Below are 57,671 nucleotides of genomic sequence, written 5' to 3'. Positions count from 1 at the left end.
GCTATTTCTAATTGACCTTCTAATTTTCCCTCATAGTAATCTGGAATTAAGCTATTGATTAATCTTAAGAAGGTTGATTTGCCACTCCCACTCTTGCCACATAAGACGACCAACTGGCCTGATGAGATTTGTAAATCTTCAACCAGCAAGCTACTAGCTCTGCTATTTTCATAAGTAAAACGAAAGCCGGTCGCAGTAATCAGCCTCTTATCATCCACAAGGTCATGATAAACATCCATGCACAGGTACTCCAATCTGCTAAATTAAAGGTTGATGAAAAAGTTTCTGTCGGTCTTTTTCCTAGTGCTAATCCTTTGGTAAGGCTAGCTATGGTCAACGCTTGAACCGTTCGCATGAGTGACATGAGTAGCGGTACCAGGAGATACTCAAAGTAGGTCACTGGACGAAAGATAAAATCCCTTTTTCTAAGGAAAATCCCTCGAAGACGTAAACTTCTATGAATCGTTTTCGCATCTGCTGGTATAGCTGGCAAAAATCGCATCATCACTCCTAAGGTTAAAAGAAAAGATTCCGGTAGATGCCATTTTCTGAGACCATGAACCAGGTCGTAGGCTGTCGCAGTTGTCAAAAGCAAACTCCCAGCCATAAAAGAAGGAAGCATAAAACGTCCAGCCGTGAGCAGAGTTACGAAATTTCGTATCAGTTGAAAAGAAAAGAAATCAGTTAGATAAGCATCCAGAGTCCAAAATAGGACAAAGGATAGTAAACTATAGACGGCAATCTTACCTTTTCCAGCAAAGTATAAGAGCGTCGCTAAGCCTGAAACGATTATCAGTTCAAGCCAGCCAGATACTCTAAAAAGAAAGGCCAGATTGGCAAATAAAACCAAAAGGACCTTGCTTCGTACATCTAATTTCATGAGACCATCCCTGACTTTATAAAGTGCTTCTTGACCATATATTGACCGAATAGTCCCCCTATAATAGCGGCAATAACAACCATAATTACAAAACCAAGAACCACTTGTGGATTCACAGGAACCATAACCCGGTCAATATACTCTTGAGTTTTACCACGCGCTAGCAAGCTTTGAACATAAGTCTCCCGAGCTAGCCACATCATAATAATCGGACCTGAATTAGCAAAGGAGAAAAGGACAAAGGACGCTAAACTTAGCCATTTATTTTGATAATTTCCTTGTTTGGCTAACAAATCAGCTAGAAAGCCAAAAATCAAGCCTGGCAAGAAGGCCACAAAGAAATGGCCAGATAAGAAGAAAAATCCTCCCATCACGATTCCCAAGAGACTGATAGCTCCGAATTTTTTGATCTTGCTTTGTAGAAGCATGTAAACCGTCCCACCAAAGATTGCTGCTCCAGCTGGGGCATAGAACATATTCCCTGACCGGTCGAAAATCAGACCAACCAGGACGCCTAAACCGACGCATAGAAAATAGAGGGCTGCAAAAGCACCTGTCATCACAAGGTCTTTTACTTGTAGTCCTTTTCTCATCCTTTTATCCTCCTTACTTGAGAATGATTTAATTCATAAACCTCATCTGCAAAAGCAACCGTTGACAAGCGATGGGAGATGAGAAAGACCATGCCACGGCATTCTTCTTTGACAATAGATAGGAAGGCTGCTTCATTCAGTGAATCGAGATTGCTGGTGGGTTCATCAAAAATATAACAATCTGCCTCCTTAAGCAGGGCTCGCATCAGCTCCAAACGTTGGGCTTCACCAGCAGAAAAAGTTGTTTCTCCATCAATTACAGTATCTAGCCCCTCTGGCAAGCGCTCCAAACGTTCCTTGAGGCGACATTTAGCTGCCAAGGTCCAGATCGCCTCATCACTGATATCAGTTCGGCCCAAGACTAGATTTTCCCGAAGACTTTTATGGAAAAGCTGAGCAACTTGAGGAACATAGGCGAAGGAGGCTTGTAAACGCTGGCGATGGAAGGTTTGATGATCCTGTCCAGACAGCAAAACCTGTCCTGCCTTAGGATCATACCAGCGCATGATAATTTTCATGAGAGTAGATTTTCCTGTTCCACTTCCACCTACAATGCCAATTATTCTGCCTTTTTCAAATCGTGCTGATAAACCTTGAAAAAGTCCTTGCTCTCGTCCCTCATAATCAAAGTTTAAATGATTAATATCAACTGATTCGATCCTGACATCAGTCTTCAAACCACTGCGATCTGCCTCTGGCTCATCCAAGAGCGAAAAGACCTGCCGACTGGCATTCATTGCTCTTTTAAAACCTAGAGGCAGTCGCCCTAATTCCAGAAATGGAGCAAAAGAGCTTGAAAAAGCTACCAGAGCTAGTCCTGCCTGAGTCAGATCAATATCACCTTGATTAAGTTGGAAGAGAGACAAGATGGCAAAGCCCATAACAGATAAGCCCACCACTAAAAAGGTTAGAGCTTGTTCAAAAAATTGCTTCTGAGCAACCTGCCTTTCTATGCTATTTAAACCTTGGCTTTTTTGTTCTAAACAAGCAAAACGTTTTGAAGTTTGTCCGAGCTGGGACAAATCATGTATTGCCTTCAGGCTCTCCAAGAAATAAGAAATGTATCTTGTCCGATCATCCGCTTGTTTTGATAAGAGTTTTTGTAAATGTCGAGCAAAATTTTGAGGCAAGACCACAGCTAAAAGCAGGTAAGTCAGCAAAGCCAAAAAACCAAGAGCTGGGGATATCCTAGAGAGAAAGACCCACATAATGAAAGCAGAGATAAGCCCCGTGCAAATCGGTGAAACTGTATGGGCAAAAAAGACTTCAATTGCTTCAATATCCTCCCCGATCATTTTTAATAAGCTCCCACTATCTTGTCGGTCTAACTTAGCAGGCGCAAGACGTCGTAGTTTAGCAAAGACAAGCTTTCGCAAGTCCGCTAGGGAATGAAAAGCCACATAATGACCAAAATAATGCTCTCCATAGCGGAAGAGTCCTCGACCAATGGCCAAAGCTAAAAGAAGAAACAGAAAACCTAGAGTCGGAGCTTGCCCTCCTACAGCCAAAAATCCTTGATTTACCAATAAAACAGGAATCGCGACTGAAACTGTAAAGCCTGAAACTGCAAAAATAACAGCTAATCCTAGAGCAGGTAATAGATGCTTCATGATCTGAAATAGCCTGAAAAGGAGTTGTTTGCTTGGATAAGTTTTTTTAGCTTCCATGAATTCTCTCCTCCAGTTCTCTTTGTCTATCCACTAAAGTTCTGTAGTCCTGATTTTCCCAGTAAAGCTGGATTGGACTAGCCAAAACTGTTCCCTCTTTACTCATAAAAAGAACTTGGTCAGCCTCTGCTACCCGCTTCATTTTATGAGTAATCTCGATGACAAGGGCTTCTTTAGAAAGCACGTTTAGCAGTTCATAAATAAGGTCTTCATTGTCCTTATCAACACTAGAAGTAATTTCATCAAAGATATAGAGCGATTTTTGAGCAAGAATTGCCCGGGCACAAATCACTTGCTGTCTTTGACCTGGTGACAGCAGGTTGCCATCTTCACCAACAAGGGTATCTAGACCCTCAGGTAAATTTTCAATAAAAGATAAAAGCTTCTTCTCGGTCAGCCATTGCTGAATTTTGTCCCGACTCCAATCCCTCGCCAACTGCAAATTCTCTAAAATACTGGCATTCAAAAGAAAGCTGTTTGACGACACATACATTATCTCTTTGTAGAGAGCTGATTGCGCCAAATTTTCATTGGAGGTCTTTCCAAAGAATATCTGGCCTTGCTCAGGTTCCAATTTCCCAAGTAGAATTTTGGCTAAAGTCGTCTTACCACGTCCACTTTCCCCAGCAATAGCAAATACCTGGCCTACTCCTACGTCAAAAGAGACCCTATCCAGAATCTTTTTATCTCCATGGGAGAAGGACAAATCCTGCACACTCAAGTGTTGAAATGGTGCTAAATCTTGTTTTGTTTCTACTTTAGTCTCTTGGACTGAATCCAAAAAACTAAAAATACGATCAGCCATCTTGGTATTCATCATGACCAAGTGCATACCGTAGCCCGCTTCTCGAATCGGTGTAAAAAATTCTGTCGCAATTAAGACAAAATAAATCATGCTAAACAAGGACAATTGCCCAGCAGCCAGCCAGGAAAGGGCTAAAAAACCTGACAGGCCGATTCCCAAATACATAACAGCATCCATATAGCCCACTGATTGTAGTTGAAATCCTAGGAGTTCCATAGTGGCATCGCGAAAATCTTCGGCCTGCTCCGCAAATTCCTGCTCGTATTTCTCATCAGCCTGATAAGAATACAATGTGTTCAGTCCCTTTAAATCATCCAGAAAAAGGTTGCCCACATCCATATAAGAGCCCCAATAGCGATTCATAATCCTACGCGATCGCTTCTGCATCAGGATGATAGACACAGGAATGAAAGGCAAGGATAATATAAAAATTAAACCACCCAAGGGAAAGAGCCAAAAGACTAAGATAAGGACGGTTAAACAGTTAAAATAGGTTCGTAGATTTAAGGATAGATAGTAGGAATAGTAGGTATCCAAGCTATCAATTCCCTGAGCAGCAACTGTTAGAATATCCGCTGCAGTTCGGCTATCTTGAAACTCACCGGCCTTAGCAACAAAAGCCTGAAAGAATTCTCTCTTTAGCTTGTTTCGTGCAAACTGAGAGGCTATGCCTTGAAACTTTTTGGCTAATAAAGCAATTCCAAATCCTAAACCGTTTAAGGCTAGCAAATAAAGAAAAAGAGTGTATAAGTCAAGCTGTTTTCCTTCGTAGAACTCTGTCAATGCTTGAGCAATCAAAGCAAAACTAGTAATTCTCGTTAAAAATTGAATCCATGATAAAAATGCAGCCAGATAAATCAAGCCCTTCTTTGGTTGAATTTGCTCTTTCAAGCGAGCTAATAGCTGTTTCTTCCTACTTCTTGAGATCTTTTCCTCTTCTTGAGCCATAGCTTTCCCTTTCCGTAGGTTTTTTCTCCTTATTATAACATTCACAAAGTTGAATGTAAATTAAATTTTCAGAATATTTAACCAAAGAACAAGCTAGCCAAAGTGGCTAGCAAATTAACTTCTATTTATGACTTAATTTTTTAGTCAAAAAGTCTCCTGCAAATTGAATCGTAAAGATGATAGCTACAATGACAACCGTCGCAAGAATGGTAACGTCATTATTATACCGGTTAAAACCATAAGCAATCGCTACATTACCGATACCACCTGCACCGACTGCACCCGCCATAGCAGTTTCACCAATCAAAGAAATCAAGGTGACTGTCGTTACACGGATTAAATCTGGTAGACCTTCAATAAGATAGACACCAATAATATCCCATAAAGTTGCACCACTAGCCTGGGCTGCTTCAATCACTCCACCGTCCAACTCAGATAAAACCACCTGAACTTGACGAGCAAAAAAGGCATAAACGGCAAATGAAAGTGGCACAATAGCAGCGTTTGGTCCAATTCCTGTCCCAACAATCAAGTGAGAAAAAGGTGATAGGACAGCCAACAAAATGATAAAAGGAATCGCACGGAAGACAGAAGTCACTTTATCCAAAATCCAGAAAGCCACCTTATTTTCCAGAACCCCACCTGGCTTGGTTAATACAAGAAAAAGTCCAGTTATCAAGCCAAAGAAACCACCAATCAAGAAAGAGATTACTGTCATATAAAGGGTCGTATAAATAGCTGTTCCCCAGCCTGCTTGACCAGTCCAGCCCATCCTATATACATTTGGTAAATAAGTTTCGATTAATTTCAGCATCTTATGCACCTCCCTTTAGAACAGTCAAACGAACGCCTGCTTCACTAATAGCCGTCTTAGCCGCAGTAAGATTTTCTGATTCGCCAGACAAGACAACTACCAAAGCACCAACAGGTGTATGGTCCAAAATTTCAATATTCCCATATAAGATATTGGCAGTAACTTGATATTTTTTGTAAATTTGATTCAACAAAGGCTCATCTGTTGCTGTACCCGCGTACTCTAACTGCACCAAGATACTATTTGGAGCCAGATTCTGCACAATTTCTTGCTTTTCGATTTTAACCATAGCTTCATTAATTCCTGTTGCTGTTGTAATGAAGTCTCTAGTCAAATCCTGATTAGGATTAGAGAAAATATCAAGAACAGACCCCTCTTCAATCAATTGTCCATCCTGCATCACTGCTACTTTGTTAGCGATATCCTTAATGATTTGCATTTCATGAGTAATAAGCACAATCGTCAAACCTAATTTTTGATTCAAGTCTTGCAAGAGAGCCAAGATTTGCTTGGTCGTCTTAGGATCTAGAGCTGATGTTGCTTCATCCGAGATCAAGATTTTGGGATCATTTGCCAAGGCACGAGCAATCGCTACACGCTGCTTTTGTCCACCTGACAGCTGCGAAGGATAGTTCTCAGCTCGATCCGCCAAACCAACCAAGTCTAGTAGCTTCTTCACCTTCTCTTTTTTCTCTTCCTTAGACAGGCCTGAATGCTTTAAGGCAAAGGCTACGTTTTCTTCAGCCGTCAGCTGGCTCATTAGATTGAAGTGTTGGAAGATCATCCCAATATCCTGGCGTTTTTGACGTAACTGAGCTGCAGAAAGTTGAACTCTTTTGTCCTTGAAAATGACATCATTGTCAACGGTAATAGTTCCTCCAGTCGGTACCTGTAAAAGGTTAATCACCCGAACCAGAGTAGATTTTCCAGCTCCAGAATAGCCAACAATTCCATAGATATCTCCTTGATTAATGCGGATACTCACATCTTTTACAGCTTGGATTTGACGTTTCTTCTGCTGAAAGGTCACATCAATCCGATCTAATGTAATAATTTCTTTACTCATAGCTTGCAATCAACTCCTTTACTAATTCTATATGGGTGTAGTAATCTGCTAGGCGAACATTCTCATCTCCACCATGATCCCGGCTGTTAGCATGTCCCAAGCCAAAGGCCATCATGGGTACCTTCAAAGCATCATAAACAGTAAACATTGGGCCAGTTCCGGCAGATGTTGGTAGCACTGCTACTCCTTCTCTGTAATATTTCTTAGCTAACTCAATAACACTAAGAACAGACGGAGCACTCATGTCGCTGCGGTAACTCATTTCTCCCAATGTATAAATAAGCTCTACCTTAGGATAACCGTTCTTGATCAGTTGTTTTCGAATCTTATCAAGTACATCTTGTGGTTCTAAACCAGGTACGAGTCTCACCTCAAGCTTGGCCTTAGCTTCTGAAGGCAGGATTGTCTTGACACCCTGACCTTGATAACCTGATGATATTCCCTCAATATTAATAGCTGGTTCAAAAAAATAACGTCGTAGGAACTTTTGCCCTTCCTCCTCAAGCAGGGGCAATTCTAAACCATAAATTTGTTTTAGTTCTTCTGGGTTGCGTCGCGCAAACTCCTCAACCAGAGCTAGTTCTCGTTCGTTTGGCTCGACAATTTGTTCAGAGATGCCTTCTACCAAGATGCGACCGTCAGCTCCTCGCAAGCTAGCTAGTGCATTTAAAAGATACCAGCTACTTGAATCAATTACACCGCCAAAACTCGAATGTATATCTACATCAGCGCTTTTCACCTTGGCATCAAAGGTTACAATACCCTTATTTCCACCTGTGATTTCTAGCTGACCTAGTGCATTCCGGCTACCCTGTTCCCAGATGAGGAGATCGGCGCCGGACAATTCCTCCTTGTGCTTTTCCAAATAGCGATCCAAGTCAGTCGAAGCAGACTCTTCAGCCCCCTCTATGATAAAAGTAACATTCACAGGTAAATCTTGCTTACCTTCTCGATATTTCTGCAAGGCTGTCAGGCGAGCCACGATATGCCCCTTGTCATCATCAACACCTCGGCCATACATGACCCCATCTCTGACAGACAAGGTGAAAGGATCTTCTGTCCAAGGTTGATCACTATCTGCAGGTACTGTATCATAATGGTTGTAAAAAATGATACTTTTAGCATTAGGATTTGAACTCTTAAAACGAGCGATGACAAAAGGAGCTCTGTAACTTGCATCAACGGTCACTTCTGCGCCAGCATCCTCAAAAACTTCTCTCAAATAATCTGCTACTTCTTTCAAGCCTATCTGCTGAGCAAAAATAGATTTTTTAGCAATCAACTCCCGTAAAACCTCAAAATAAGCCTGCGCGACTTCATCCTCTTCAAATTTTTGTAACTGCTCTTTCTCACTGAAAAAAGCCATAATTCCTCCCCATAAATAAGGCGATAAAACTCAGCTGGTCATCCCAACTGAGTTTTATTAAACACTTTCAGTCTTGCATGCTTGATAAATCCATTAAGACTGGTGCCTACTGTCTTTTACTTCTTACCAAACTGGCTCAAGCAAGCCATCTGAAGTTTTTTCTGTTAATTCTTTAACATCGTCAGAATGGTAGGCTGCAATCAACTTCTTAATTGCATCAGCCTTGTCAGATTTTTCCCAATCTTTCTTAGCTGCAATGATGTTGTACCATTGTTTAGAATTTTTATCTTTTGGTTCGATAAACAAAGCTTTCTTATAGTCTAATTTTGCTTCGTTTACGAAAGTGTTGTTTACAACGGCAGCGTCTACTGAAGTCAGTGAGCGAGCGGTTTGACTAGCATCCAATTCTGTAATTTTCAATTTCTTTGGATTTTCTTTAATGTTTGCAACTGTTGCAAGCTCGTTACCAGATTTGTCCAATTTAATTAGGCCAGCAGCTTGAAGCAAGTTCAATGCACGGCTTTCGTTAGTCGCATCATTTGGTACAGCGATTTCTGCTCCGTCTGGAAGTTCGTTAACTTTTTTATACTTGTTTTTACCGTCTTTTGTACCTGAGTAGAGACGGATTGGTGCGATGTAAGTATCTGCAATCGCAACTAGATCTTGATTATTTTCCTTATTCCAGTTGTTAAGGTAGTAGTAGTGTTGGAAAGCATTGACATCAAGCTCACCATCTGCCACGGCCTTATTTACTTGTGGGTATTCTGTAAATTGAGTAAAATCAAGTTTCACATTTTCTTTTTCAAGTTTCTTCTGAATGAGATCCCAACGCTGTTGTTCGTCGTTGTCAATTGTCATTGTACCAACTTTAATGGTTACTGTTTTATCTTTGCCATTTCCTGATTCTTTATTAGATGCACCACAAGCTGCCAAACCAAGGACTGCAACCGCAACTGCAGCTGCTCCAAACCATTTTGCTAATTTCATATTCTTCTCTCCTTATAGTTAAAGTCTTATTGATTATTTAATATCTTTTGCTTCTGGAAGGTAACTACCACCGAAGTATTTTTGAGAAAGTTCTTCAAGAGTACCATCTTCGTATAGCTTCTTAATACGTTTGTCTACAAAAGTTTTTAATTCTTCTTGTCCCTGAGCAAATAGAGGATAAACATATGGCTGTTGATCGCTAGGAAGTTCAATGACTTCTAGATTTTCCAAATTTTGTTCTTTGATAATGGTATCAACAGAAATACGTTCAAAAATCTTGTAATCTGCACGTCCCTCATTCAGATTCACAAGAATTTGCTGAATCGTTCCGTCCGTGTAGTTAATTTTCGTTTCCATTTTAGGATGCTCTTTGTTATAATCTTCCAGCTGTTTCGCTGTAGAAGTTCCTTGTACCACTTCCGTAGATTTACCACCAATATCATCTAAAGATTTAATATTTGTTCCTTTACGAACTACTAAAACAGTTGGGTTTTTAGCATATGGGTTTCCATAAAGATATTTACCAGCACGTTCTTTTGAATAACTAATATTGTTGGCACCAATTTGGAAGCGATCGCTATCCAAACCAGCAAAGACAGAAGTCCATTTAGTTTTATTGAAATTGATTTCATACTTGTCTGATCCCTTAAAGACCTCTCTAAGCACTTCAATTTCATAACCTGTTAATTTTCCATCTTCATCATCATATGAGAAAGGTCGGGTTGTTCCAACGGTTGCAATTTCAATTGTTACCTTCTTCTCATCTGATTTACCTGATTCAGATTTGCTATTGGAAGCTGAACAAGCAGCTAAGGTTCCGACAGCTGCAAAAGTAAGAGCAAGAAGGGCAGAATATTTTACTAATTTTTTCACAGATATTCTCCTATTCATTTATAAACTATGTCATATAATAACAAATATCCCTAAGCTTGCCTAGTATATATTTTTTATCAAGGGTATAAATTTTATTTATTGCAGGCTCATAATAAAGGCACAATAAAATCTCCTTGCCACTGTTCTATCTTAACAAAAGGAAGGAGATTTGCCTAGTTTCATTTTTTTATATAGGGATATAGTTGTTATTTATAGCATCTTAATAAACAGAGAGCACTTTCGACATAGTATGGAACAGATACTTTAAAAGCTTGGTCATCGATAGTCATCGTGTCATGGTGGAGATCTGGTGCATCGTCTGCTCCATTTGAGCCAACAAAGGCAAAGACCCCTGGAACTTTCTCCTGATAAAAAGCAAAGTCTTCTCCAGCTGTGGAAGGTCTAGCCTCCACCACCTCAGCAAATGTTTTAGATTTTTCAAATAAGAGTTCGGTCAAATCCGGATCATTATAAGTCACTGGTGGTGTTTGATCCCAAGTAATAGAAACTCGTGCACCAAAGTTTTCTGCTGTATTTTCAACAATTTTAATAAAGTCTTCTTTTAATTTTTTTTGAGAGCTTGGGCTAAAGGATCGAATGGTGCCTTCAAAAAAACCATTTTGGGGCAGAACATTCCAAGTAGTCCCTGCCTTGATATAGGTGATAGAAAGAACATTAGCTTCAAAAGGGGAGACTGTTCTGGCCACTAAAACTTGCAAGGCTTGGACCATACTAGTCAAAGCTAAAACTGTATCAACCCCCAGATCCGGCCGTGCAGCATGACTACTAATCCCTTCCACTTCTACTTTGAATTTTTCTACTCCAGCCATCATAGCCCCTGGCTTTAGGGCTAACTGATTTGCTTTTAGCTGAGGCATATTGTGAAAACCAACAATAGCTTTCACATCAGTCAAATAGCCTGTTTCTATAACTTCCAAAGCTCCGCAAGAAGTCTCCTCAGCAGGTTGAAAAATAAGACGGATTGTTCCTTGCAAATCTTCCTCCATAGACTTGAGCAGTTCAGCTGCCCCCAAGAGACTTGTCTGATGAAAATCATGTCCACAGGCGTGCATGACACCTGGATTTTGACTGGCATAAGGCAGATTAGTCTGTTCAAAAATGGGCAGTGCATCTATATCAGCTCTCAGGGCAATTATAGGCTGTCCGGAGCCGATTTCAGCAATTAGACCTGTTTTCAGATTAGAATCTAATATTCTAATCTCAAGGTCTTCCAGATATTTTTTTAAAAAATCCGTTGTTTGATATTCCTGACCAGACAGTTCTGGATGACGATGGAGATAATGACGGGTTTGTATTAGTTTGTCATAAAATTTCTTCATAGCAGGCTCCTTTTCCTCTAACTTACCTATTCTCCAGTATAGCACAAAGCTTAAGGAAGAAACAAAAAAGAGAGACCTGATGGATGAATCTGGCTCTCTTCTTTTACTTTTTATGATATATCGCCTTCAAAAGCAACAACAATGGAATCATAGGTATAGTCTGGTTCTACAACCCATTTCCCATCTGTCTTAACAAATGTTAACTGGTATTCAGATTCAGTTGTAAGAAGAGGATGAGAATCTAAACCAGCCGTCATCACGTCAGCATAATTCTTGTCAATTGCCTTATTAATTTCGGTCAGATTGGCATATTCTGAACGGTGTTTTTCATAAAACGCTTTACGATGGTTTAAAATCGTTCTACTTAGACTGATCGTTTTTGGTCTAATCTTGATCACAACCGCATTTGGTAGGTACTGAGTTACCCTATAAGAAATCTCAGCCCTTTTGGCATTCATTTCTACATAAGAATCGATAAAAGCATTAACTTCGTCATCAGTAAATGGATAATCATGTAATTTACGTTTAAAATCCTCTGTAAAAGCTGCCCTGAAGTCACTTTCATTTTGGGACAGGTCGCCTCCCAAAACAAAATCTTCCTTACCACCAGATGATTTAGCCTCATCCTTACTTTTAGCTTTTCCGCCCAAGAAAACAGTATTCAGATAGTCAAAAGCAAGTTTCTTACTTTCTGCCACCTGATTAGGATACTTAGTTGGATCAATAGTCAATTTAAATCCTTTAATTTTCTGTTTCGGGTTATAAATCTTTTTCTCATACTCAAGTTCATACTTACCGTTGGTTTCAACCTCAAAAACTAAATAACCAGAAAGAGATTTTCCTGCCGAGAGATTATCGAATTGTATTGTCTCAAAACCATGCTTAAAATCACTGACTCTGCTTAACTTAACTTTTTCACCATTAGGATTATAGATATCAATATCAGAAGGAGAAATTCTAACTGTTTCGTCTGATTTATTCTTAATTTCCAATTCCAAGGCTAAATATTTTGAATTTTCTTTTCCATCACTTGGCAGAATATACTGACCGCCCTTTACTTTCATTTCTATCTCTTTGTTGCTAGCTGATAGGGCACCTGATTTCGTCTCTTTCTGCTCTGCTGGAGTGCCTCCACCCTTACTTTGGCCAGGAAGTAGGTCACAGGCCATCAAGCTAAATCCAGCTACAAGTATGGCTACATATTGAAAGATTTTTTTCATCCTTATCTCCTTGAAATAATATATTCTCTCTATTTTATCATAATCGCCTTAACTGGTAAACGTCATTTGAAGTTTTTCATTATAATAAAAAAACCTGCAGCCCAACTGCAGGTCCAGTAGATTAAAAGCCTTCGACGTTTGTGTAGACTTTTTGAACGTCTTCATCGTCTTCAAGGACATCTACTAATTTTTCAAAAGTTGCAAGATCGTCACCAGAGAGTTCCACTTCTGACTGAGGAATCATTTCTAACTCTGTCACTTGAAATTCTTCGATACCAGACTCACGCAGAGCTACGATAGCCTTGTGAAGATCCGTTGGTGCAGTATAAACCGTAATTGTTCCTTCTTCTGCTTCAACATCATCTACATCGACATCTGCTTCCAAAAGCAATTCAAAGATGCTATCTGCATCATCTCCCGCAAATACAACAACCCCTTTATTATCAAAAAGGTAAGAAACAGAACCACTTGCTCCCATGTTCCCGCCGTTTTTACCAAAAGCAGCACGAACATTCGCCGCAGTGCGGTTCACATTTGAAGTCAAAGTATCCACGATTAACATTGAACCATTAGGCCCGAAACCTTCGTAACGACCTTCAGTAAAGGTTTCATCTGTATTTCCTTTTGCTTTATCGATAGCTTTATCGATAACGTGCTTCGGTACTTGTGCTTGCTTAGCTCGGTCAATAACAAATTTCAGAGCTGTATTTGTTTCTGGATCTGGATCACCTTTTTTCGCTGCTACATAGATTTCAACACCGAATTTAGCATATACTTTTGAGTTCGCGCCATCTTTGGCCGTTTTCTTTGCCACAATATTGGCCCATTTACGTCCCATTGGAGGTTCTCCTTTTAATAGTTTACATTTTAATCTTTCTTATTATAACACAGGAACAAGGAAAAATCACTAAGAAACATAGTCTAATTTGCTCTCTTTTATATCTTTTCTTTCACAGAAAAGAAGATCATTACCTGTTAACCTTAAACTTAAAATTCCCCATTGACTTGCTCTTTCTGAACTTAGTCTTGGCAAACTGAAATAGAATAACAAAGCTCAACTCACCGGCTTATTGCTCTTTTTTCTCATCAGAAATAGTTGGAATATCTTCCTTTTTAACCAAGTTCCAGTCTGAGTAACTCGTTTCACTCTTGATAGCAAGCGTTCCTTGATCACCAGAGGTAGATATATTCATCTTAAATTCTTTGAGGAATTTGCTTTTTTTGTCAATCTTTACGGTCAATTCTTTTTTGAAGTTGGATTTAGGAAATTGAGAAAAGTTAAACCGAAACTCTTTCCCATATACTCCTAAAATATCCGCATCTTGAGTTTTCAAAGTAAAGACATAATCGTTATCTGTCTCTTCTAGTTTTAAGTCTTGTGCTAGTTCATTTAAGCCATTTAAGAGTTGGAAATAGTCTGGATAAACAATATACTTTCCTCCTTTTTCTTGGACCTCTTTATCCCATTCTCCAGTTTTATTATAACGGGTATATAATGGAGTATTTTTACCACCCGGCATCAAGAGTTCTTTAAAATTCTCTTCTCCATTCTCCACAGTCTTAACTGTAATGCTTGCCATCTCTACTTCTTGCTTTTCGGTCTTATAGATAACTTGCGAAGTCATATTTTGTTCTTTTTGAATCTTTTTATCTGTTGTTCCCAACAAGCCACCTATATTGGTTTTTTGACGAACACTGCTCATTTTTTCGTTGGCCGTCTGGATTTCTTCCAATAGACTATCTATGTCTTTTGTTTTACTAGAACTTTGACTAGTTTTTTTCTGAGCACTATTCTCTTTACCATTGGCCTGCTTATTATTGCTTGAGTTTGAGCAGGCACCTAGGCCAAGGGCAATGATAGCCAAGAGGGAAAGTAAGATTGATTTTTTCATTCTCATAAAAGAAGACTCCTTTTTCTATTTTTATATTCTTTGACTTCTATCTTTCTAATTTAGATAGAAGTTTTCTTTACAACAAAATCACAGGAACCCGTCCAAAGTTCTGTTCCTTAAGTGCAGGATTTCCTAGCTGATAGACCTTATCAGCCTGCTGGGTCAAACTGTCCCATGGTTCCTTGCCAATACGGCTGACCAATTCAACTTTTCCCTTAAGCTTGGACAAATGTTGACGCCCCTGTTCAGAAAAACCTAAAATATGGATTCCAGACGGAAGCTCTTCTTGCCTAGCTCCGACCAGGATATAGGTCAGCAAACGCCGAACCCGAGCCTTGGTATAGCGCTTTGTAGCCACCTGCTCAACTAGCTCTTCTATGGTCTCACTGCTTTTCAAGGCCTCTCTAATCCTAACGGCCAACTCCTGATTGACCTGATAAAAGTCTGTCAAATCCGAACAAGTCACTATCTGGTAACGGAGATAAGGAAAGAGGTCCGACCAGGTCACCTTGGGAGCCGCTTCAATCAAGTGATGGGCTGAAGTGAATTTCTTGAGAAAGTCTGGCTGATCCAGATTCTGACGAAGGGCAGTTGCGGAGGCAAATTCCTGATCAGCTGATAAGGAATGGTAGCCAGCACCCTGGCGTTGAATCGGGCTCAGTTTTATATTTTTTCCCGCCACAGCCTTGGCATAGGCCAAGCCCAAGATGTGGTTGGGCGTAGAGCCTGAGAAATTGAGCCCTGCAAACTCCTGCCACATGGCCTGAGTCTTCTGAGGATAGGATAGGGAATCAGGCAAGCCTGCCAGATAAGCCTCCATCTGCTCTGCCTTTTGACCATAGACCTTGGAAATACTCTTATAATCCAGCACTTCCTCGGTCCCAAAAGTCAGCTGTTCGATGTCCAGCCTCTCTAAGATGTCTACTGCCCCCTTAGCGAAAAAGTCTGCCGCCTGAACGCTGACCAAGAAAGGCAACTCAAGAACCAGATCCGCTCCAGCTTCTAAAGCCATCTGAGCCCGAGTCCACTTGTCCACGATAGCCGGCTCCCCCCGCTGAACAAAATTGCCGCTCATAGCGATGATTTTCAGACCAGTAGCCTGCTCCAGCAGATATTTGTGCCCATTATGAAAAGGATTAAACTCTGCGATAATACCGGTAACTGTCATCTCATTTCTCCGCCACAAAGAACCAGCGAGCGCTCTTGTCTGTTGGCTCCTTATCCTCAAAGTCCGCATAAACCTTGACATTCTTAAAGCCAGCCTGCTCCAGCAAGATATCATAGGTCAGAATCTCATAGGTCCGCTCCTCATGCACCTCATCATGGCGCGTGAAGCGCCCATCCTCATCTTGGACAAAGAAGGTCAGCTCATGGACGATGGAATGAGGCGGTTCGTCCGCATAAGAATCCCAGACCATAGCAAATGTTTCAGCATTTTCATGATAAGAATAGCCTGGAAAAACCTCGTCAATCTGGTAAATCGAGTGCACATCGAAGATAAAGCGACCACCCTCATTTAGATGCTGGTAAACTTGAGTGAAGACCTGACCAACATCTACTTCGTCCTCCATATAGCAAATCGAGTCTGAATAACAAGTCACCAAATCAAACTGACCAACGTCACTCAAATCCAGCATATTGCCCTGGATAAAGGGAATGTCCAAACCGGCCTCTCTGCTACGCTTCTCTGCCAAATCCAACATTTCATGACTCAGATCCAGCCCCGTCACCTCAAAACCAGCCTTCTTAAAATAAATGGACTGAATGCCCGTTCCACAAGCCAGCTCCAGCAGCTTTTTCTTATCCTTGGGAAAATGACGCAGGCTGAAATCTGTCCACTTCTCATACAAAGAATCATCCATAATCGCATCGTAAACTGACGCGAAGGTTTCATAAGTTGCCATACTTTTCCTTTCAAAAACAGCTCAGCCAGCAGGCTGACTGAGCCGTATTCTGATTTCTGCCTAAGGGCAAAAAATCACTTGTTTTTTTCTTCTAATAAGGCCGCAACATCCACACCAGTTGCTTCGTGCCACAACTTTTCCAGATTGTAATGCGCCCGCATTTCCTCAGAAAAGACATGGACGACGATGCCTCCCAAGTCTAAGAGTACCCAGCCACCAGCTGCGTCTCCCTCAACATGACCAGCAGAAACACCAGCCGCAGCTGCTTTCTCACGGATATTTTCAGCGACCGCATCCAGCTGACGACTGTTCATAGAGCTGACGATGACAAAGTAATCTGTCACAGTAGTCAGACCTTGCAAGTCCAAAGCCACAATATCTTCTGCACGCTTTTCATCGGCCGCCTTCACGACCAGTTCTAATAATTCTTGTTCTTTCATAGTTCCTCTTTAATTTTCTTTTATTTCCTTCAAATATCCTACAAAGGCATTGTAGGTTTCCAAGGTCTGCGGATAGATGGGCATCCCTTTGTGAGCCAAATGCTCCACAGTCCTTGCGGTTTCATAGGCCACAGCTTGATTGAGCGACCGCTGAGCCAGCTTTCTGGCCTTGTCCACTCCTGGAAAGTCCCGGTTGTGTTCAATATAGTCGGCGACATAGACCACCTTGTCCAGCTCAGACATGGTGCTACTCCCCACTGTATGGATTTCAATGGCCCGCAGTATCTCAGCATCTTCGATGCCTAAATCTTCCTGAATCTTGTAAATACCCACCATGCCATGCCAGACATTATTGCCCCAGTTTTTCAAGTCCGGATCCAGCTGGTATTTGTCAATCAAGGCCAGAAATTCCTCATCTGAAACCTTTTTGGCATAGTCGTGTAGAAGCCCTGCCAGACCCGCTTTTTCGACTTCAAGACCGAAGCGCTCCGCTAATTCACGAGCAGCCTTTTCCACACCCAGACAATGCCGCAGGCGTTTCTCGGGCATAACAGTTTCCATCTTAGCCAGCAAAGCTTCACGGCTCATGCTGATATAGCTTTCATAGGTCATAGGTAAAGCCCTTCTTTCTCGATATAGTCTAAGACTGGCTGAGGCAGCAGGAAATTAGGAGTCCGTCCCTGAGCCAGAAAATCCCGCACCATACTGGAAGAAACATCCATAAGAGGCACATCCACCCAGATAACAGGGTAAGAAGTCCCCGCCTTGTAGCGCGGTCGCTGAACACCAACAAACTGAACCAGTTCAACCAGCTCATCAATCCGGTACCACTTGGGCAGATAATCCACCATATCTGCACCGATGATAAAGTAATAGTCTGTATCTGGGTGCTGCTCTGTCAAGAGCTTCATGGTGTCATAGGTGTAAGAAACTCCCTTGCGCTCCAGCTCAATAGTTTCAATCCCTAAGCCTTCAATGCCCTCAATAGCCAGCTCCAGCATTTTCAGCCGATGCTTTTCATCAATGGTCTCTTTCTTATCTACATGGGGTGGCTCGTACTCTGGCATGAGCAGGACCTGATCTAAGCCTAACTGTTGTCGGACCTGATCCGCCACGACCAAATGAGCATTGTGGACAGGGTTGAAATTCCCACCTAAAATGCCAATCTGTTTGCGTTTTTTATCTTTAACTTCTGGTTCTAATTCCACCTTGGTAAAGGGGGTCAGTAATTCAATAGCCATAGGCTGACATCTCCACAGAAATTTTTCCTTAAATTTGTTTCACTTTAACAGAGAGTTTGCGATTTTCCTTCTTGCTGGACTGCTTGTAGAGAATCAAGATCCGGCCAATCTTCTGCACCGTATCCACTCCGATTTCTTCTTCCAGAATCTCAGCAACCTCGTGGATATTCTCATCTGTATTCTGCAAAAGTGTAACCTTAATCAGTTCTCGAGCATCCAGTGCTTGACGGACGCTGGTTTTGATTTGGTCATTGAGTCCATTTTTCCCAATCTGAATGATAGGTTTGAGACTATGTGCCTGACTGTTGAGAAAGGCACGTTGTTTTGATGTTAGTGTCATGTTCTTCTATAAGGCTTGATACAGTTGGGACCTGCTTTTCCCCACTGTTCATAGCCTTTTCCTTCCTTATCTTAAGGGGATTTATTCACCCTTGGTTTTTTAAATAATTAAATGATGGCTTTCCGAGTGACAACCGCCACACCCTCCGGCGCCCAGCCAGCTACTCGGGCAGGACCACTGACGCGAATCCAACCCAGACCAGAGAAGACGATATCTGTCTTGTCCTTGATGGTAAATTCATGCTTGACCAAGGATGGAAATTCTTCCCTTTCCTTGCCAACGGGAGGTACTAAGAGACTGCCGACATGCTTGTCATAAAATTCGCTAGCACCTTGCAACTTGGTCCGGTGGAGCTTAAGCTCATTGTCAAAATAAGCTGTGAAGCCCTGCTTGTCACCTGCTACAAAGTCGAAACGGCCTAAACCACCCAAAAAGAGCGTTTGCTCAGGATTGAGCTGGTAGGTTTTGGGTTTGATTTCCTTCTTTGGACTGATGTATTTGAGATTCTTAGCAGATAGATAGTGAGCCATCTGGTGACGATGGATGATACCCGGTGTATCATAGATATGACTGCCATCTGCCAAAGGAATCTCGATTTTATCCAGAGTTGTTCCCGGGAAGCGCGAAGTCGTAATAATATCCTTGTCGCCCGTGATTTCTTGAATAATGGCGTTAATCAAAGTGGACTTGCCTACATTGGTCACGCCGACCACATAAACATCACGCCCTTTACGACTGTGCTCAATCTTATCAATCAAGTCCTTAATCGCCTGCTTGTTCTGAGCAGAGGTCAGGACCACATCGACTGGACGCAGACCTTCTTCGTGAGCCCGCTCCGTCAGCCATTGGGTCACCTTGCTATCCTTGACCGACTTAGGCAGAATGTCCTTTTTATTCCCGACCAAGAGAACATCGTTTCCAGCAACAAAGCGAGGCAGGCCAGGGATGACCGAGCCATTAAAGTCAAAAATATCGACAACATTGACGACCAAGGCATCACTATCTCCAACCTCATGCAGAAGCCGTAGAAAGTCATCATCCGTCAGCTGGACATCGCTGATTTCATTATAATGGCGCAGGCGGAAACAGCGTTGACAATAGAGTTCGCCTGTCTCCAAGCCTTTTTCTAGAGCTGACTGAGGCGTGTAGCCTAGCTTGCCCTTATCTTCTGTCTGAATAGTGGCTCCGCAGCCGATACAGAGAAGTTCTTCCATGCTTAAATTCCTTTTTTGTATTGAATTGGACCGTATTTTTCATTGATTTTCTTGAGCACACGGCGTTCACGCGCCCGATTGATCTGAGTCTTGATAGAGTCGTGCTCAACCAGTGGTTTGACCAAAATCGAGCGAATCCCGGCCCGATGCGCTGCCCGAATATCCGTCATGAGCTGATCGCCCACCATGACCACTTCATTTTTTTCAAAATGAAAAAGCTTGAGCGCTCGGTCAATGCCCCAAGTGAAGGGTTTCATGGCCCAGTAGACATAGTCAATGTCAAACTTTTCAACAGCCCGCTTGACCCGTTTTTGGTTATTATTGGACACTACGATAATCCGAATACCCGCGTCCCGCAAATCATGGAGCCACTTCTTCATCTCTGGGGTTCCGTCAGGATTATTCCAAGCAATCAGGGTGTTATCCAAATCCACCAAAACCGCTTTGATCCCCTGTTTTTTCAAACTCTCTACTGTCAAATCGTAAACTGCCTCAACCGCAAAGTCTGGCATATAATCTTCAATCGCCACATCTCTCTCCAAAAATTCGTATTCTCATTATTATAGCATAAAATGGGCTTTTTGGCACTCATGGTCCTCTTTCTTCTAGAGTGGCTAGGTAATGTTCACTTTTCTATTTTCCAAGCAAATAAAAATAGCTTCCTAAAAGTGGAAGCTTCATTTTAAAATGGGACTAAAAATCATACTCATAAGCCAGACCAGTATCCATCTTTTTCTTTTCGTAACTTTAATTCATAAAAGCTTTGAAGTTTATAAATAATACCAGTAGCACCCTCTGTTTCATCTTTTTTAATGTGAAGCACCTTAGAAAATTTCTGAAAATCCTTCTCCTCATCACCCGGGGCAATGCGAATGTCAACAGATTGCCATTCACCATTTTTCTCTTCATAGCCTACTAAAGCAACTAGAAATGCTTTTCCTATCGTCTGCTCACCAGCTAAAGAGTTTGCGATATCTGCAAACAGAGCGTCATAATAGGTAGGATTAGATAGAGCAAATACTAAAATATCATCTCTCTTTAGCTTCCCATCGACACTATCTAAGGGGATTTCATCTACATGCTCCAATATCGGTAGAACAGTTTCATGCCTTAGTGAAGCGACCATCAAAGAATCGTTGTATGGTGAATCTGGATTCATAATTTTATCATAACTGTAGGCATACTCGGCAGCTATACAAAGAATGAACATTAAAAATGGAATACAGATAAGAACTAAAATGAGTTTTTTTCTTCTGACTAAGGAGTTAAAAAAAATATAAATAGGAAGAATTGATAGAACTAACAAAATGACGAAAAAAACGCCAAATACTTTCTCAACATGACCGAAAGCAATCTCCCACAATTTTTGATGATATAAGTTTAAATATTCTTCCACTAGAGCCCCTCCTGACACACTGAAATTTTAATCTAGATATATGTAATCTTTCCAATTTTTGCACAATTATAGATTATTGTCAATTGCTTATATAATTTTATCATCTTTTAGAATTTTGGGCGCTCACAGCCCAAAGCTTACAAAAAACGTAAAACATGCTATAGTAGAATTAGTTTATTTCATTGGAGGAGAGTATGTCAGAGAGAAATCGACAATTACAGGCTGTGTCCCCTTTTTTACAAAAAGTTATTAATTGGTCTTCTATTATTGGAGCTGTTGGGACTATCGCCTTTTGTATCTGGGCTTATCAGGCTGGAGTTTTACAATCAAAAGAAACACTCTCTGCTTTCATCCAACAAGCAGGCATATGGGGACCCCCACTCTTTATTTTTTTACAAATTCTGCAAACTGTGGTCCCAATTATTCCTGGAGCTTTAACCTCAGTTGCCGGTGTCTTTATCTATGGGCATATCGTAGGAACGATCTATAACTACATCGGAATCGTCATTGGTTGCGCTATCATCTTCTACCTGGTTCGAATCTATGGCCCAGCCTTTGTTCAATCCGTTGTCAGCAAGCGAACTTACGACAAATACATTGGCTGGCTTGATGAAGGCAATCGTTTTGATCGTTTTTTCATCTTTATGATGATTTGGCCAATCAGCCCCGCAGATTTTCTTTGTATGCTGGCTGCTCTGACCAAGATGACTTTCAAGCGCTATATGATTATTATCATTCTGTGCAAACCCTTTACACTAGTTGTTTACACTTATGGCTTGACTTATATTATTGATCTCTTCTGGCAAATGGTCCCCAAATAAACAAAGCAAAATCAGCAAACTAAAAGACCGAGGCAACTGTCTCCGTCTTTTTTTGTATCTTTATAAGATTCCTTTTTTTCTTTGAATGAATAAATCTTTTAGGGAAATTAACATAACAGCAGCTAAAATCATAGCCATTCCCAGAAAATCCAAGACATAAAAATGTTCATGCATAATTAGAAAGGCAAAGAAAACAGCAGAAATCGGCTCAATTGAAGCCAGTAAACTTGATTTTACCGGCCCTACCAAACTCGTCCCTTTCAAGAAGACGGTGTAGGCAAAAATCGTTCCAATCACGATAATACCGAGCAGGGCAAAGAGAATATCCAGGCGAAACTGCCATTGATGCTGAATGAGGCCGCTAAAAGGAAATAACAAAATCCCCGCCATAGTCATGCCAATTCCAATGACCAACATACTGCCCCATTTTTTAATCAAATCAATAGGCAAAAGGATATAGAGCGAATAAGTAAAGGCCGAAAAGAGACCAATAAGTAATCCTTTTGGTGTCATAGAAAGCTGATTGAGCTGACCATGAGTGGCAATCAAGAAAGTCCCCCCAATCGCTAAAAACATGGAGCATACTTCGGAAACTGTTGGGGCGACCTTGTCTTTGATACAGGTGTAGGCTAAAATTCCCACAGGGCATAAATACTGTAGTACAGTTGCTGTTCCTGCATTTGTTTCATGAATAGCCTCCAAATAGGCGTATTGATTAAGAAAAAGACCAAACAAGGCAAAAACGAAGATCATGACAAGTGATTGCTTGTCCTTCCAAATCTGACCAAATGACTTGGGGTCAGTAAAATAAGCCATCCCCATCAGAGCCAGACCCGCAACTAATAAGCGAAAATTGGTCAAACTTAGAGCCGAAAAGCCATGCACCATTAAATATTGGCCACTCGTTCCAGACAGACCCCAAGCTGTCCCAGCCACTAGTGTATAAATGGTCCCTCTTACTGTCTTAGACATCCTAAATCTCTCTCCTATTACTTCGTTTATTATAGCATAAAACCGTAAAGAAAAATCAGCCAATTTTGACTGATTTTCATATCATAGTTAAGCAAAATTTTATTCAGGAGACACCAAAATCTTGATCTGCGCCTTGTCCTGAGTCAGCTCAATAAAGCCTTCTTGCACAATATCCTCCAGCTTAATCTTCTTGGTCACAAGCTTGTCAGCCGAGAAATAACCCTGCTCCATCAGTTCCAGCACTTTAGGGAAAATATGCCGATAGGCGATGATACCCTTGAGTGATTTTTCTTGAATGGCAAATTCATTTGGATTAATGCTGGCTTCTCGCTCCCAAATAGAAACAACCATACATTCTCCAGCCTTGTGGACAGAAGCCAAAGCTTGTCCCAGCACAACTGGCACCCCAGTTACTTCATAAGACACATCTGCTCCACCACCCGTTAAACGCTGGATAGCAGCTACCACGTCTTCGCCTTCTTCTGGTCGCACAATGATGGCCCCAAGCTCCTCTGCTTTTGCTTGGCGCTCTGGAGATAACTCGACACCATAAATCTTAGAGGCACCGGCCGCCCGCAAAGCCTCTACAATCAAGAGTCCGATTGGTCCCAAACCAAATACAACCGCTGTATCGCCCGTCTTAAGAGCTGACTGACGAACTGCATAAACTGCCACAGCAGCAGGCTCTGTCAAGGCTGCCTGCTCATAGCTAAGACTGTCTGGAACTTTGTGAACAATGTCTCCATCCAAAACACAATATTTGGCAAAACCACCATCAGCCGCCAAACCGACAAAGTTTAGATTAGGGTCCAAATTATAATCACCGACAAGATTATGCTTAGCTAAAATAGGCTCAACTGTTACCCGATCGCCAACTTTGACCCGTGTTACATCACTTCCAACCTCAACAATTTCCCCAGCAAACTCATGTCCCAAGGTTACAGGCGCTTTCTGTCCAGAGTAGACATGCTCTGTTTCTGTCGGAATAAAAATTGGTCCATCCAAGTATTCATGCAAGTCAGTACCACAGATTCCTGTAAACTTGACCGCAATCTTGACCTGATGAGGTTTGACTTCCGGTACATCCACCTCTTCAATGCGAACATCTTTAGCGCCATACCAACGAGCAGCTTTCATTTTTGCCATAAACATACCTCGCTTTATAAATTATTAGCTAAATTGTAAGCCTTTTCATTTTTCTTGTCAAATGATTAACACAATCTCAGAAAAAAAGTTTTAATTTTAAAAATTTGATACTTCTAATCATATCACTTTATTTGTTATAACCATAGAAGAGACAAAAAATCAGTCACTTTTGACTGATTTTTCTATAGTTTAGAAAATCTTAAATACCGCTCCTGCTGCAATTTGGGAATATTAACCCTCTATTTCAAGAAGTAAATAAGGTAAGCCTAAGATAGTCCCAAGAATTCCTAGCATAACACGAATTCCAGAAGCTTTAACAAGTACCTTTTGGCCATTTTTTACTTGAATTTTATGAGACTTCATAAAACTTTGTCCAACCTGTAGCTCAATACTGTCTCCCTCAAATGACAGAGTTTTGCTTTCATTATTTGAAAGTTTATCTACAAGTTCACCATTAAGATATACCGCTACTTTTTGAGCAACACCAACCATACCCGTATCACGCGTAATTGTAATTTCCGACATAACTAACTCCTTTAATTTTTATCTATTCTATCATATCTGATATTTCAAGAAAAAGCAAAAAACCAGCCTCACGACTGGTTTTCTACTTATTTCTATAGTTTTTCCAACTCTTCATTGAGCAGTTTTTGTGCTACTTGCGGGTTGGCTTGGCCCTTGGTTGCTTTCATGAGCTGACCGATCAAGGACTTGGCTGCATTCTTATTACCGCCCTTATAGTCATTGATGGCTTTTTCGTTGTTAGCAAATACTTCTTGGATGATTGGCAGAAGCTGGGCAGGGTCTGAGATTTGAATCAGACCAGCTTTTTGCACATATTCCTTGGCAGAGCCACCATTTTTAGCTAGATGGACAAAGACCTTCTTAGCAATCTTAGAGGAAATCGTTCCGTCAGAAATCAGAGCAATCATTTCAGTCAGGTTCTCAGGCGTCAGCTCAATTTCAGAGATGGTCTTTCCTTCGGCATTGAGGTATTGAGCCACATCTCCTTGGAGCCAGTTAGAGATAGCCTTGGCGTCACCGCCTGCCGCAACAGCTGCTTCAAAGAAGTCTGACACAGCCTTAGTCGCTGTCAACTGCTTAGCATCGTAGTCAGACAGACCGTAGTCTCCCACATACTTAGCCCGGCGATCTTTTGGAAAGGCTGGCAGACTGCTGCGCACTTGCTCAATCCAAGCATCCTCAATCTCAAAGATAGGCAGATCAGGCTCTGGGAAGTAACGGTAGTCCGCTGAACCTTCCTTGACCCGCATGAGTAGGGTTTCGCCAGTTGCTTCGTCATAACGACGGGTTTCCTGACGGATTTGACCGCCACTGCGTAGGATTTCAGCCTGGCGTTTTTCCTCAAATGCTAGACCCTTACGGACAAAGTTGAAGGAGTTAAGGTTTTTCAGCTCAGTCTTGGTACCAAATTCTTCCTGACCGAAAGGACGGATAGAAATATTGGCGTCGACCCGCATGGAACCCTCTTCCATCTTAACATCAGAAATGCCCGTGTACTGGATGATTTCCTTGAGGGCAGTCAGATAGGCATAAGCTTCTTCTGGACTGCGCATATCCGCTTCAGACACAATCTCAATCAGTGGTACTCCTTGGCGGTTGAGGTCCACATAAGAGTAGCCATCGCTGCCGTGGGTATTCTTTCCGGCATCTTCTTCCAAGTGGGCCCGCTCGATACGGATTTTCTTGGTCGTGCCATCTTCTAGCTCAATCTCAATCCAGCCATTGTAGCCAATCGGCTCATCAAACTGAGAAATTTGATAGGCTTTTGGATTGTCCGGGTAGAAGTAATTCTTGCGGTCAAAGTGCATCTTCTGGTGAATATCCATGTTCAAGGCCAGAGCAGCCTTGATACCATAGTCAATGACCCCCTTGTTCATAACTGGTAGAACACCTGGGAAGGACCAGTCAATGATATTGGTGTTGGCATTAGGATCTTCACCGAAGTGAGCTGGAGCTGGTGAGAAAATCTTTGAATTGGTCTTCAATTCAACATGGACTTCCAGTCCGATAACTGTTTCAAAGTTCATTATTTTTCACCTCCAAAGATAACTGGCTGCTGTTTGTGGTAGTCAGTCGTCGCTTCAAATGCTGCGGCTGCTTGATAGATAGTCGCTTCATCAAAGTGGTTACCAATCAACTGCAAGCCGACAGGAAGACCGTCTGCAAAACCAGCTGGAATTGAAATGCCCGGTAGGCCAGCCAGATTGACTGGAATGGTCAAAAGGTCAGCCAAATACATGGCCACTGGATCTTGGTTTTGACTACCCAAATCATATGCAACAGTTGGTGCAGTTGGACCTAAGATCAAGTCATATTTTTCAAATACCTTAGCAAAATCTTGCATAATCAAGGTCCGAACCTGACCAGCTTTCTTGAAGTAAGCATCGTAGTAACCAGATGACAAGCTGAAAGTACCCAGCATGATCCGACGTTTCACCTCTTCACCAAAGCCTTCGCTACGAGATTTGACATAGACATCTTCTAGATTTTCAATGCCTTCTGCGCGGTAGCCATAGCGAATACCGTCAAAACGTTGCAGGTTAGAGCTGGCTTCAGAGGAAGCAATGATATAGTAAACAGCCACACCGTACTTGCTATGAGGCAGGCTAACTTCTTCAACGATAGCTCCCAAGCTTTCCAAGTGCTTCGCAGCTGCTAAAATCGTTTCCTTAACCTTGCTGTCAATTCCCTCACCCATGTATTCCTTAGGCAGGGCAATCTTCATTCCCTTGATGTCTTGGCCAATCTTGCTGGTAAAGTCTGGCACTGCTTCTTGTGATGATGTAGAATCCTTAGGATCATTACCAGAAATAACATTCAGAAGCTGTGCATTTTCCTTAACCGTTTGAGAGAAAGGCCCAATCTGGTCTAAAGAAGATCCAAAAGCAATGAGACCAAAACGAGAAACTCGTCCGTAGGTTGGCTTGAGGCCGACTACACCGTTAAAGGATGCAGGCTGGCGAATAGAACCACCCGTATCAGACCCCAGTGATAGACGAACCTGACCAGAGGCAACAGCTGTCGCTGAACCACCAGATGATCCACCAGGAACCTTGCTGCTGTCCCAAGCATTCTTAGTCGTCTTAAAGTAGGAGTTTTCGCTGGAACCACCCATGGCAAACTCATCCATGTTGGTCTTCCCAACGATAATCATATCCTTACCATAGAGCTTCTCTACGCTGGTCGCATCGAAAATCGGCTTATAGTTGTAGAGCATTTTAGAGGCAGCCGTCGTCAAAATCCCCTTGGTTGAGATATTGTCCTTAACTGCCAGCGGAATCCCGCTCATGAGATTGTCAGCATCAATACCCTTGGCATCTAGAGCCGCAGCCTGAGCCAAAGCTTCCTCTTCGCTAACAGTAATGAAGCTGTCTACAGCTCCTTCACGTTCTTTAATATCCGCCAAAGTTGCCTGAGTTAACTCTACCGCAGAAATTTCTTTCTTGACCAGCAAATCATGCAACTCTTCAATAGTCTTGTGATTAAAAGTCATTAGGCATCTCCTCCGTCATCTAGGATGGCAGGCACTTTGATGTAGCCCCGCTCTTTTTCAGGCACATTTTGGAAAAGCTCTTCCCGATTCCAGCCTGGCTGAGCCACATCTTCTCGCATATAGTTGATATTGGCAGCTACATTAGAAGTGAAAGGCACACCCTCTGTATCTACTTCATTGAGCAATTCGACCATGTCGACAATCTTAGACAAGGTCGTTGCAAACTCAGCTGTTTCTTCTGGTGAGAAAGCCAACTTTGACAGCTTAGCTACATGACTTACTTCTTCTTGAGTAATCTTCATCTCTGATTCCTTTCATAGAATATGTGAGTTTTAGCTACTGAAAATAAGAATTTGAGATGAGTTCTTTATTTCCAGAGCTTAGCTCACGTTTGATTTGATAAGCTAGAGGACACCGATTTTTTAGCATCCACTAGCTCTTTTCTTGGGCTTATTCCTGCTATTCTTCAGGAATTCGCATCATTTCATTTTACCATATTTGGCTCTATTTCTTCAATTCCAAATGCAATTCTTTTACCTGTCTTTGGTCAACTAGACTTGGACTTTCCAGCATTGGGTCAAAGCCAGTACCATTTTTTGGAAAGGCGATGACCTGACGGATATTTTGCTCTCCAGTCAAAATCATAACTAAACGATCCAAGCCCAATGCTAGTCCACCATGTGGCGGGAATCCGTATTCCAAGGCTTCCAGGAAGAAACCAAAGTCCCGTTCATAGTCTTCTCGGCTCATACCTAAAAGCTCAAACATAGCTTCCTGAGCCTTCCGATCATGAATCCGCAGACTTCCTCCGCCAATCTCATAGCCGTTCAAGACGATGTCATAAGCATGACTACGGAATTGACCTGGCTCCTGTCCATCTTCAAAAATTCCCTGTGTGAAAGGATGGTGCATAGCTTGATAGCGGTTTTGATCTTCATTCCACTCCAGCAGTGGCCAATCTACAACCCAGAGGAAATGAAGCAGACTCGGATCAATCAAGTCTAAAGCTTTTGCGACTTCTAGACGAAGATGTCCCAAGGCTTCCTGAGCTCGACGCTTCTTGGCCATGACTAGCAGGATGAGATCTCCATCCTTGGCCTCAAAACGTGTCAGTAACTCCTGACTTTCAGCTTCAAAGGTGCTAGCCAAATCCCCAACTAACTGGCCATTTTCAACCTTGAGGCTGGCAAAACGGCTACAACCAAATTCCTTCATTTCCTGATAGTAGTGACTTAGTTGCTTTTTGCTAAAAGCACTAGCCGCATCTGGCACACAGATTCCCATCACTTCCTCTTGGTTATCCAAGGCTTTCTTGATAAGAAGCGATTCATTTGCTTGGCACAAATCCGTCAAATTCTTCAGCTCTAAACCAAAGCGTGTATCTGGCTTATCAGAGCCGAAACGACTCATAGCCTCTTCATAGCTGATAGTCGGAAAAGCTTCTGTCAACTCTAAACCATGAGTTTTCTTGACAACAGCCTTGAGCATAGCTTCAACCAGAGCTCGGATTTCTTCCTCGCTGGCAAAACTCAACTCCAAATCCACCTGGGTAAACTCTGGCTGACGATCGCCTCGCAAGTCTTCGTCACGGAAGCATCGAACAATCTGATAATAGCGCTCAAGGCCAGCTCCCATCAGTAACTGCTTGAGCATCTGCGGGCTCTGTGGCAAGGCGTAAAATTGATTTTTAAAGATCCGACTAGGAACTAAGAAGTCTCTAGCACCTTCAGGAGTTGACTTAGTCAGATAAGGCGTCTCCACTTCCAAAAAGTCCAAACCATTCAAATATTCTCGAATAGTTGAGGTGACCTGATGACGAACTTTAAGGTTATGTGTCATCTTCTCACGGCGCAAGTCCAGGTAGCGGTATTTCTGACGCAGGTCTTCCCCTGTATGGGCATGCTGATCTAGCTCAAAAGGCAGGGCCTTGCTACTAGCAATGACTTCAATCTTTTCAGCCCTCAGCTCTATCTGACCAGACTTAATGGCCTTATTAACAAAACGCTCTTCACGCTGAACTACTTGTCCAGTCACTGCAATAAGATCTTCCTTGCCGATTTCTTCCAACTTAGCAAAATCTTCAATTTCACCGCTAACAAAAACCTGAAGCAAGCCCTCACGGTCCCTCAACTCAATAAAGGCCAGCTTACCGTGATTGCGGATATTGGCCACCCAGCCTTGTGCTGTCATAGTCTGTCCGACTTGCTCTAAACCATAGTTTCCGATAAAAATTTCTTTCATCTCTTCCTCTTTCTTTATACTCTCATTTGGTGAAAATTTCTTTTTCTATATTCTTGATTTCCCATACCAATAGCCCACCAAATCATTATAGAAATCCATTGCCGGCTTCCTTGTTGGTTGATCAAAAAGCCTTGGATAGAACTTCGTTGTCTATTTTGAATGAAATCTTAGAGATATAGAAAAAACCACCGCTTCCTCTGCAAAACAGACGAAAACCGTGGTACCACTGTTATTTGCCACCAAAAAAGGTAGCCTCTAAGCTCGTAACGTGAGCAACGTTTGCGCTTTATCACGCAAAAGATTATGAAACATGTTCTTCGAATTTTGCTTTCTTGGCGCTGCTCTCAGCTTCCAGCGCTCTCTGTGCAAGTTAGCAAACCTACTCTGTTTCTCTTTTACTTTTAAATTGTTTCTATTATAGTCGAACCCAGTACATTTTGCAAGTGATTAAGGGCAAATTTGTGATTTTCCTCTGAAATCGAAGCCACAGCAGGTTCCACCACTTGGATATGGTAGCCTAAATTATAGGCATCAATTGCCGTATGCATAACGCAAATATCCGTCAAGACTCCTGTCAAAATGACTGTATCTACATGTCTTTCTCTCAGGCGAATATCTAAATCCGTCCCAGAAAAAGCAGAATAGTGGCGCTTATCCATCCAAAAGACCCGAGGATCTCCTTTATGTTTCTCATAGAAATCTGCCAAAGGTCCATATAAGTTTCGACCACTAGTTCCCTTGATATTGTGGGGAGGGAAAAGCTTACTTTCAGGATGAAAGGCATCGTTCTCATCGTGGGCATCAATAGTAAAAAAGATATAATCCCCACGCTCAAAGGCTGCCTCAGTTACCTGGGCAATTGCTTCAGAAATTGCCTGAGCAGGCGCTCCGGCTGTCAACTTTCCCTCGTCTGCCACGAAATCAACTGTATAATCAATGGAAATTAGCGCTTTTGCCATCAGTAGTCCCTCTTTTTAATTTCCTCAAAAACATCTGGAATCAACACTTTCAGATAGGTCCCCTTCATTCCCAAAGAACGACTCTCAATGATCCCAGCACTCTCTAACTTACGCAATGCATTGACAATCACCGAACGGGTAATTCCAATACGGTCAGCAATGACAGAAGCTGTCAAGTGGCCTTCATTCCCATTTAGCTCTCCTAGGATAGCTGAAACAGCCCGTAATTCTGAATAAGACAAAGTATTTACTGCCATTGTCACTGCTGTACGACGACGGATATTCTTTTCATCTTCTTCTCTTTGGAAATTCAATAACTGAATGCCCACAACGGTACTTGAAATTTCAACTAAGACCAAATCATCATTATCAAATTTTTTGTCATTTCGCCAAATAATCAAAGACCCCAAACGAATACCTGAAACATGAATAGGTGCAATAGTTGTCAAACCATCTGGAAAATCCGACTGTGTCTCAACCGGAAAGATGGATAATTCATGCTCAACTGGCAAATTAGCTTCTGTATCGTAAATTAAATTAGCAGAACGAATATAATCATCCGGGAACATTTTAGTTTGGTAGAAGGCCTCTACACGGTCATTATTTGTTTTGTAGCGCATAAAGTAACCCAACAAACGCCCCTTGCTATTAACAATACAAGCATTACAGTCCATAATTTCTGCCAACTGTCTTGTAATGTCATTGTATGGCAACTCTTCTTGAAGTTGCTCTTCAGAGCGCTTCAAAATAGATGTAATTTTTCTTGTTTTTTCTAATAAATGTGCCATAAGCCACCTCGTATTTAGTCCGATTGATTATATCATAAATTGACAGAAATTTCAATAATTATCTGAAAATTGCCTATTGAATAATAATTCTTTACAATTTATCCCAAAAACGATTTTAGTTCCTTCAAAACCAAGATTTTTTTGAAAATAGTGCGAGGTCCTGATTTATATTTATAAGAATTTCAACGCTTCTTTTTATAAAAAAAGGAAGCTAGGATTTTATCTTACCCTAACTTCCGGCCTATTATCTTGTTTGCTATATCTATAGCTTTTTCAAAAAATCTAGTTTTTACTCTCTTTTTTATGCTTCCAGACCAGCAATGCAAAACCAGATACCAAAGCGAGAATTCCGCTCATCATCGCCCAGACAGAAAGTCTGCTTCCAGTATTTGGCAATTTTGAAGAGCCTACAGATGCCTGCATAGAATGATTTTCACCAGGGTCTGATGACATCGATGACACTCTGCTAGCATGCGCTTTGCGAGTAGCAACTTCTTTAACGATCGGCTCCTCTTTCGTTTTCACTAGCGAATCTGGGCTAGATTCTTGCGTCTGCATTTCCACGCTTGGATTAGACTGGACAGGGGCATTCAAGCGCTTCTCTGTCTGATCCAAAATATTTCGATAGTGATCATCGCGTTTTTGTTTCTCTTGAGCTTGGATTTGAGCAGCTAAACGGTTATAGAGTTTCTCTGCTTTGGCCTGAGCAGCTTTCAGCTCTGATAGAGTCTGCTGTTTAGCTGATAGATCGCTAGTCTTATCAGCTAAATCATTCTCAGCCGCTGCCAGATTGGCTTGAGCTTGTTCCAGATTCGTTTGAGCATCCTGCAGGTTTGCTAAATTCTTTTGGGCTTGATCCAAAGCAGTCTGAGCTTGAGCAACTACCGCTTGGGCAGCATCACGCTTGGTTCGAGCTTGATCCAAAGCCTGATTGGCCTGAGCCAACATTTTTTCTTCTTGAGCTAGTCTATCTCTGGCTACAGCTTGGGCGGCCTGAGCAGCCGACAAAGTCTCTTGAGCTTTTGAGAGGGCAGCTGCCTTATCTGCCTGATCCGAATTCGCAAGATTCAGAGCCTCTTGAGCCCTAGATAATTTTTCTTGATTCTTTTCTAATTCCTGTTTAGCACTTGCCAGGGCGGCTTGGGCAGTTGCAAGCTCCATAGGCGCTTGCTTGGCTTCATCTAATTGTTTCTGCGCTGCCTGCACCGCAGTCACAGCCTGGTCATAAGCATCTTGAGCTGCTGTCTTTTCTGCTTGTGCTTGATCATGAGCGCTTTTAGCTTGATCATAGGCAGCCTGAGCCTGGGCCAAAGCTTGCGGATCACTAGGAGTAGAATTTCCACTGGCTGTTAAAGGTGTAGCATCAAAGTTATTTTTTGTCGCATATTTAACTTGATCTTCAGAAACCATAGTGAAATGGGCTACCGTGATATCGCTCTCCATTGAGAAATCAACGCCTAGATAATTTTTCTGGCTTCCTGTATTAAGACCAGAAATTGATTTGGCATGGACCCATTCATAGCCATTATACATAAATTCAACAAGAGAGAAGTAGATGTCTCGCTTCATATCTGCCACGCTCATCTGAGCTGTATTAGCTCGCCAGATATAGGCATTTTCGTAGTATTGAAGCCCTTGTTGCTCTTGCTCAGAAGTGGTCGTGACCAATCCATATTCACGAGCCACCCGATTTATCCCCCAAGTATCATGGTGATAGCGATTCATCAAATCCCAGTTCCAATTGTCATTTCTGTATGCTTGGGAAACCTTGTCAGCAAACTCTAAAGATGATGGCGTTAGTAAGGTTTCACCTGTTCCCATTTGAGCACGCAATTGGTTAATTAATTCTGAAGCAAACTGTGACAACTCTCTACGAACCTCATAAGGAATATTATTGGTATCATACATTTTAGTGCTATCATTCGGATCTGCTATGTAGTTATTGTAAGACTTGGCCTTATCGTTAACTGCTGTCAACCTTGCTTCAATCTGACTGATTTGAGATTGTGGTGTATTTGGATCAGCCAACTGTTTCAATGCGGCAATATATTCCGGCGTCATGTAAAGCCTGTTTTTATTGTTAGAAACAGAAGGTTTAAGGCTGTCATTTTCAGTAGCCTGGGCTGCTTCCAAATTTGCCTGAGCTTGACTGAGCTTAGCTTGAGCTTCAGTTTCCTGAGAACTTGCTTTATCCAAAGTTTGTTTAGCCTTTTCAGCATCAGAGTCTGCCTGAGCTTTATTTGAAGCAGCCTGATTAATTTTTTCTTGACGCTGACTATCTGATTGCTCAGCCTTGTTCACTTCCTCTTGTGCCTTATTGACTGCAGCCTGACTATTGGCTACATCTGCTTTTGCTTGTTCAAGATTTGCAGAAACTTCTGCACTCGATCCTGCTTGATTTTTTTGGGCCTGTTCCAAATCAGCTTGAGCCTGACTAACCTTTTCGTCTTCTTTTTTCAGAGCTTCTTTAGCCTCTTGAGTTTTTTGAGCTTGAGAGTTTGCCTGATTCTGACTTTTATCCAGTTCAGTTTGACTTGCTTGAGCTACTTTTTCTGCTTCCTTCACGGCTTCCGTTTGATTAGCTACAGCCTCTCTTGCCGCTTCTTTAGTAGCAGAAGATGCTTGAGTCCCTTCTTCAGCAGTTTTAACTGCCTCTTTTGCCAGCTCAGCATTCGCTTTGGCAGTTTCTACGGATTTTTCCGCTTCCTTGACCGCTGCTTCCTCTTCTTTGACCTGCTCATTCTTTTGATCTAAGCTGTCTTTAGCAGCATCAACTTCAGCCTTATTAACTGCTGAAACATCTTGGGTATTTGTCCCTTGATCAGTCGTATCTTCTGGCGCAGGCTTGCCTTCTGTCACTTGATCTGCTTTGGCCTCTTTGACAAAGAGCAAAGACAAAGCAAGGGCCCCAACAGAAAATGCACTCAGCATTTTTTTAAACATAAAAACTCTCCTTTGTGTTTAAATCTTTTCATCATTAGTAAAATAATGATGGAATTATTCTACCATCTTTAGATTTGACAGAAAAGTGGGGATGAGGTTCATTTGGACTTCAAACAAGAGAATCGAAAATTTTGTCATTAAAATGTTACATAAAAAATATATGAAAACTTGATAAAAACAAACATAATTTCCACTCCCATTTTTTTAGATCTGCTTTTATGTCATTTATTTCATTTTTTTAACAATTTTAAAATTAGAACTATTTAACTTAAAAAGTTAATTTAGAAACCATCTGATACAGTAATTTAGCCTTATTCCATTTAAACAACAAAAAAAGAAGAACATTTCATTCTTCTTTTCACTTTTATTAACTTAATTAGCGCCGGTATTGTTGCAAGAAACGAGTCATTTTTTCTTGCACTTGGGCCAATTCATCCACACGTGGCAAATATACAATCCGGAAATGATCAGGATCCTTCCAATTGAAGCCACGCCCATGAACTAGCAGAATTTTTTCTTGTTTTAAGAAATTTAAAACAAACTGCTCATCATCATCGATCTCATACATTTCGCGGTCAATCTTAGGAAAAATGTATAGACCTGCCTTAGGCTTGACTGCAGAAAGACCTGGGATGTCATTGATAGCTTTATAAATGAAGTTACGCTGTTCGTAGATACGACCGCCCGGCAACAATAGCTCGTCCACAGACTGATGCCCTCCCAATGAAGTTTGAACCACCTGTTGGGAAAGAACATTAGAACAGAGCCGCATATTAGACAACATATTTAGTCCTTCAATATAGCCTTGAACATGCTTCTTAGGACCTGACAACGCCATCCAGCCAACCCGGAAGCCAGCAATGCGGTGAGATTTTGACAAACCATTCATGCTGACACAGAACAAATCGGGCGCTAGGCTTGCAATAGCTGTATGCTTCTCACCGTCCATAACCAAACGGTCATAGATCTCGTCTGCGAAGATAATCAAATCATTCTGACGGGCAACTTCAACAATGTCTTCTAACACTTCCTTCGGATACAGGGCTCCTGTTGGGTTATTTGGATTAATAACGACAATAGCTTTTGTGTTTGAAGTGATTTTTGATTTAATGTCATCAATATCTGGATACCAATCTGCTTCTTCATCACAAAGATAATGAACTGCATTTCCCCCAGCTAGACTTACTGCCGCTGTCCACAATGGATAATCCGGCATAGGAACCAGAACTTCATCTCCATTGTCCAGCAAGCCCTGCATAGACATCACAATCAGCTCACTGACACCATTTCCGAGGTAAATGTCTTCAATTCCAACGTTAGGAATATTTTTGAGCTGGCAATATTGCATAATAGCCTTCCGAGCCGAAAACAATCCCTTAGAATCAGAATAGCCTTCACTACTACGAGCATTAATAATCAAGTCATGAATGACTTCATCTGGAGCAGTAAAGCCAAACTCAGCTGGATTTCCAGTATTTAAACGCAAAATCCGTTCACCATTCGCTCTCATGCGCATAGCTTCTTCAAGGACTGGTCCACGAATATCATATGCTACATGCTCTAGTTTGACAGATTTATTGTATTCTTTCATTTTGAACTCCTCGTTTCAATCAATCGTCTTATTATAACTCAATTTTTCTCAAAAATCCAAAAAATATCACAAAAATATTGAAAGAAAAATTGATTAGGAACTTCCTGTAAAGGGAGCTCTTCACCCTTCATTAAGCCATTTGATCCTTGATTTCTTTTCATTCTTTAACGAGAATTTCTGCCCTTCTTACCGAAAATTGCTTTACTTCTTTCATGAAAAGGTTTACAATATAAATATAAGAGAATTTTCAGCAAGGATTGGAACTCTTAAAACAATCTTCATATTTTATGAGATAGAATTCAAGTTGAAAGCCAGGTTTTTCTTATCCATCGTTTTCAACAGGTTCCAAAACTGCTGAAACTTTCTTAGCATCTTTATGGAGGTAGGCTTATGTTACAAAAATATGAAAATATTCTAGTTGCAATTGACGGTTCCCGTGAAGCAGAATTGGCATTTGAAAAAGGAGTCAATGTTGCGCTTAGAAACAAATCTCGCTTAACCATTGCTCATGTTATTGATACTCGCGCTCTTCAAAGTGTATCAACATTTGATGCTGAAGTATATGAAGAACTGCAGGAAGATGCAAAGAAATTAGTCGCAGGCTATGAAAAGAAAGCTCGTGAGGCTGGTGTTGGTGATGTTGTTACTGTAGTTGAACTGGGAAATCCTAAAACTTTACTAGCAACAGAAATTCCAGATGAACAAAAGGTTGACTTAATCATGGTTGGAGCAACAGGGCTCAATGCTTTCGAGCGTTTATTGGTCGGTTCTTCATCTGAGTATATCCTACGCCATGCTAAAGTTGACTTACTCGTTGTCCGTGATAGCGAAAAAACCTTATAGACATTTTGTTTTAGATATAAAAAAACTGAGATAATCTCAGTTTTTTTCTTTGGAGCCACAATTTTTCTCGTAGGCTTTTATCTGTCTTTCTAATTCTTCTTTAATGGCTGGTTCTGGCGCATATTTTTCTTCCCAATCATCCGGCTTTAAAATTTTATGAGTTACCGGATCAAAATGGGCTTTTCCGTCAGGGAAAATTTTACCCATATTGGCTTGATGGACAATTGTGAAAAGGCGTTCTGGATCTACCCCCATTAAAACAAAGCTTCCATAAGTAAAGTAGAGTGTGTCAATCAAGGCATCTACTTGACCAACTAAAGAAATTTCTGCCGGACTCTTTCCCTTAACCTTAGTAGCAGCCTTATCTAAGGCTTCATGCATATGAACAACAGCTTCTTCAAACTCTTCTTCTGACCTACTTGAAGCACGCAAAAATTCCACTAGTTCCTCTAGTTTAAAGGCTGCCCGGTGTCGAGCTCCCTCAGGCGTCCATGCGATTGGTTCTTCCTGGGTCTTCTTATCCATGACTCCATGAAATTCTTTAACCTTATTAAAATGATGGTCACTACTAGTAAAGACTTTCTCGCTTGCCAAAATCCCAAAATGCTCCAAAGCTTTATGAATCCCATCTTGACTATTGCTAGTCGTTGTATGCTTGGCCACTTCTTTAACCTTACTGGTTCCATTTCCCATTGCAATCGACATGCCTACTCCCGACAACATTTCAAGATCATTGTCTGAATCGCCGAAAGCCATCACTTGGTTAATATCAAAGCCATATTCTTTTCCTACACGCGCAATACCCTGCAACTTTGAGGTATCCCCATTGATGATGTCTGCCGCATAGGGACTAGAACGAGTAAACTTCAAATCTGGGAAATATTCCTCCATAGCCTGAGTTTCTTCAGGTGTAGCCAACATCACCACTTGATAAATGGGCTCTCGCGAAATATCCAACAGATCGTCTTTTTGTTGTGGAAGAGCTTTACTAACAACCCTGTTAAAGCCATGACTAATATAACGTGCAAAACCTTTAGGCACAAAGCGGCTACTCCACTGAGAGAATTTGCTCATGCCAAAGCGCATAATATGACTGCCAACTATATCTGTTTCTGTTCCAAGAGCAATTTCCTTTTTATGCTTTTTGGCATAATCAATGATTTCTCGAAGACTAGACTTATCAATAGGGGTCGCAGAAATAACCTTTTCCTTTGAAAATATATACTGGCCATTATAGGTAACTGCAAAATCCAAATCCAAATCTTTCATGAAAGATTGAACGAAAAAGGGACCTCTTCCTGTGGCCAAACCGACAAAAATACCTTGTTCTTTCAGACTCTGAATAGCCTGCTCTGTTGATTTGAGGACAGTTCGGCTGTCATTGACCAGAGTACCATCAATATCGAAAAAAACAGCTTTTACTTCCATACTTCTTATTCTTTCCTTTTATGATAAAATAAATTATAACACAATTTGGAAAGAAGCTCATCTATGAACAAAAAAATATTGGTATTGCATACTGGTGGCACCATTTCTATGCAGGCTGATGGAACTGGTAAAGTCGTAACAAACGACGAAAATCCTATGAATCATGTTACCGTCCCCTTGGAAGGTATCCAAGTTACGGCTCTCGATTTTTTTAATATCCCTAGCCCCCATATGACACCAGAACATATGCTTCAACTCTATAAAAAAATCAAAACCTCTTCTAAGGATTTTGATGGAGTCGTCATTACCCACGGGACCGATACCCTTGAAGAAACAGCATATTTCCTAGACACTATGGAAATCCCTGACATCCCAGTCGTCCTTACAGGTGCAATGCGTAGTTCAAATGAGCTAGGTAGCGACGGAGTCTATAATTACCTTTCAGCTTTACGTGTAGCTGCTGACCAGAAAGCTCACGGTAAGGGCGTCTTAGTCGTTATGAATGATGAAGTTCACGCTGCCAAATACGTTACCAAGACTCATACCACAAATGTCAGCACCTTCCAAACTCCAACCCACGGTCCCCTTGGACTTATCATGAAACAAGAGGTTCTATATTTTAAAACAGCTGAGCCACGTGTTCGTTTTGACTTAGACAAGATCACCGGCTGTGTCCCTATTATCCCTGCCTACGCTGGCATGAAGACTGAATTACTAGATATGCTTGATTATAGTCAGCTAGATGGTTTGATTATTGAGGCTTTTGGAGCAGGTAACCTGCCTCAGGAAGTCGCTGAAAAATTAACCTTTTTCATTAATCAAGGAATCCCTGTTGCCTTGGTTTCTCGTTGCTTTAACGGTATTGCTGAACCTGTCTATGCCTATCCTGGTGGTGGGGTACAACTTCACGAATCCGGTGTCTATTTCATCAAAGAACTAAATGCACCTAAGGCCCGTCTTAAACTCCTCATTGCTCTCAATGCAGGACTCTCAGGCCAAGAACTAAAAGAGTATATTGAAGGATAAACAAAAAACCAGTCAAGATCAAAAATCTTGGCTGGTTTACTATTTTTCATCAGGATTTTGAAAGGAGGGATAATGAAAAATAGATGTTCTACCTACTTACCGTAAGTAGAAAAAATCTTTTCCGGATCCTTGAAAACTTTTTTATAATCTACGTGAATATTTACTGTCATGATCAATACCTCTTTTCTTTTGATTGACTTTATTATAGGCAGTAAAACTTAAGTCATTCTTATAAAAAACTTTCAAAAAGCTTAATCCAAATAATCTTGCTTATCCAAATGAAGAGCCACTAGATGCCAGTTAGGATCCCTCCGCCAATCTTTATTCTGCACAATTTGGCTAGCTACCTTTCTAGCTTCTTCCAAGATAGGGTAGTCCTCTACGATATCAGCCACTTGAAATTCCGGAATACCGGACTGACGAGTTCCAAAAATCTCTCCTGAACCACGCATTTTTAAATCTTCCTCAGCAAGTACAAAGCCATCTGTTGTCTCCGTCATGATTTTCATACGTTTCTTTCCAGATTCAGTCTTAGGATTCGCGACAAGAATCGCATAGGATTGCTTATCACCACGCCCCACTCGTCCTCGCAATTGATGCAACTGACTGAGACCAAAACGATCGGCATCCATGATGACCATAATCGTTGCATTAGGCACATTAACACCCACTTCAATGACCGTTGTAGACACTAAAATATCTACCTCTTTATTCTTGAAGGCCTGCATAATAGCCTCTTTTTCGTCACTCTTCATCTTACCATGAAGGAGAGAAACTCGGGCATCTCCCCCAAAGTAAGCTTGCAATTCTTCTTCTAAGTCAATAGCATTTTTTAGATCCAAAGCTTCTGATTCCTCAATCAAAGGAGAAATAAAATAAACCTGAGCTCCCTTTACTAATTCTTTTTTTATCCAATCGAGTACGACCTCGAGTTGCTCATGCTTGACCCAACGGGTAATAATGGGCTTTCGTCCCGCTGGCATTTGATCAATAATGGACACATCCATATCCCCAAAAGCCGTAATGGCCAAAGTTCTGGGAATGGGGGTAGCAGTCATCATGAGAACATCAGGATTGTCTCCTTTTTCTCGTAAGATACGACGCTGAGCAACCCCAAAGCGATGCTGTTCATCTACGATAACCAGTCCTAGACGATGGTATTGAACGCCATCTTGGATCAAAGCATGGGTCCCAATTACCATATCTACCTGACCAAGCTCTATAGCCAGCAAAGTCTCTTTACGCTCAGCTGCTTTCATACTACCGGTTAACAAGGCTAGTTTTAAATCAGGAAAGAGCTGACTGAGGCTTTCAAAATGCTGCTCTGCCAAAATTTCAGTAGGCACCATCAAAGCTGACTGATAACCTGCTGTATGTACAGCATACATGGCTAATCCCGCCACTACTGTCTTCCCACTTCCAACATCTCCCTGTAAGAGTCGATTCATGTGGGCTGGCGACTTTAAATCAGACAAAATTTCAGCCAAAGCCCTCTCCTGAGCTCCTGTCAGAGGAAAAGGTAGCTGACTTTTTTTCTCTTGTAGCTGCTCTTCCTGCCAAGCAAGGGCCAGACCATTGCTGACATCCTTCGTCTCCATTTTAAGCACCTGAAGCTGCATTTGGAAATAGAACAATTCTTCGAATTTTACACGACGTAGCGCCTGTTTGTATTCTGCCAAATCTTTTGGGAAATGCATGGCCCTCACTGCTTCTGCTCGAGATAGCAACTGGTAGCGTTCCAACAAGACCTGGGGTAAATTTTCTTCAATCAGTAAGTCCAAGCCTTGGTCAAAAGCTGTTTTAATTAATTTAATCAGGCTTGTCTGGCTAATCCCCTGAGCCACCCGATACACTGGCTGCAAATCGTCTTCGACCTGAGCCAAGAGCTTCATCCCAGTCAAGCTAGCTTTAGCCTTATCCCACTTTCCAAAAACAGCAATATTTGCCCCCACTTCAACCTTATCCGCCAAATAAGGCTGGTTAAAGAAATTAACAGCTAGAATGACTTCCCCTTGCTTGATTGAAAAACGGAGACGATTGCGTTTAAACCCGTAATACTGAACATTTGCTGGTGTCGCAACTATACCAGAAATGACGGCCTTTTCTCCATCCTCTAGATCAAGCACCTGCTTGCTCTGAAAATCTTCATAGCGAAAAGGAAAATACAGTAATAAATCCTGCAAGGTCTCAATACCAAGCTTTGCAAACTTTTCTGCTGATTTCGGTCCTACTCCCGGCAGAACCGATAAAGGTTGGTGTAAATTCATAGTTCCTCTTTCAGTTCTAGCATCAAATGGCTTTCTCTAACTACATATTTCATCAAGGAGACTTAAACTAATTAATTCTTGTAAATTCTTGGTACCCGATCACTAATCAAACAAACTACTTCATAGTTAATCGTTCCTCGTTTCTCAGCAACATCAGTCGCTGAGATACTTTCTGTTCCGCTCTTACCAATGAAAACAACTGGTGTACCTAAAGGATATTTCTCCGGCAAGCGAACTGTAATCTGGTCCATGGATACTCGACCAACTATTGGGCAACGTTGACCATTAATGAGAACGTCAAAACCTTGCATATCCCTAGTCCAGCCATCTGCATAACCCAGTGGAATTGTTCCAATAAATTGTCCTTCATCCGCTGTGTAGGTTGCTCCGTAACCAACATCAGCTCCCGCTTTCACTTCCTTGACATGAACTAATTCTGAAACCAAAGAAAGAGCTGGTTTTATCTCATAAGGCAGTTCCAAAACACTTCCACTAGGATTGAGACCATAAATAATATCTCCCAAACGAACAGCATTCATAACAGTGTCCGCATGCCAAAGAGAAGTAGCTGAGTTACTAGCATGAATAATCGGTGGAAGAGCATCTAATTCCGCTAAGATCCCCTTAAAACAAGCTAACTGCTCTTCAAACTTACTAGCATCTGCCTCATCAGCTGTTGCAAAGTGAGTAAAGATTCCTTCTACCTGAACACCAGCCGACTGGAGACGATTAATGGCCTCTTGAAGAGGCTGGCTATCTCTAAAGCCAATCCGGCCCATACCAGAATCCACTTTCAGGTGAACAACCAAACCTTGCAAAGATAAGCTTGAAGCCTCCAGCAAATCCAGCCATTCTAAGCTAGCCACAGTCAATGTAATCTTGTGCTGAATTGCCAGAGGTACTGCCTCTATGGCTGAGACCCCTAAAATTAAGATTTTTTTATCCAGGCCACCCTCTCTTAATTCCAAAGCTTCGTCAATGTTTGAGACACAAAAACCGTCTACAATATCATCAATATAACTTGAAACAGCTACTGCACCATGCCCGTAGGCATTAGCTTTGACGACAGCCCATTTTTCAACATCTTGAGGCAAATGGGCTTTTAATTGCTCAATATTAAAATGAATTGCTGATAAATCAACAAGTGCTTGACTTGGCCTATGTATACTAGTTTTCATCTCTTTCCTCCAAAATAACGCTAGCCATCACTAGGGTACCTGCATGGCTAATAGATACCCAAACCTTCCCAGAAAAAGGGGTCTTCGTAAATACTGGAGCACCTCTTTCATCATTCAAGACTTCTAAATCTTGAAAACTAAGCTTGCCAATTCCTGTTCCCCAAGCTTTGGAAAAAGCCTCTTTAGCTGACCAGCGACCGGCCAAATATTCTATCTTTCGCTTGCCAGAAAGTTCTTCAAAACGAAGCCATTCTTTCTCTGTCAAGACTTTTTTTGCGAAGCGAGCATTTTTTTCATAGGCCCGCTGAATAGAAGATAACTCCTCTATATCAATTCCATGTCCTATAATCATCTTTGTTCTCAGAATGAGACAAAACTCAGCTGGAAATCCAACTGAGCTTGCTGCATTCCGACCAATTGGCGACATTTTCTTTTGCCAAACGGTCCCTTTCATTTCAATAATAGAGTTATTTTTCTAAATGGCTATAAATTTCTCGAATCAACTGTTCAGTCTTGTCCCATCCCAAGCAAGGATCTGTAATGGATTTTCCAAAGACCTCTGGCTGATCTTGTCGGCCATCTTCCAAATACGATTCAATCATAAAGCCACGAACACTCTGCTCAATCTTTTGATTCCAGTCTCGATTTAAGAGAGTCTCGCGAACAATCCGCACTTGCTCTAAATATTGCTTTCCTGAATTGTCATGGTTCGTATCAACCATGATGAAAGGATTGGACAAACCTAACTTTTCATAACCTGCAATCGCTTCAAGAAGATGTTCATAATGATAATTCGGCTCATTCTTTCCATTAGCATGAATTGCGCCACGAAGGATGGCGTGGGCTAGAGGATTTCCTGAAGTCTCCACTTCCTGAGAGCGATAGAGAAAAGTCTGTTTATTTTGTGCGGCGTAAATGGCATTAAACATCACAGATAAATTACCTGAAGTCGGATTTTTCATTCCTGCAGGAGTAGACAAACCTGAAGCAACAAAACGGTGTTGTTGATCTTCAACCGAACGTGCTCCTACTGCCATATAAGAAACCAAATCGTCTACCAGAGATACATTTTCAGGATAGAGCATTTCATCAGCTGTAGTAAGGCCAGTCTCTGTAATAACTCGGTAGTGCAGATGGCGAACTGCCTTAATACCAGCTATTAAATCTGGAGCTCCTGCTGCATCAGGCTGATGAATCAAGCCTTTATAGCCGTCACCATTTGTACGGGGTTTAGCTGTATAAACCCGCATAACTATAAAGATATGTTTTTTTACTTCTTCCTGAAGGGCAGCCAGACGTTTTGCATATTCTAAGACCGCTTCTTCATTATCAGAGGAGCAAGGACCTATGACCAATAAAATCCGCTTGTCTTCTCCTCTGAGAATAGCAGCCAACTCTTGGTCGCGAACTTGCTTCGTTGCCAAAGCTTTTTCATCAAGCTGAGACAAGGTACGAACTTGCTCTACGTCAACAATAGGACCTTTTGTTGTAAATGTCATTCCAACTCCCCCTCAATCTTTTTTAACGACGGCCGTGGCAATTTTTAAACTTCTTACCTGAGCCACATGGGCATAGTTCATTCCGGCCAACCTTTGCCAAATCAACGTCTGCTGGCAGGTCTGATTCTTGCGCTGAGATATTGCGCGTTGCTGTTGTTACAATATTGTGCTCTGTACGAGGACGCTCTTGCTCATGAATTTGTGCTTTCATCATAAGACGGGTCACATCAAACTCAATCGAACCAATCATATCGTTAAACATTCTGAAACTTTCAGATTGGTATTCAACAACAGGATTATTTTGAGCATAGCCTCGAAGACCTACAGCATTACGAAGCTGATCCAATGCATCGATGTGATCTGTCCACTTGTTATCTACAACACGTAGAATCAACACTTTTTGGAATTCTCGAACAGCTTCTTCATCACGAAGTTTAGCAATTTGATTATTGTAGACTTCCAAAGCACGTTCGTATAAGTTAGCCTTTATTTCCTCATCAGATAAACCTTGAAGGTCACTCAATGAAATCGACTCTTCTGGAACCAAGTTATACTTAGCAAAATACAAAATAGAATCCAATTTCTCTTCTTGAGGAGCTCTGCTATTTCCATCAACAAAACGATCAATAGTCCGTTTGATCATAGCGTGAATCTCTGGAGCCAAATCCCGGTTAGCTGTGATAACATCATGACGTTCAGCGTAGATGATTTCACGCTGTTCACGCATCACATCGTCATACTGAAGGACTTGCTTACGAGTATCATAGTTATTTCCTTCAACCCGTTTTTGAGCCGCTTCAACTTGGCGCGTAAACATCTTAGACTTAATGACAGACTCTTCTTCGCTCAGTTTGAAACGATCTAAGACAGCCTTGATCCTCTCAGAACCAAAACGACGCATCAGCTCATCTTCAAGAGATAGATAGAATTGAGATTCACCTGGATCTCCCTGACGACCAGAACGTCCACGTAACTGATTGTCAATACGACGGCTTTCATGGCGCTCTGTACCAATCACACAGAGACCACCCAATTCGCGAACGCCTTCACCCAACTTAATATCGGTACCACGACCAGCCATATTGGTTGCAATTGTAACAGCACCCCGTTGGCCAGCATTCATAATGATTTGCGCTTCACGATAGTGGTTCTTAGCATTCAATACCTCATGAGGAATTCCTGCTGCAACCAGCTTTTTAGAAAGATAGTCACTGGTTTCAACTGCAACTGTACCGACCAGAACAGGCTGTCCTTTAAGATGGCGTTCTTTCACGTCTTCCACAACTGCCTTAAATTTAGATTCTAAACTAGGGTAAAGTAAATCCTCATGGTCAATACGAGCAATTGGGCGGTTAGTTGGAATTGGGATAACACGGATATTATAAGTTTCGCGGAATTCTTCTTCCTCGGTCTTAGCTGTACCAGTCATTCCAGACAGTTTTTTATACATACGGAAGAGGTTTTGGTAGGTAATAGAAGCAGATGTCTTAGTTTCATCTTGAACCGGAACACCTTCCTTAGCTTCAATAGCCTGGTGAAGTCCGTCAGAATAGCGACGTCCTTCCATGGTACGACCGGTGAACTGGTCAACGATCAGAATTTCTTGTTCTTCGCTAACCACATAATCGATATCCAAAATCATGATATAGTTAGCACGCAAGGCATTATCAATGAAGTGAGTCAATGCCACATTTTCAATATCATAGAGATTATCTAATTTGAAGTAGCTTTCAGCTTTGTCAATTCCAGAGTCAGACAGGCCGATTGTTTTTGATGGCACGTCGATGATATAATCATCCTTGTTAAGACTCTTAACGAAGCTATCCGCCATGTGGTAAAGCTGATTAGTTTCAGATGAAACTGGTCCAGAAACAATCAGAGGGGTTCTAGCTTCATCGATCAGAATGGAATCCACCTCATCAACTAAGGCATAGTTAAGTGGACGCTGAACCATGTTTTCAGCACGAACCACCATGTTATCACGAAGGTAGTCAAAGCCAATTTCTGAGTTCGTTGAGTAGGTGATGTCACAAGCATAGGCCTCTCTCTTCTCAGCTGGAGATTTAGCAGCCAAGTTAATACCAACTGAAAGCCCTAACCAAGAGTACAGTTCACCCATTTCTGTCGCATCACGCTCTGTCAGGTATTCATTGACCGTTACAACGTGAACTCCTTCTCCTGCCAAGGCATTCAAGTAAACAGGCATGGTCGCAGTAAGAGTTTTACCTTCACCTGTACGCATCTCTGGTACGTCACCATGATGGAGAACAATCCCCCCCATAATCTGTACTGGATAAGGATAGAGACCAAGAACACGCTTCGCGCCCTCACGAACAACTGCGAAGGCTTCATAGAGCAAGTCATCTAAACTTTCGCCATTCTGATAACGTTGTTTAAATTCATCTGTTTTAGCCTTTAGCTCCTCATCGGATAAGGCAGCCATCTGGTCACTATAAGCAATGACCTTATTTGCCATTTTCTCTAATTTTCTTAATTCACCTTTATCGTTTTCGATAATTGTTCTTAAAATATTTGCCATTTTTATCCTTACTTTATAATCTTTCTGATTTTAGAATGTTCTTTTCATTATAGCATTTTCTCCTATAACTTTCAAGAAACTTAAGCATTTTTATACCGAAATAAAGCCTTCTCTTTGATTCATTCCCACAATTTAACTCTACTTTTATTTCACGTACCAAAGTAAGCATTCAAGATAAATAATGATAAGTTTTTCCAGTCAGTTATAGCATTTTTTCCTTCCACACCCTCTATCGAATCAACTGTCCTTTTTGTTAGAAAAAAGCCTCTTTCAACCAAGAGGCTTTTTATACGAAATATAGGAGAGCAATGTTTCAAACTGAAACCGATAATGTCTATCCCCGCTACTAAATCAATCTTCAGCTTGCTTGATAACCAATGCCTCAAACTTCATATCTGGCATGCATTCTTTTAAGTCAGACTGGATTCGCTTCAAGGCTTCCAAACGCATCTCAACGGAAGTATTCGCATTCCCTTGAATGATAAAAATTGCATCTTTGGTATCATCATCAAACTTATAGAGGTCACTATCTCGAATATCTAACCAAGCTAAAATCCCTTTGTCGTCGCGATAGACATGGTCTGTTTTAGCTACGTGTTTCTCCTTAGACAAAATTGGCATAAAACTGTCTTCTCTTTGACTAACAGTAAACTCAATCTTTTCTCCAATTTTATTATAATCATGTCCGCCAATAGCTAACAGGGATTGCAAGGCTTCTACATTATAAATATCAATAATCGTATTGATAGTAGGAAGAGACCCGCGATGGCGGATATTTTTAATCAGAGCTGGAACGGTTGGAGGATTTTTCTTGACACTGCGACCTACACGTTGCAGGATATCTTCATAGCCTTGAATAATCGGTGATTGGAGAACCTGATCCAGGTCACAGTTTAGAGCCCACTCTTCTCTTTCTTTTTTCTTTTTTAGAAAGGTTGGAGATAATTCTGCATGCGGATTGACATTTTTAGCAATACCAATGACTACACTTTCAATTCCTAAGTCACATAGGCTTCGATCCAGGATAAATTTCATCGCAGCACCCTCCCTGTCGCTATTTTCTATCTATTCCCCATCATTATACGACTTTCTTAAGTCTGTTTCAAGGCTGAAAAAAATCCCTCTGACTAGTATTTACAATTCTGACAAAAAAGACTGGAGCTTTTTTGCCCCCAGTCTCTCTTTTTATTCTTCTTCACCCTCTGCATCATCGTCAGAAAATTCATCATCTTCTTCATTGATGTCAACATCTTCGTCTAGATCATCCGGAGCAATCTCATTGATTTCAGCATCATAAGCGTCTGCTTCATTCTTCTCATCGTCTGGATTTTCATCGTCATAGTTGAGCGCAGGATCTGCTTCGTATGAATCCTCATCTTCTGGATCATCATCGCTGTAGTCGATGGCATCCTCATCACCATCCATAAAGGCATTAACGCGTTTTTTCTTCCGTGATTTCGGACTATCTTCTTCATCAGTCTCTTCAAGCGCGATAATTTCCTCGTCCACTTCATCAATTGCATACCAAGAACGAAGGCCCCATTTGTTGTCACCAAGCGGAATAAAGCTTCCGTCAACATTTAGCTCAGTATAGAACAATGGTAGAGCTTCTCGGATTTCGCTGTTTGATTTTTCTAAATAAGTTTGGATTTCATTGACAAGGTCATTAAAATACATCTCATGGTCACGACCACGCAATTCTAAAATCGCACGCGCAACTTCAATCATAGAAAGCTCACTTTTTTCCTGTCCAGCAAATACTTCTAATTCCAAGGCTTTTCTCCTTTTTTGTCTTTCCCTACTATTTTACGCTAATTTCCAAAAATAGTCAAAGGGTTACCATTTATATTTTAAGTTAAAATTTTTCAAATTTCTAAAAAAACGAATCTGAGCAAATCAACTACAGTATGAGCTGTTATAGCGCTGTAGAGCCCCTGTTTCCGAAGCAAAAAAGCAAAAGGCAAGCCGAAAACAAGACTAAGAATAACGACACTTCCTATATAAAACTTTTCCAAACCAAAGTGAATCAGAGTATGAGGCAAGGTCAGAATACCATAAACCAGCATATTCTCCATTTTTGAAAAAGTATCTTTTTTAGTCAGGTAAATGATAATAGCAAAGAAAAATAGTCTAAAAGCTACTTCTTCAAATACACCTGCGCGGAGGGCATTTAGAACAGCCTGAACAGGAAAAGAGCCTGGTAGACTCATAGGCTTGTGGGCCAAAACGAGATTGAAGAACCCCAGCACAAATCCTACAAGAAGCCCCGAAACCAAAGCAAGAGCTGCTTGTTTCAGACTATCAAGTTTTAAAATGGTTCTGAATTTTTCCCTTTCCTTCAATAAAAGACTGCTAGCCAGATAAGTCAGGACTGTCAAAGCAGCAAAAATAGGATTCGAAAAGATGGCCAAAAACCCCAGAATAATAGCTGTTATCCAGTCATTTTTTGAAAGTTTGCGGTAGTTCTTAGCAATTACGGTCAGGGCCATACCAGCTAATAAAAGGAGCTAAAAAAGCGCTGCATTATGAAATAAAAGATTGACTATTAGCCAATAGAAAATAAAAAAGAGAAGAAGCAAGCCTAGTTTCAGATAAGATTTTTTACTGCTTTTCATGCTCGACCTCCTTCACGAGTTCTATGGACTAGCGACAGAGCAGGATTTCCTTTTAACTATACTATTATTATAACAGAATCCCCTCTTGTTTTCTAAAAAAAGGAGGCAAGAATCAAATCTTGCCTCTTTCATCTTTATTTCACTTTTGCAGTGCTTGTGATGACTTCAACAGCTTTCTTGATAGTGATATCATGTTTTAACATATCTTCTGAAAGAAGTTGACGAACACGATCTGCTTCCATGTTGTAGTCGTTTGCGAGTGAAGAAATTTCTGCTTCGATTTCTTCAGCGCTTGCTTCAAATCCTTCTGCTTTTGCAATAGCTTCAATCACTAAGTTTGTCTTAGTACGAGCTTCTGCATCAGCTTCGTGCTGTTTGTGAAGGTCTTCTTGAGTAGTACCAGTGATTTGGAAGTACATGTCAGGTGAGATTCCTTGGCGTTGCATGTTGCCGAGGAATTCGTTTACTGAACGATGAACTTCTTCATGAACCATTTCTTCTGGTAAGTCTACGATTTCTGCATTTTCAACCGCAAGATCGATTGCTGCTGACTCAACTGCATCTTTGTATGCAGCTTCTTTTCCTTCAGCTAATTCTTTACGGTATTTTTCTTTCAATTCATCAAGAGTTTCTACCTCTTCGTCGATGTCCTTTGCAAGTTCATCGTCAAGAGCTGGAACTTCTTTTTCTTTTACTTCATGGATTGTAGTTACAAACTTAGCTTCTTTACCTGCAAGATCAGCTGCTTGGTAGTCTTCAGGGAAAGTTACAACCACATCAACTGTTTCGCCAGCTTTGTGACCAACCAATTGATCTTCAAATCCTGGAATAAATTGACCGCTACCAAGTCCAAGAGAGAAATTATCTCCTTTTCCGCCGTCAAATTCAACACCGTCAACTGAACCAACAAAATCAATGACCACTGTATCACCTTCAGCTGCTGGACCTTCTTTTAGGACCAATTCAGCCAAGTTGTTGCGTTCGCGTTCGATACGTGCATCAACGTCTTCGTCTGTTACTTCTTTTGAAACTTCTACAGATACTTCAAGGTCTTTGTAAGCACCTAATTTTACTTCTGGTTTTGTAACAACTTCAGCAGAAATAGTCCAATCTTGACCTTTTTCCATTGAAACGACATCGATTTTTGGTTGTGCTACAACTTCGATACCAGCTTCTTTCACAGCAGCTTCATAAGCATTTGGAAGTAAGTTGTTTAAAGCATCTTGGTAAAGCGCTTCTTCACCAAATTTTTGGTTGAAAACAGGACGTGGAAGATGACCTTTACGGAAACCTGGTACATTGATTGTTTTCTTTACTGAGTTAAACACACGGTCCAATTCTGGTTTGATTTGTTCTTGACTAATAGTGAAAGTCAAAACTCCACGATTTGTTTCTTTTTTTTCAAATGATACAGACATTCTGTCATTTCTCCTTAAAATTTATTGAATACACTCCATTATAGCATATTTAAAAAATTTTTCAAAATTATATAATATTTTTTTACTATTAGTCTTTTCTTATTTTATCTTCGCTATAAGCTGCTCTTGAACCTCCAATCAGCTTAGGACGGCTAGCTAAAGCTGTAACATGAGCATCACCCACTGATTTAAGTTTTGGTCTGATAGGAATCTGAACATGCTTAACATGCATGCCAATAGCAGTATCTCCAATATCTAGACCAGCCTGAGCTACTATAAATTCCACCTCAACAGGATCCTTCATGTACTGGAAAGCTGCCAATTGGCCACTTCCCCCTGCATGAAGAGTGGGGAGAACGTTAACAATTTCTAAACCTTTCTTTTTTGCCAAGCTTCTTTCAACCACTAAAGCCCGATTGAGATGCTCACATCCCTGAACTGCTAGAAAGATCCCCTTCTCTTCCAAGATATCTAGGATTGTTTTGACAATGACCTGACCTACTTCTAAACTGGAATTTCGGCCAATATGACCTCCCATAACCTCACTAGAGGATAGACCCAGAACAAAAATATCACCCTCATCCAAGGACGCTTTCTCTAGAACATCTTGAAGAATCTGACGTGTTTCTGCTCCAATCTTATCTAAGTCCATGTCTCACCTCACTTATTTCACTGTAACCATCTTTTTCAAACTAGCTGGAAAAGCTTTGTAAAGGACGTAACCGACTACCAAACCAAAAGCATTCTGCATAAAATTACCCAACATCCCAGCTAGACCTGCTCCAACACCATTCATGATACTGTCAAAGAGGGCGTAGCCACCAACCATAGAAACTGCGGCCAAAACTAGACCAAGATAGCGACTCTTACCTTCCAGACCAGCAAAGAAGCCCTGCAGGCCGTGGCAAATCAAACTAAAGAACATCCATTGAGGATAGCCAGCAATCATATCAATCAAAAAGCCTGAAAGCCCTCCGACAATAGCTGCTTCCTTGTGTCCAAAGTAGAAGGCCGTAAAATAAATCCCTGCATCCAACAAGGTCAAAAATCCTGTAGGCGTAGGGATTTTCAAAAAATTCCCCAAAACGACAGACAGAGCTGTGATGAAAGCTAAGATAACTAATTTTTTAACTTGATTATTTCTCATATTGAACCACCCCATATTGATCTGAGCGCTGAATCGCTCCGTAAACAAAATCCTTAGAAAATTGAACTGCTGCAAGAGGAGACTTGCCTAAAAGCAACTGGCTGGCAATACTGGAAGCAAATGTACAACCTGCTCCGGTATTGTTGCTAGCTAACACTGGCGATTCCAATACCTTGAAATCTTGGCCGTCATAGTAAACATCCACCGCCCGCTCCTTGCTCAAACGATTGCCACCCTTTATCACCACATGCTTGGCTCCTAAATCATAGAGCTCCTTGGCTGCAGCCTGCATATCTTCCAGACTTTTGATTTCTTTTTGGGTCAATAGCTGAGCTTCTGCCAAATTAGGCGTGATGATGCTGACATAAGGGAAGAACCTGATGAGTTCTTCTCTCAATGCACTAACTTCCAGATCATGATTTTCTTTGCAGACCAGAACAGGATCCAGCACTACTGGTATGTCCGCATGTTGCTTGACAAAATCCAATGCCTGCTCTGCTATTGCTAGATTGGGTAAAAGCCCTATCTTAATAGCAGAAAAAGGAACATCTTTGAGGCTGGCTAGTTGCTGAGTAAAAACCTCTTCCTCAACCGGAAGGACCTCAAATCCTTTGTTTGTCATCGCAGTCAGGCAAGTCACAGCCACAAAACCATGCAAACCATTGACTGTATAGGTAGCTAAATCAGCATGCAGTCCGCCACCGCTAAATATATCATTACCCGATAGGGCTAAAATGAGTTTATCCTTCATAACGAATCTCCTTTAGATAATACCGTTTGAACCTGCTATTGCCCTTCTGCCAAATGGCGGTCTTCTCTTCTGAAATCTACTATTTTTTACGTAAATCGACCAAACAATAGCTTTATAAGGTGCTATGTGTTTATTTTAGCAGGAAAAAAATACCCCAGCAAGGACTAAAAACAGGAACTGTCTGGGGACAGATTTTTGAAAATAGAGTATAACAAACGGAGATGGCTGATGTTAGGAATCACTAATACGCAAGAAAATAACCCATCTGAATCAGACTGTCAGTGACGACACATACAGAGCTAATTCAAATGGGTTATTGATTACATCTTGCTAAAGGTCATTATTTGTAGCTACTCATGTAGGCAATTAAACACTTTTTCTTAGGAACCCCAAATAGAGTTTTCGTCCATAAAGCTGTTGGTGTTCTTGAGTAACTGCGTAAAGACAGCATACTTGAAGTCCTTGGTTGCGCGTTCATCGACACGAGCCTTCTTCAGATCCTTTTCAACAGCTTCTGCAAAGCCAGCTTTCAGCTCTTCATAAGTACTATAGACTTTTCCGTTGACAGTCACTGGCTTAATACCTGAGGTTTGTGCTTTATCCACAACTTTTCTGAAGTAAGCTTTCTTGAAGGCTTCCATGGTTTCAAATTCGCCTTCAGAAATTTGCTTGATGATAAAGTTATCGCTCAAACCAGTCACACCTTGCTCATTGGCTGTCTTACGGTGTTTATTGGAAGCATAGCTTACAAAGCCTTTTTCATAGCCATAGTAACCCCAAATTCTGAAGGTATTATGCTTGAACATCAAGGCACCTGGCGCTCCAGTATTGTTTTGACCGCCACCATAGATACCCGTCATAAAGTCGATTGCAATGTAACTAGAGTCAAAGTCAGCAGGGTTATAAGTTCGATTGTCAACCGCTCGGTTAGAAAGCAAGCCTTGGTCAACCAAGTCATTTACAGATGAAACTGACATGGCCGCTTTCTCCTCTGCTGTCAACTCTCTCACGACATCATATTGAGTCCGAGCATCTACAATCTTAGGCTCAACCTTCTTGAACCATTTAGCCGCAGCTGCATTTCCTTTATCCACAACTGCTTGGCCTTCAAGATAATCCAGAAGCATGAGGGTATCATTATAGCCCTTCATGTAATGGTCAATATCTGCTCGGTTCTTGAAGAGACTTGGCGAGCTATTGAAAATGAGACTACCATCATTTGGACGATCAAAGGCCATATTGAGACCCAGAGCACCCCAGCCTGGCTGACCAGGAACAGGTGATTGGAGCAACCCTTGGGCATAGCCTTCTGGTCCGATACCTTGTCGTCTACCATGTCCGCCAAGGTAAATATAACCGTCATTGACGTGGGTGAGTTCGTGCGTGAAGACGGATACACCGTATTCCGTCAAGAGGTCAAAGGCTTCGAAGTTCACACGGATTGAACCAGCAGCATGGGCACCGTATCCATTTGACTTGTACCAGCCACCAGCTCTGCCGCCAACTAGGTTAAAGAACTCGCGGGATGGAGCATAAGGATTGCCCTTATTATCATTTCCGTTGACATCAATCCAGCCACGTCCTTCCACATCAAAACCATCCCATACAGCCGTTACATTTTGCTTGACCATTCTGGACTTGATATCATCTGAGAGCAGTTTGTACCAAGTGTCTACGTGATTTCGATGCTGGGTCGCTACTTCCTTGATGCGTGCATTAAATCGTTCATCAGACCATGATCGGCGCTTGTCTCTGTTGACAAAGGCCATCGTGCTATAGTTTGACAGAATAGCTAAACGCGTATTCTTCAAGGTTAGCAGCGGAAGAATATAGTTGCTGAAATATTCAGAATTGAGGTTATCGAAGACGCGATACTTAGCAGACTTAATCTCCTCAACTTCTGACTGGCGTTCTTCAAACTGAATAAAGCCTCGGGTTGCATCCTTGAACCAAGAATCCATATCCGCAAAGTCAGTCAGCAGGCGACGGTTGTAATCCAAGTAAGCTACCAAATCACTAGACTTGGACTCAGCCTTCAACTGACGTGCAAACATATTGACATTGTCTGCTCCTTTCAGTTGATTTTCTGTCGAACGTCCAATCTTAATCAAGCGATCCAACAATGGTACTTTTTCACCATAGAAGTCTGGTTTGAAGAGCACTAGCTCCTTGAGGTTGTAGTCGCCAAACTTGAGATCGTAATAACGGTTGAGGTAGGTCAGACCGAGCATGATAGCGGTCTTGTTCTCTTCGATTTTAGTTTTCAAAGCTTCATTAGCTGCTGGATTATCAGCATGGAATCTTGTCCATTCATTGGCTAGAAGCTTACCAAGCATATCCTGCAAGTTGGCTTTCACTTCAGCCAAAGATTCATCTAGGAAGAGGCGCTTCACTTTGTTGACCTTATCATTATCATTAGGCAGACCAACAGAACGATAGACTTCATCGCTGTACAGTTCGAAACTCTTCAAGCTCTCAGTCAGCTGAGCCAGCAAGTCTTCTTTAACAGCCGTTGAGTGATTTGGAGTATAGACTGTACCAAGCTCTGCAATCTGATATTCCGGCAGAGCCGTCTGTTCAAATCGTGCTTGATTTTGAAGATTGAAGATGGTTTTGCTTCCGTCTGCAAAATGGACTAAGATCTTATCTGCATCCGTTCCTCCAGAAACAAACTGGTTACCTTTCAGGGCTTGAACTGCTAAGACTTTCTTAGTCAACAGGTCGCCCGCCTTACCAGCATCCACCAGCTTATTGGCCTCATGAATCAAGAACTCTTGATTGTAGAAAGGCATAAAGCGTTCTAGGTTTTGATAAAGCTGTTCATTTTCTGCCTTGTAACCTGGCTTATCTTGATAAGTACTTGTTCTCAGGATAGCAGCATTTAGCTTCTCAGTTGTTACTTCATTTGCGCTGGTTTCTTCAAGAGCCGTAATCCGATAGCTCTTAACTTTTTGCTCCGCTTCAGCTTCTGTCAAGCGGCGGAACTTGGCATCTTTTCCTATCTTGGTTCCAGAGCTGTGTCCCTGAACACCAAAAAGGTTTTGGAGTTTTTGCCCCATCCAAGCATCGGTAATCTCATTATCTGAGCTAAAGAGCTCTTTTCCGTTCACTACTGTAGCATAGCTGACAGTGTCATTGATGGTTCCATATGGCCAAATGGAAGCTGCGATACCAGCTGCATTTCTTGAGCCCGCATCCTCCAACTTACCTTTGGCAACTGATTGCATCAATCTGCCCCAGTTACCCCAACCTGAACCTGAATAGTCAGTGAAGTTTTGAGCGACCAGCATACCTGCATTTTGTCCACTCTTAACCCAAATATCTGCTTCAACGTAGGCACGTTTCACCAAGGACATGGCGTTGGTTCCTGCGATACCGCCTGTAACAGAGTTTCCACCCTTGGACTTAATACGGCCCTTAAAGGAGACATTTTCAACTCGAGATTGGCCCTCTATATTGTTAACCAGACCAGCTATATGGTCTCTTCCTTCCAAGTAGCCTTGGACATTGACGTTTTCGATTACTCCTTTATTCTTCAAACGAGCAGCAATTGTCGCAATTGTATCGCCCGCTTGCGAATCTGGATAAACCATATTAACTCGCTTAAAGTCAATATCCTTGACCGTTCCGCCAGTAATCGTATCAAATAAAGGATGCGCCAAGTCTAAAATTGCATGACGCTCGCCATTTTGCCCACCAATCAGCTGGCCTTTGAATTCACCTGGCAAGTAAGATTTGCTGTTGGCAGGTTTATCAATCAGTTTGGCACTGATACTGCGACCCAAAATAAAGGTCCCAGAAGGATTTTCCTTGATACCGTCCAAGAGGTCTTGGAAGTCATAGTAGACATTTCCTTCACGCTTCTTGGCTTTTTCCAGATAGAAATCAAAGCTGTTTTGAAGACCAGTTGCGCTTCTTTGCAACAAGTCTGGTAGCTGAGCCTTGATCTTGAAGACAGGCTGGTTATCAACAACCACTTCCTCGATAGAGGTAACCGGCAGGACAGTGTCCTTGAACTGGTCGGATGTAAAGTGCAGGTAATATTGATCCAGATTTGCTGGTTTTTCAGCCAAAGTAGGCATCAATTTTGTCTGGCCATTCTCAACCTTCATCAAGGCGACATTAGTGATGGACTTGAGTTCCACCTTCTTCAGGTCAAGCTGAACTGTCTCTCGAGCTAACTCTTTGCTTTCAGAGCCATTTCCTAAGTCATAAGACAGGGTCGTCTCGATATCATAAGGTGTATAGTAGTCCAAACCACTGAAGCTGGCAGTCAACTGACCGGTCGCCAAGTTTTGCTCTGCTATTAATTGACCATCCTTCTTCAGACGAACATGAGCACTAGTAAAGGCTTGATCCCTGTCCGTCAGCTGGTATTGAATTTGCGCTGATTTCTGCAATTCATCCTTCTTAACCGCTGAAACAGTCAGAGTTGGCGCTGTTTTAAGAGCCAATAAGTCGGCTAAAGCCTGCTTGAGTTGGTTGACACCTGCATCTACTTCATCTTGACTCGACGAAGTTTGATAAACCGACTCAGCCATATTCTTAATTGCTTGCAATTGCTGGTAGGATTGATTGGTGTAAACTGCAGGATCCACAGCCGCTGCTAAAGCTAGCTGCTTACTTAATTCTTCTTTATTAACGCGAGTCTTAGTGCCACGAGTGACCACTGTATCAACTGCTTCATGCAAGGTGCGCTCAGTTGTTTGTGGCTCCGATATCCGCTTGCCATCCAAGACTTCATAGCTGGTTACAATTTCTTTTTGGCCTGGAGTTCCTTCTACAGTTGTCTCTTCATCAAGATACTTGCTATCATCAGTTTTGTGAACAACCTTTGGTTCAATTGTTTCTAGCTTGACCTCTGTATGCAAACTAGGCAGTTCAGCTTGAACTGTTGATTCCCCGTTAACACCACCCGTGTATTCTGGAAGCGCAGGCTCGACTGGGGCCGTATCTCCTGCTGTACCTATCGACTCTGTATAAGCTGGTTTCTCCG

At 41.6% G+C, this 57,671-nt stretch carries 51 protein-coding genes (1 of these 51 cut by a window edge); 3 read left to right on the top strand and 48 right to left on the bottom strand.

From position 1 onward, the window contains the following. The 23 genes from AWH02_RS05270 to AWH02_RS11160 form a co-directional block, all read right to left on the bottom strand. Positions 1–239, bottom strand: partial view of an ATP-binding cassette domain-containing protein gene (locus tag AWH02_RS05270; RefSeq protein ID WP_060553020.1) — the 5' portion only. It extends 1,189 nt beyond the left edge of the window; 239 of the gene's 1,428 nt are visible here — the first part of the coding sequence; it begins with the start codon at positions 237–239; the stop codon falls past the left edge of the window. Next, the gene (locus AWH02_RS05265) at positions 200–880 is read right to left on the bottom strand and encodes an energy-coupling factor transporter transmembrane component T (protein WP_060553021.1); all 681 of its coding nucleotides are present in this window, start codon (positions 878–880) and stop codon (positions 200–202) included. The genes AWH02_RS05270 and AWH02_RS05265 overlap by 40 nt, the downstream gene beginning before the upstream one ends. Further along, positions 877–1,473, bottom strand: coding sequence for an MptD family putative ECF transporter S component (locus AWH02_RS05260; RefSeq protein ID WP_060553022.1), 597 nt, complete (start codon positions 1,471–1,473; stop codon positions 877–879). Before AWH02_RS05260 ends, AWH02_RS05265 begins: the two co-directional genes overlap by 4 nt. Further along, positions 1,470–3,140 (bottom strand): amino acid ABC transporter ATP-binding/permease protein, encoded by a 1,671-nt coding sequence (locus AWH02_RS05255; protein ID WP_060553023.1) that lies wholly within the window; start codon positions 3,138–3,140, stop codon positions 1,470–1,472. Before AWH02_RS05255 ends, AWH02_RS05260 begins: the two co-directional genes overlap by 4 nt. Then, complete coding sequence (locus tag AWH02_RS05250; protein ID WP_060553024.1) at positions 3,130–4,893, bottom strand: ABC transporter ATP-binding protein/permease; 1,764 nt, start codon at positions 4,891–4,893, stop codon at positions 3,130–3,132. The genes AWH02_RS05255 and AWH02_RS05250 overlap by 11 nt, the downstream gene beginning before the upstream one ends. 121 nt (positions 4,894–5,014) lie before the next feature. Continuing rightward, positions 5,015–5,707 (bottom strand): methionine ABC transporter permease, encoded by a 693-nt coding sequence (locus AWH02_RS05245; RefSeq protein WP_008808468.1) that lies wholly within the window; start codon positions 5,705–5,707, stop codon positions 5,015–5,017. A 1-nt stretch (position 5,708) separates the two neighbouring features. Next, entirely contained in the window at positions 5,709–6,773 is a 1,065-nt protein-coding gene (locus AWH02_RS05240) for a methionine ABC transporter ATP-binding protein (protein ID WP_045505717.1), read from the bottom strand. Next, a complete protein-coding gene (locus AWH02_RS05235) occupies positions 6,766–8,139 on the bottom strand; it encodes a M20/M25/M40 family metallo-hydrolase (RefSeq protein ID WP_060553025.1) in 1,374 nt (457 codons plus the stop codon). The genes AWH02_RS05240 and AWH02_RS05235 overlap by 8 nt, the downstream gene beginning before the upstream one ends. A gap of 123 nt (positions 8,140–8,262) precedes the next feature. Continuing rightward, positions 8,263–9,126: a MetQ/NlpA family ABC transporter substrate-binding protein gene (locus AWH02_RS05230; RefSeq protein ID WP_060553026.1), complete on the bottom strand. Its 864-nt coding sequence runs from the start codon at positions 9,124–9,126 to the stop codon at positions 8,263–8,265. A gap of 33 nt (positions 9,127–9,159) precedes the next feature. Continuing rightward, positions 9,160–10,017 carry an amino acid ABC transporter substrate-binding protein gene (locus AWH02_RS05225; protein ID WP_197711254.1) on the bottom strand — a complete coding sequence of 286 codons (858 nt, stop codon included), beginning with the start codon at positions 10,015–10,017 and terminating at the stop codon, positions 9,160–9,162. Between the two features lie 188 nt (positions 10,018–10,205). After that, the gene (locus AWH02_RS05220; protein ID WP_060553027.1) at positions 10,206–11,339 is read right to left on the bottom strand and encodes an amidohydrolase; all 1,134 of its coding nucleotides are present in this window, start codon (positions 11,337–11,339) and stop codon (positions 10,206–10,208) included. Between the two features lie 110 nt (positions 11,340–11,449). Next, complete coding sequence (locus tag AWH02_RS05215; protein WP_060553028.1) at positions 11,450–12,559, bottom strand: DUF4352 domain-containing protein; 1,110 nt, start codon at positions 12,557–12,559, stop codon at positions 11,450–11,452. A gap of 121 nt (positions 12,560–12,680) precedes the next feature. Beyond that, positions 12,681–13,397, bottom strand: a complete 717-nt coding sequence (locus tag AWH02_RS05210) for a YebC/PmpR family DNA-binding transcriptional regulator (protein ID WP_011999961.1) — start codon at positions 13,395–13,397, stop codon at positions 12,681–12,683. A gap of 229 nt (positions 13,398–13,626) precedes the next feature. Next, a complete protein-coding gene (locus tag AWH02_RS05205; RefSeq protein ID WP_060553029.1) occupies positions 13,627–14,457 on the bottom strand; it encodes a DUF6612 family protein in 831 nt (276 codons plus the stop codon). Positions 14,458–14,527: 70 nt separating this feature from the next. Next, on the bottom strand, positions 14,528–15,619 hold the full coding sequence (locus AWH02_RS05200) for a nucleotidyltransferase (protein WP_060553030.1): 1,092 nt from the start codon (positions 15,617–15,619) through the stop codon (positions 14,528–14,530). A gap of 1 nt (position 15,620) precedes the next feature. Further along, positions 15,621–16,355, bottom strand: coding sequence for a class I SAM-dependent DNA methyltransferase (locus tag AWH02_RS05195; RefSeq protein WP_060553031.1), 735 nt, complete (start codon positions 16,353–16,355; stop codon positions 15,621–15,623). A 74-nt stretch (positions 16,356–16,429) separates the two neighbouring features. After that, positions 16,430–16,795 (bottom strand): ribosome silencing factor, encoded by a 366-nt coding sequence (rsfS, locus tag AWH02_RS05190; RefSeq protein WP_002915774.1) that lies wholly within the window; start codon positions 16,793–16,795, stop codon positions 16,430–16,432. A gap of 9 nt (positions 16,796–16,804) precedes the next feature. Then, a complete protein-coding gene (yqeK, locus tag AWH02_RS05185; protein ID WP_060553032.1) occupies positions 16,805–17,407 on the bottom strand; it encodes a bis(5'-nucleosyl)-tetraphosphatase (symmetrical) YqeK in 603 nt (200 codons plus the stop codon). Beyond that, the gene (locus AWH02_RS05180; protein ID WP_060553033.1) at positions 17,404–18,036 is read right to left on the bottom strand and encodes a nicotinate-nucleotide adenylyltransferase; all 633 of its coding nucleotides are present in this window, start codon (positions 18,034–18,036) and stop codon (positions 17,404–17,406) included. Before AWH02_RS05180 ends, yqeK begins: the two co-directional genes overlap by 4 nt. 28 nt (positions 18,037–18,064) lie before the next feature. Continuing rightward, a complete protein-coding gene (gene yhbY / locus AWH02_RS05175; RefSeq protein ID WP_002896287.1) occupies positions 18,065–18,376 on the bottom strand; it encodes a ribosome assembly RNA-binding protein YhbY in 312 nt (103 codons plus the stop codon). A gap of 107 nt (positions 18,377–18,483) precedes the next feature. After that, the gene (gene yqeH, locus AWH02_RS05170) at positions 18,484–19,590 is read right to left on the bottom strand and encodes a ribosome biogenesis GTPase YqeH (protein WP_060553034.1); all 1,107 of its coding nucleotides are present in this window, start codon (positions 19,588–19,590) and stop codon (positions 18,484–18,486) included. Positions 19,591–19,592: 2 nt separating this feature from the next. Beyond that, a complete protein-coding gene (locus AWH02_RS05165; RefSeq protein ID WP_060553035.1) occupies positions 19,593–20,120 on the bottom strand; it encodes a YqeG family HAD IIIA-type phosphatase in 528 nt (175 codons plus the stop codon). Positions 20,121–20,296: 176 nt separating this feature from the next. Further along, positions 20,297–20,986 (bottom strand): hypothetical protein, encoded by a 690-nt coding sequence (locus AWH02_RS11160; RefSeq protein WP_223358660.1) that lies wholly within the window; start codon positions 20,984–20,986, stop codon positions 20,297–20,299. 194 nt (positions 20,987–21,180) lie between these two features. Here AWH02_RS11160 and AWH02_RS05155 point away from each other — a divergent pair, with 194 nt between their 5' ends. After that, positions 21,181–21,807, top strand: coding sequence for a TVP38/TMEM64 family protein (locus AWH02_RS05155; RefSeq protein ID WP_046165068.1), 627 nt, complete (start codon positions 21,181–21,183; stop codon positions 21,805–21,807). A 60-nt stretch (positions 21,808–21,867) separates the two neighbouring features. Here AWH02_RS05155 and AWH02_RS05150 read toward each other — a convergent pair whose 3' ends face one another. From AWH02_RS05150 to AWH02_RS05100, 11 genes are all read right to left on the bottom strand, one after another. After that, a complete protein-coding gene (locus tag AWH02_RS05150; RefSeq protein WP_060553036.1) occupies positions 21,868–22,779 on the bottom strand; it encodes a DMT family transporter in 912 nt (303 codons plus the stop codon). 99 nt (positions 22,780–22,878) lie between these two features. After that, positions 22,879–23,925 (bottom strand): 2,3-butanediol dehydrogenase, encoded by a 1,047-nt coding sequence (locus AWH02_RS05145; protein ID WP_048778240.1) that lies wholly within the window; start codon positions 23,923–23,925, stop codon positions 22,879–22,881. Positions 23,926–24,156: 231 nt separating this feature from the next. Further along, the gene (locus tag AWH02_RS05140; RefSeq protein ID WP_045772866.1) at positions 24,157–24,450 is read right to left on the bottom strand and encodes a hypothetical protein; all 294 of its coding nucleotides are present in this window, start codon (positions 24,448–24,450) and stop codon (positions 24,157–24,159) included. A 92-nt stretch (positions 24,451–24,542) separates the two neighbouring features. After that, the gene (gene gatB, locus AWH02_RS05135; protein ID WP_060553037.1) at positions 24,543–25,976 is read right to left on the bottom strand and encodes an Asp-tRNA(Asn)/Glu-tRNA(Gln) amidotransferase subunit GatB; all 1,434 of its coding nucleotides are present in this window, start codon (positions 25,974–25,976) and stop codon (positions 24,543–24,545) included. Continuing rightward, a complete protein-coding gene (gene gatA, locus AWH02_RS05130) occupies positions 25,976–27,442 on the bottom strand; it encodes an Asp-tRNA(Asn)/Glu-tRNA(Gln) amidotransferase subunit GatA (RefSeq protein WP_046165064.1) in 1,467 nt (488 codons plus the stop codon). The genes gatB and gatA overlap by 1 nt, the downstream gene beginning before the upstream one ends. Continuing rightward, entirely contained in the window at positions 27,442–27,744 is a 303-nt protein-coding gene (gatC, locus tag AWH02_RS05125; RefSeq protein WP_005591696.1) for an Asp-tRNA(Asn)/Glu-tRNA(Gln) amidotransferase subunit GatC, read from the bottom strand. Before gatC ends, gatA begins: the two co-directional genes overlap by 1 nt. A gap of 202 nt (positions 27,745–27,946) precedes the next feature. Continuing rightward, on the bottom strand, positions 27,947–29,683 hold the full coding sequence (gene aspS, locus AWH02_RS05120; RefSeq protein ID WP_060553038.1) for an aspartate--tRNA ligase: 1,737 nt from the start codon (positions 29,681–29,683) through the stop codon (positions 27,947–27,949). A 401-nt stretch (positions 29,684–30,084) separates the two neighbouring features. Beyond that, complete coding sequence (locus AWH02_RS05115; protein ID WP_045505674.1) at positions 30,085–30,642, bottom strand: cysteine hydrolase family protein; 558 nt, start codon at positions 30,640–30,642, stop codon at positions 30,085–30,087. After that, the gene (gene codY / locus AWH02_RS05110; protein ID WP_060553039.1) at positions 30,642–31,430 is read right to left on the bottom strand and encodes a GTP-sensing pleiotropic transcriptional regulator CodY; all 789 of its coding nucleotides are present in this window, start codon (positions 31,428–31,430) and stop codon (positions 30,642–30,644) included. The genes AWH02_RS05115 and codY overlap by 1 nt, the downstream gene beginning before the upstream one ends. 282 nt (positions 31,431–31,712) lie before the next feature. After that, on the bottom strand, positions 31,713–34,373 hold the full coding sequence (locus AWH02_RS05105) for an SEC10/PgrA surface exclusion domain-containing protein (RefSeq protein WP_060553040.1): 2,661 nt from the start codon (positions 34,371–34,373) through the stop codon (positions 31,713–31,715). Between the two features lie 376 nt (positions 34,374–34,749). Beyond that, the gene (locus AWH02_RS05100) at positions 34,750–35,964 is read right to left on the bottom strand and encodes a pyridoxal phosphate-dependent aminotransferase (RefSeq protein ID WP_008808439.1); all 1,215 of its coding nucleotides are present in this window, start codon (positions 35,962–35,964) and stop codon (positions 34,750–34,752) included. A 390-nt stretch (positions 35,965–36,354) separates the two neighbouring features. On the opposite strand from AWH02_RS05100, the gene AWH02_RS05095 reads away from it, so the two are divergent. Next, positions 36,355–36,807: a universal stress protein gene (locus AWH02_RS05095; protein WP_011999938.1), complete on the top strand. Its 453-nt coding sequence runs from the start codon at positions 36,355–36,357 to the stop codon at positions 36,805–36,807. Positions 36,808–36,843: 36 nt separating this feature from the next. Here the strand turns inward: AWH02_RS05095 and AWH02_RS05090 are convergent, their stop codons facing one another. Further along, positions 36,844–38,235 (bottom strand): Cof-type HAD-IIB family hydrolase, encoded by a 1,392-nt coding sequence (locus AWH02_RS05090; protein WP_060553041.1) that lies wholly within the window; start codon positions 38,233–38,235, stop codon positions 36,844–36,846. Between the two features lie 63 nt (positions 38,236–38,298). On the opposite strand from AWH02_RS05090, the gene AWH02_RS05085 reads away from it, so the two are divergent. Next, entirely contained in the window at positions 38,299–39,261 is a 963-nt protein-coding gene (locus AWH02_RS05085; protein WP_060553042.1) for an asparaginase, read from the top strand. Between the two features lie 251 nt (positions 39,262–39,512). Here the strand turns inward: AWH02_RS05085 and recG are convergent, their stop codons facing one another. From recG to AWH02_RS05020, 13 genes are all read right to left on the bottom strand, one after another. Further along, positions 39,513–41,528, bottom strand: a complete 2,016-nt coding sequence (gene recG, locus AWH02_RS05080; RefSeq protein WP_060553043.1) for an ATP-dependent DNA helicase RecG — start codon at positions 41,526–41,528, stop codon at positions 39,513–39,515. A gap of 71 nt (positions 41,529–41,599) precedes the next feature. Beyond that, positions 41,600–42,706 carry an alanine racemase gene (alr, locus tag AWH02_RS05075; RefSeq protein ID WP_060553044.1) on the bottom strand — a complete coding sequence of 369 codons (1,107 nt, stop codon included), beginning with the start codon at positions 42,704–42,706 and terminating at the stop codon, positions 41,600–41,602. Next, positions 42,696–43,058, bottom strand: coding sequence for a holo-ACP synthase (gene acpS, locus AWH02_RS05070; protein WP_045506039.1), 363 nt, complete (start codon positions 43,056–43,058; stop codon positions 42,696–42,698). The genes alr and acpS overlap by 11 nt, the downstream gene beginning before the upstream one ends. A 115-nt stretch (positions 43,059–43,173) precedes the next feature. Then, entirely contained in the window at positions 43,174–44,205 is a 1,032-nt protein-coding gene (locus tag AWH02_RS05065; protein ID WP_060553045.1) for a 3-deoxy-7-phosphoheptulonate synthase, read from the bottom strand. A gap of 22 nt (positions 44,206–44,227) precedes the next feature. Then, positions 44,228–46,744 (bottom strand): preprotein translocase subunit SecA, encoded by a 2,517-nt coding sequence (secA, locus tag AWH02_RS05060; protein WP_060553046.1) that lies wholly within the window; start codon positions 46,742–46,744, stop codon positions 44,228–44,230. A 351-nt stretch (positions 46,745–47,095) separates the two neighbouring features. Further along, positions 47,096–47,779, bottom strand: coding sequence for a B3/B4 domain-containing protein (locus AWH02_RS05055; protein WP_060553047.1), 684 nt, complete (start codon positions 47,777–47,779; stop codon positions 47,096–47,098). 150 nt (positions 47,780–47,929) lie between these two features. Beyond that, positions 47,930–48,517 (bottom strand): DNA-directed RNA polymerase subunit delta, encoded by a 588-nt coding sequence (rpoE, locus tag AWH02_RS05050; RefSeq protein WP_045505656.1) that lies wholly within the window; start codon positions 48,515–48,517, stop codon positions 47,930–47,932. A gap of 92 nt (positions 48,518–48,609) precedes the next feature. After that, complete coding sequence (locus tag AWH02_RS05045; protein WP_223358659.1) at positions 48,610–49,233, bottom strand: CPBP family glutamic-type intramembrane protease; 624 nt, start codon at positions 49,231–49,233, stop codon at positions 48,610–48,612. 260 nt (positions 49,234–49,493) lie between these two features. Beyond that, positions 49,494–50,777: a trigger factor gene (gene tig / locus AWH02_RS05040; protein WP_008808427.1), complete on the bottom strand. Its 1,284-nt coding sequence runs from the start codon at positions 50,775–50,777 to the stop codon at positions 49,494–49,496. An 88-nt stretch (positions 50,778–50,865) separates the two neighbouring features. Then, positions 50,866–51,429 (bottom strand): TIGR01440 family protein, encoded by a 564-nt coding sequence (locus tag AWH02_RS05035; RefSeq protein ID WP_060553048.1) that lies wholly within the window; start codon positions 51,427–51,429, stop codon positions 50,866–50,868. A gap of 12 nt (positions 51,430–51,441) precedes the next feature. Continuing rightward, a complete protein-coding gene (locus AWH02_RS05030) occupies positions 51,442–51,924 on the bottom strand; it encodes an ECF transporter S component (RefSeq protein ID WP_045634298.1) in 483 nt (160 codons plus the stop codon). Then, a complete protein-coding gene (locus AWH02_RS05025) occupies positions 51,914–52,675 on the bottom strand; it encodes a bifunctional hydroxymethylpyrimidine kinase/phosphomethylpyrimidine kinase (protein WP_060553049.1) in 762 nt (253 codons plus the stop codon). The genes AWH02_RS05030 and AWH02_RS05025 overlap by 11 nt, the downstream gene beginning before the upstream one ends. A 380-nt stretch (positions 52,676–53,055) precedes the next feature. Beyond that, positions 53,056–57,671 (bottom strand): ZmpA/ZmpB/ZmpC family metallo-endopeptidase (locus AWH02_RS05020; RefSeq protein ID WP_236708893.1); only part of this gene is annotated, 4,616 nt, incomplete at its 5' end.

The sequence above is a fragment of the Streptococcus gordonii genome, from assembly GCF_001553855.1.
Classification (GTDB): domain Bacteria; phylum Bacillota; class Bacilli; order Lactobacillales; family Streptococcaceae; genus Streptococcus; species Streptococcus gordonii.
This window is presented reverse-complemented; position numbering and strand designations above follow the sequence as displayed.

Bases quoted from the DNA above. Each gene is read 5' to 3' on its own strand.
- AWH02_RS05265 (WP_060553021.1), bottom strand. From the start codon at position 880: ATGAAATTAGATGTACGAAGCAAGGTCCTTTTGGTTTTATTTGCCAAT.
- AWH02_RS05260 (WP_060553022.1), bottom strand. From the start codon at position 1,473: ATGAGAAAAGGACTACAAGTAAAAGACCTTGTGATGACAGGTGCTTTT.
- AWH02_RS05255 (WP_060553023.1), bottom strand. From the start codon at position 3,140: ATGGAAGCTAAAAAAACTTATCCAAGCAAACAACTCCTTTTCAGGCTA.
- AWH02_RS05250 (WP_060553024.1), bottom strand. From the start codon at position 4,893: ATGGCTCAAGAAGAGGAAAAGATCTCAAGAAGTAGGAAGAAACAGCTA.
- AWH02_RS05245 (WP_008808468.1), bottom strand. From the start codon at position 5,707: ATGCTGAAATTAATCGAAACTTATTTACCAAATGTATATAGGATGGGC.
- AWH02_RS05240 (WP_045505717.1), bottom strand. From the start codon at position 6,773: ATGAGTAAAGAAATTATTACATTAGATCGGATTGATGTGACCTTTCAG.
- AWH02_RS05235 (WP_060553025.1), bottom strand. From the start codon at position 8,139: ATGGCTTTTTTCAGTGAGAAAGAGCAGTTACAAAAATTTGAAGAGGAT.
- AWH02_RS05230 (WP_060553026.1), bottom strand. From the start codon at position 9,126: ATGAAATTAGCAAAATGGTTTGGAGCAGCTGCAGTTGCGGTTGCAGTC.
- AWH02_RS05225 (WP_197711254.1), bottom strand. From the start codon at position 10,017: ATGAATAGGAGAATATCTGTGAAAAAATTAGTAAAATATTCTGCCCTT.
- AWH02_RS05220 (WP_060553027.1), bottom strand. From the start codon at position 11,339: ATGAAGAAATTTTATGACAAACTAATACAAACCCGTCATTATCTCCAT.
- AWH02_RS05215 (WP_060553028.1), bottom strand. From the start codon at position 12,559: ATGAAAAAAATCTTTCAATATGTAGCCATACTTGTAGCTGGATTTAGC.
- AWH02_RS05210 (WP_011999961.1), bottom strand. From the start codon at position 13,397: ATGGGACGTAAATGGGCCAATATTGTGGCAAAGAAAACGGCCAAAGAT.
- AWH02_RS05205 (WP_060553029.1), bottom strand. From the start codon at position 14,457: ATGAGAATGAAAAAATCAATCTTACTTTCCCTCTTGGCTATCATTGCC.
- AWH02_RS05200 (WP_060553030.1), bottom strand. From the start codon at position 15,619: ATGACAGTTACCGGTATTATCGCAGAGTTTAATCCTTTTCATAATGGG.
- AWH02_RS05195 (WP_060553031.1), bottom strand. From the start codon at position 16,355: ATGGCAACTTATGAAACCTTCGCGTCAGTTTACGATGCGATTATGGAT.
- rsfS (WP_002915774.1), bottom strand. From the start codon at position 16,795: ATGAAAGAACAAGAATTATTAGAACTGGTCGTGAAGGCGGCCGATGAA.
- yqeK (WP_060553032.1), bottom strand. From the start codon at position 17,407: ATGACCTATGAAAGCTATATCAGCATGAGCCGTGAAGCTTTGCTGGCT.
- AWH02_RS05180 (WP_060553033.1), bottom strand. From the start codon at position 18,036: ATGGCTATTGAATTACTGACCCCCTTTACCAAGGTGGAATTAGAACCA.
- yhbY (WP_002896287.1), bottom strand. From the start codon at position 18,376: ATGACACTAACATCAAAACAACGTGCCTTTCTCAACAGTCAGGCACAT.
- yqeH (WP_060553034.1), bottom strand. From the start codon at position 19,590: ATGGAAGAACTTCTCTGTATCGGCTGCGGAGCCACTATTCAGACAGAA.
- AWH02_RS05155 (WP_046165068.1), top strand. From the start codon at position 21,181: ATGTCAGAGAGAAATCGACAATTACAGGCTGTGTCCCCTTTTTTACAA.
- AWH02_RS05150 (WP_060553036.1), bottom strand. From the start codon at position 22,779: ATGTCTAAGACAGTAAGAGGGACCATTTATACACTAGTGGCTGGGACA.
- AWH02_RS05145 (WP_048778240.1), bottom strand. From the start codon at position 23,925: ATGGCAAAAATGAAAGCTGCTCGTTGGTATGGCGCTAAAGATGTTCGC.
- AWH02_RS05140 (WP_045772866.1), bottom strand. From the start codon at position 24,450: ATGTCGGAAATTACAATTACGCGTGATACGGGTATGGTTGGTGTTGCT.
- gatB (WP_060553037.1), bottom strand. From the start codon at position 25,976: ATGAACTTTGAAACAGTTATCGGACTGGAAGTCCATGTTGAATTGAAG.
- gatA (WP_046165064.1), bottom strand. From the start codon at position 27,442: ATGACTTTTAATCACAAGACTATTGAAGAGTTGCATGATTTGCTGGTC.
- gatC (WP_005591696.1), bottom strand. From the start codon at position 27,744: ATGAAGATTACTCAAGAAGAAGTAAGTCATGTAGCTAAGCTGTCAAAG.
- aspS (WP_060553038.1), bottom strand. From the start codon at position 29,683: ATGAAAGAAATTTTTATCGGAAACTATGGTTTAGAGCAAGTCGGACAG.
- AWH02_RS05115 (WP_045505674.1), bottom strand. From the start codon at position 30,642: ATGGCAAAAGCGCTAATTTCCATTGATTATACAGTTGATTTCGTGGCA.
- codY (WP_060553039.1), bottom strand. From the start codon at position 31,430: ATGGCACATTTATTAGAAAAAACAAGAAAAATTACATCTATTTTGAAG.
- AWH02_RS05105 (WP_060553040.1), bottom strand. From the start codon at position 34,373: ATGTTTAAAAAAATGCTGAGTGCATTTTCTGTTGGGGCCCTTGCTTTG.
- AWH02_RS05100 (WP_008808439.1), bottom strand. From the start codon at position 35,964: ATGAAAGAATACAATAAATCTGTCAAACTAGAGCATGTAGCATATGAT.
- AWH02_RS05095 (WP_011999938.1), top strand. From the start codon at position 36,355: ATGTTACAAAAATATGAAAATATTCTAGTTGCAATTGACGGTTCCCGT.
- AWH02_RS05090 (WP_060553041.1), bottom strand. From the start codon at position 38,235: ATGGAAGTAAAAGCTGTTTTTTTCGATATTGATGGTACTCTGGTCAAT.
- AWH02_RS05085 (WP_060553042.1), top strand. From the start codon at position 38,299: ATGAACAAAAAAATATTGGTATTGCATACTGGTGGCACCATTTCTATG.
- recG (WP_060553043.1), bottom strand. From the start codon at position 41,528: ATGAATTTACACCAACCTTTATCGGTTCTGCCGGGAGTAGGACCGAAA.
- alr (WP_060553044.1), bottom strand. From the start codon at position 42,706: ATGAAAACTAGTATACATAGGCCAAGTCAAGCACTTGTTGATTTATCA.
- acpS (WP_045506039.1), bottom strand. From the start codon at position 43,058: ATGATTATAGGACATGGAATTGATATAGAGGAGTTATCTTCTATTCAG.
- AWH02_RS05065 (WP_060553045.1), bottom strand. From the start codon at position 44,205: ATGACATTTACAACAAAAGGTCCTATTGTTGACGTAGAGCAAGTTCGT.
- secA (WP_060553046.1), bottom strand. From the start codon at position 46,744: ATGGCAAATATTTTAAGAACAATTATCGAAAACGATAAAGGTGAATTA.
- AWH02_RS05055 (WP_060553047.1), bottom strand. From the start codon at position 47,779: ATGAAATTTATCCTGGATCGAAGCCTATGTGACTTAGGAATTGAAAGT.
- AWH02_RS05045 (WP_223358659.1), bottom strand. From the start codon at position 49,233: ATGGCCCTGACCGTAATTGCTAAGAACTACCGCAAACTTTCAAAAAAT.
- tig (WP_008808427.1), bottom strand. From the start codon at position 50,777: ATGTCTGTATCATTTGAAAAAAAAGAAACAAATCGTGGAGTTTTGACT.
- AWH02_RS05035 (WP_060553048.1), bottom strand. From the start codon at position 51,429: ATGGACTTAGATAAGATTGGAGCAGAAACACGTCAGATTCTTCAAGAT.
- AWH02_RS05030 (WP_045634298.1), bottom strand. From the start codon at position 51,924: ATGAGAAATAATCAAGTTAAAAAATTAGTTATCTTAGCTTTCATCACA.
- AWH02_RS05025 (WP_060553049.1), bottom strand. From the start codon at position 52,675: ATGAAGGATAAACTCATTTTAGCCCTATCGGGTAATGATATATTTAGC.